52 protein-coding genes, 2 tRNA genes and 1 riboswitch (2 of these 55 only partly in view) are annotated in these 55,616 nt (G+C 68.0%); of the genes, 25 read left to right on the top strand and 29 right to left on the bottom strand.

Annotated features, from left to right (window positions below; translation table 11 throughout):
* Nucleotides 1-631, bottom strand: partial view of a hypothetical protein gene (locus tag GRI75_RS00310; RefSeq protein ID WP_160744957.1) — the 5' portion only. It extends 236 nt beyond the left edge of the window; the window shows 631 of its 867 coding nt (coding positions 1-631); it begins with the start codon at nucleotides 629-631; the stop codon falls past the left edge of the window.
* Nucleotides 632-985: 354 nt separating this feature from the next.
* On the opposite strand from GRI75_RS00310, the gene GRI75_RS00315 reads away from it, so the two are divergent.
* The 4 genes from GRI75_RS00315 to GRI75_RS00330 all read left to right on the top strand — a co-directional run bounded on the left by GRI75_RS00315 (nucleotide 986) and on the right by GRI75_RS00330 (nucleotide 3,541).
* Nucleotides 986-1,636: a TonB family protein gene (locus GRI75_RS00315; protein ID WP_235911083.1), complete on the top strand. Its 651-nt coding sequence runs from the start codon at nucleotides 986-988 to the stop codon at nucleotides 1,634-1,636.
* A 33-nt stretch (nucleotides 1,637-1,669) separates the two neighbouring features.
* Nucleotides 1,670-2,449, top strand: coding sequence for a MotA/TolQ/ExbB proton channel family protein (locus tag GRI75_RS00320; protein WP_160744959.1), 780 nt, complete (start codon nucleotides 1,670-1,672; stop codon nucleotides 2,447-2,449).
* Between the two features lie 86 nt (nucleotides 2,450-2,535).
* Complete coding sequence (locus GRI75_RS00325) at nucleotides 2,536-3,069, top strand: ExbD/TolR family protein (RefSeq protein WP_202389507.1); 534 nt, start codon at nucleotides 2,536-2,538, stop codon at nucleotides 3,067-3,069.
* Between the two features lie 37 nt (nucleotides 3,070-3,106).
* The gene (locus tag GRI75_RS00330; RefSeq protein WP_160744960.1) at nucleotides 3,107-3,541 is read left to right on the top strand and encodes an ExbD/TolR family protein; all 435 of its coding nucleotides are present in this window, start codon (nucleotides 3,107-3,109) and stop codon (nucleotides 3,539-3,541) included.
* Between the two features lie 340 nt (nucleotides 3,542-3,881).
* Here the strand turns inward: GRI75_RS00330 and GRI75_RS00335 are convergent, their stop codons facing one another.
* Nucleotides 3,882-6,386, bottom strand: coding sequence for a ligase-associated DNA damage response DEXH box helicase (locus GRI75_RS00335; RefSeq protein WP_328597890.1), 2,505 nt, complete (start codon nucleotides 6,384-6,386; stop codon nucleotides 3,882-3,884).
* Nucleotides 6,387-6,607: 221 nt separating this feature from the next.
* Here GRI75_RS00335 and GRI75_RS14800 point away from each other — a divergent pair, with 221 nt between their 5' ends.
* Nucleotides 6,608-7,456, top strand: coding sequence for a BON domain-containing protein (locus tag GRI75_RS14800; protein ID WP_202389508.1), 849 nt, complete (start codon nucleotides 6,608-6,610; stop codon nucleotides 7,454-7,456).
* A gap of 47 nt (nucleotides 7,457-7,503) precedes the next feature.
* Here GRI75_RS14800 and pgmG read toward each other — a convergent pair whose 3' ends face one another.
* From pgmG to GRI75_RS00355, 3 genes are read right to left on the bottom strand one after another with little or no spacing between them, the layout of a single operon-like run.
* A complete protein-coding gene (gene pgmG, locus GRI75_RS00345) occupies nucleotides 7,504-8,907 on the bottom strand; it encodes a phosphoglucomutase/phosphomannomutase PgmG (protein WP_160744961.1) in 1,404 nt (467 codons plus the stop codon).
* On the bottom strand, nucleotides 8,904-9,197 hold the full coding sequence (locus GRI75_RS00350) for a J domain-containing protein (RefSeq protein WP_160744962.1): 294 nt from the start codon (nucleotides 9,195-9,197) through the stop codon (nucleotides 8,904-8,906). The genes pgmG and GRI75_RS00350 overlap by 4 nt, the downstream gene beginning before the upstream one ends.
* A gap of 3 nt (nucleotides 9,198-9,200) precedes the next feature.
* Complete coding sequence (locus GRI75_RS00355) at nucleotides 9,201-10,007, bottom strand: division plane positioning ATPase MipZ (protein ID WP_160744963.1); 807 nt, start codon at nucleotides 10,005-10,007, stop codon at nucleotides 9,201-9,203.
* 82 nt (nucleotides 10,008-10,089) lie between these two features.
* Here GRI75_RS00355 and panC point away from each other — a divergent pair, with 82 nt between their 5' ends.
* From panC to GRI75_RS00390, 7 genes are all read left to right on the top strand, one after another.
* Nucleotides 10,090-10,959, top strand: a complete 870-nt coding sequence (gene panC / locus GRI75_RS00360) for a pantoate--beta-alanine ligase (RefSeq protein ID WP_160744964.1) — start codon at nucleotides 10,090-10,092, stop codon at nucleotides 10,957-10,959.
* An 80-nt stretch (nucleotides 10,960-11,039) separates the two neighbouring features.
* Nucleotides 11,040-11,465 carry a methylmalonyl-CoA epimerase gene (gene mce / locus GRI75_RS00365; protein ID WP_160744965.1) on the top strand — a complete coding sequence of 142 codons (426 nt, stop codon included), beginning with the start codon at nucleotides 11,040-11,042 and terminating at the stop codon, nucleotides 11,463-11,465.
* Nucleotides 11,466-11,601: 136 nt separating this feature from the next.
* On the top strand, nucleotides 11,602-13,893 hold the full coding sequence (gene scpA / locus GRI75_RS00370; RefSeq protein WP_160744966.1) for a methylmalonyl-CoA mutase: 2,292 nt from the start codon (nucleotides 11,602-11,604) through the stop codon (nucleotides 13,891-13,893).
* On the top strand, nucleotides 13,890-14,972 hold the full coding sequence (bioB, locus tag GRI75_RS00375; RefSeq protein WP_160744967.1) for a biotin synthase BioB: 1,083 nt from the start codon (nucleotides 13,890-13,892) through the stop codon (nucleotides 14,970-14,972). Before scpA ends, bioB begins: the two co-directional genes overlap by 4 nt.
* Nucleotides 14,973-15,253: 281 nt before the next feature.
* Nucleotides 15,254-17,347, top strand: a complete 2,094-nt coding sequence (locus tag GRI75_RS00380) for an ATP-binding protein (protein WP_160744968.1) — start codon at nucleotides 15,254-15,256, stop codon at nucleotides 17,345-17,347.
* A gap of 19 nt (nucleotides 17,348-17,366) precedes the next feature.
* The gene (locus tag GRI75_RS00385) at nucleotides 17,367-18,113 is read left to right on the top strand and encodes an electron transfer flavoprotein subunit beta/FixA family protein (RefSeq protein ID WP_160744969.1); all 747 of its coding nucleotides are present in this window, start codon (nucleotides 17,367-17,369) and stop codon (nucleotides 18,111-18,113) included.
* Between the two features lie 108 nt (nucleotides 18,114-18,221).
* On the top strand, nucleotides 18,222-19,151 hold the full coding sequence (locus GRI75_RS00390; RefSeq protein ID WP_160744970.1) for an electron transfer flavoprotein subunit alpha/FixB family protein: 930 nt from the start codon (nucleotides 18,222-18,224) through the stop codon (nucleotides 19,149-19,151).
* A gap of 185 nt (nucleotides 19,152-19,336) precedes the next feature.
* On the opposite strand, the gene gcvPB is transcribed toward GRI75_RS00390, so the two are convergent.
* The 12 genes from gcvPB to pepN all read right to left on the bottom strand — a co-directional run bounded on the left by gcvPB (nucleotide 19,337) and on the right by pepN (nucleotide 32,203).
* Nucleotides 19,337-20,977, bottom strand: a complete 1,641-nt coding sequence (gene gcvPB, locus GRI75_RS00395; protein ID WP_160744971.1) for an aminomethyl-transferring glycine dehydrogenase subunit GcvPB — start codon at nucleotides 20,975-20,977, stop codon at nucleotides 19,337-19,339.
* The gene (gene gcvPA / locus GRI75_RS00400; RefSeq protein WP_160744972.1) at nucleotides 20,974-22,335 is read right to left on the bottom strand and encodes an aminomethyl-transferring glycine dehydrogenase subunit GcvPA; all 1,362 of its coding nucleotides are present in this window, start codon (nucleotides 22,333-22,335) and stop codon (nucleotides 20,974-20,976) included. Before gcvPA ends, gcvPB begins: the two co-directional genes overlap by 4 nt.
* A 157-nt stretch (nucleotides 22,336-22,492) precedes the next feature.
* Nucleotides 22,493-22,864 (bottom strand): glycine cleavage system protein GcvH, encoded by a 372-nt coding sequence (gene gcvH / locus GRI75_RS00405; protein WP_160744973.1) that lies wholly within the window; start codon nucleotides 22,862-22,864, stop codon nucleotides 22,493-22,495.
* Nucleotides 22,864-24,009 carry a glycine cleavage system aminomethyltransferase GcvT gene (gene gcvT, locus GRI75_RS00410; RefSeq protein ID WP_160744974.1) on the bottom strand — a complete coding sequence of 382 codons (1,146 nt, stop codon included), beginning with the start codon at nucleotides 24,007-24,009 and terminating at the stop codon, nucleotides 22,864-22,866. Before gcvT ends, gcvH begins: the two co-directional genes overlap by 1 nt.
* 159 nt (nucleotides 24,010-24,168) lie before the next feature.
* A riboswitch (glycine riboswitch) is annotated at nucleotides 24,169-24,262 on the bottom strand.
* 182 nt (nucleotides 24,263-24,444) lie between these two features.
* Nucleotides 24,445-24,675: a hypothetical protein gene (locus GRI75_RS00415; protein WP_160744975.1), complete on the bottom strand. Its 231-nt coding sequence runs from the start codon at nucleotides 24,673-24,675 to the stop codon at nucleotides 24,445-24,447.
* Between the two features lie 401 nt (nucleotides 24,676-25,076).
* Nucleotides 25,077-25,150 (bottom strand) — tRNA-Gly (locus tag GRI75_RS00420).
* 99 nt (nucleotides 25,151-25,249) lie between these two features.
* Entirely contained in the window at nucleotides 25,250-25,786 is a 537-nt protein-coding gene (locus GRI75_RS00425) for an adenine phosphoribosyltransferase (RefSeq protein WP_160744976.1), read from the bottom strand.
* A 34-nt stretch (nucleotides 25,787-25,820) separates the two neighbouring features.
* On the bottom strand, nucleotides 25,821-26,693 hold the full coding sequence (locus GRI75_RS00430; protein WP_160744977.1) for a cytochrome c1: 873 nt from the start codon (nucleotides 26,691-26,693) through the stop codon (nucleotides 25,821-25,823).
* 28 nt (nucleotides 26,694-26,721) lie between these two features.
* Complete coding sequence (locus GRI75_RS00435) at nucleotides 26,722-28,017, bottom strand: cytochrome b (protein WP_160744978.1); 1,296 nt, start codon at nucleotides 28,015-28,017, stop codon at nucleotides 26,722-26,724.
* A 16-nt stretch (nucleotides 28,018-28,033) separates the two neighbouring features.
* On the bottom strand, nucleotides 28,034-28,603 hold the full coding sequence (petA, locus tag GRI75_RS00440; protein WP_202389510.1) for a ubiquinol-cytochrome c reductase iron-sulfur subunit: 570 nt from the start codon (nucleotides 28,601-28,603) through the stop codon (nucleotides 28,034-28,036).
* A gap of 170 nt (nucleotides 28,604-28,773) precedes the next feature.
* On the bottom strand, nucleotides 28,774-29,556 hold the full coding sequence (gene pgeF, locus GRI75_RS00445) for a peptidoglycan editing factor PgeF (RefSeq protein WP_160744979.1): 783 nt from the start codon (nucleotides 29,554-29,556) through the stop codon (nucleotides 28,774-28,776).
* Nucleotides 29,549-32,203, bottom strand: coding sequence for an aminopeptidase N (pepN, locus tag GRI75_RS00450; RefSeq protein WP_160744980.1), 2,655 nt, complete (start codon nucleotides 32,201-32,203; stop codon nucleotides 29,549-29,551). Before pepN ends, pgeF begins: the two co-directional genes overlap by 8 nt.
* A 47-nt stretch (nucleotides 32,204-32,250) precedes the next feature.
* On the opposite strand from pepN, the gene GRI75_RS00455 reads away from it, so the two are divergent.
* Nucleotides 32,251-33,036: a Rossmann-fold NAD(P)-binding domain-containing protein gene (locus GRI75_RS00455; protein WP_160744981.1), complete on the top strand. Its 786-nt coding sequence runs from the start codon at nucleotides 32,251-32,253 to the stop codon at nucleotides 33,034-33,036.
* Here GRI75_RS00455 and GRI75_RS00460 read toward each other — a convergent pair.
* Both GRI75_RS00460 and GRI75_RS00465 read right to left on the bottom strand, forming a co-directional pair.
* A complete protein-coding gene (locus tag GRI75_RS00460; protein ID WP_328597891.1) occupies nucleotides 33,017-33,868 on the bottom strand; it encodes a DMT family transporter in 852 nt (283 codons plus the stop codon). The genes GRI75_RS00455 and GRI75_RS00460 overlap by 20 nt on opposite strands.
* Before the next feature lie 59 nt (nucleotides 33,869-33,927).
* A complete protein-coding gene (locus GRI75_RS00465) occupies nucleotides 33,928-34,923 on the bottom strand; it encodes a threonine aldolase family protein (protein WP_160745484.1) in 996 nt (331 codons plus the stop codon).
* A 52-nt stretch (nucleotides 34,924-34,975) separates the two neighbouring features.
* Between GRI75_RS00465 and GRI75_RS00470 the strand changes: the two genes are divergently transcribed.
* A complete protein-coding gene (locus tag GRI75_RS00470) occupies nucleotides 34,976-35,281 on the top strand; it encodes a GNAT family N-acetyltransferase (protein WP_160744982.1) in 306 nt (101 codons plus the stop codon).
* Nucleotides 35,282-35,330: 49 nt separating this feature from the next.
* Here GRI75_RS00470 and GRI75_RS00475 read toward each other — a convergent pair.
* Nucleotides 35,331-35,405: transfer RNA gene (locus GRI75_RS00475), tRNA-Thr, on the bottom strand.
* 77 nt (nucleotides 35,406-35,482) lie between these two features.
* On the opposite strand from GRI75_RS00475, the gene GRI75_RS14385 reads away from it, so the two are divergent.
* From GRI75_RS14385 to GRI75_RS00515, 9 genes are all read left to right on the top strand, one after another.
* Nucleotides 35,483-35,626 carry a hypothetical protein gene (locus GRI75_RS14385; RefSeq protein WP_202389511.1) on the top strand — a complete coding sequence of 48 codons (144 nt, stop codon included), beginning with the start codon at nucleotides 35,483-35,485 and terminating at the stop codon, nucleotides 35,624-35,626.
* 37 nt (nucleotides 35,627-35,663) lie between these two features.
* A complete protein-coding gene (gene gpmA, locus GRI75_RS00480; RefSeq protein WP_160744983.1) occupies nucleotides 35,664-36,350 on the top strand; it encodes a 2,3-diphosphoglycerate-dependent phosphoglycerate mutase in 687 nt (228 codons plus the stop codon).
* Nucleotide 36,351: 1 nt separating this feature from the next.
* Complete coding sequence (gene purE / locus GRI75_RS00485) at nucleotides 36,352-36,837, top strand: 5-(carboxyamino)imidazole ribonucleotide mutase (RefSeq protein WP_160744984.1); 486 nt, start codon at nucleotides 36,352-36,354, stop codon at nucleotides 36,835-36,837.
* A 120-nt stretch (nucleotides 36,838-36,957) separates the two neighbouring features.
* Nucleotides 36,958-38,013 (top strand): 5-(carboxyamino)imidazole ribonucleotide synthase, encoded by a 1,056-nt coding sequence (locus GRI75_RS00490; RefSeq protein ID WP_160744985.1) that lies wholly within the window; start codon nucleotides 36,958-36,960, stop codon nucleotides 38,011-38,013.
* Nucleotides 38,010-38,510, top strand: a complete 501-nt coding sequence (locus GRI75_RS00495) for a dihydrofolate reductase (protein WP_160744986.1) — start codon at nucleotides 38,010-38,012, stop codon at nucleotides 38,508-38,510. Before GRI75_RS00490 ends, GRI75_RS00495 begins: the two co-directional genes overlap by 4 nt.
* A complete protein-coding gene (locus GRI75_RS00500) occupies nucleotides 38,507-39,436 on the top strand; it encodes a bifunctional riboflavin kinase/FAD synthetase (protein ID WP_202389512.1) in 930 nt (309 codons plus the stop codon). The genes GRI75_RS00495 and GRI75_RS00500 overlap by 4 nt, the downstream gene beginning before the upstream one ends.
* Before the next feature lie 44 nt (nucleotides 39,437-39,480).
* On the top strand, nucleotides 39,481-42,462 hold the full coding sequence (gene ileS / locus GRI75_RS00505) for an isoleucine--tRNA ligase (protein ID WP_160744988.1): 2,982 nt from the start codon (nucleotides 39,481-39,483) through the stop codon (nucleotides 42,460-42,462).
* Nucleotides 42,459-43,004, top strand: a complete 546-nt coding sequence (gene lspA, locus GRI75_RS00510) for a signal peptidase II (RefSeq protein ID WP_160744989.1) — start codon at nucleotides 42,459-42,461, stop codon at nucleotides 43,002-43,004. Before ileS ends, lspA begins: the two co-directional genes overlap by 4 nt.
* Entirely contained in the window at nucleotides 43,004-43,417 is a 414-nt protein-coding gene (locus GRI75_RS00515; RefSeq protein WP_160744990.1) for a DUF3035 domain-containing protein, read from the top strand. Before lspA ends, GRI75_RS00515 begins: the two co-directional genes overlap by 1 nt.
* A gap of 227 nt (nucleotides 43,418-43,644) precedes the next feature.
* Here GRI75_RS00515 and GRI75_RS00520 read toward each other — a convergent pair whose 3' ends face one another.
* On the bottom strand, nucleotides 43,645-44,940 hold the full coding sequence (locus GRI75_RS00520) for a hemolysin family protein (RefSeq protein ID WP_160744991.1): 1,296 nt from the start codon (nucleotides 44,938-44,940) through the stop codon (nucleotides 43,645-43,647).
* Between the two features lie 142 nt (nucleotides 44,941-45,082).
* Here GRI75_RS00520 and GRI75_RS00525 point away from each other — a divergent pair, with 142 nt between their 5' ends.
* On the top strand, nucleotides 45,083-45,766 hold the full coding sequence (locus GRI75_RS00525) for an OmpA family protein (RefSeq protein ID WP_160744992.1): 684 nt from the start codon (nucleotides 45,083-45,085) through the stop codon (nucleotides 45,764-45,766).
* Between the two features lie 80 nt (nucleotides 45,767-45,846).
* On the opposite strand, the gene GRI75_RS00530 is transcribed toward GRI75_RS00525, so the two are convergent.
* Nucleotides 45,847-46,635, bottom strand: coding sequence for a 3'(2'),5'-bisphosphate nucleotidase CysQ (locus tag GRI75_RS00530; protein ID WP_160744993.1), 789 nt, complete (start codon nucleotides 46,633-46,635; stop codon nucleotides 45,847-45,849).
* Between the two features lie 97 nt (nucleotides 46,636-46,732).
* Here GRI75_RS00530 and sucC point away from each other — a divergent pair, with 97 nt between their 5' ends.
* Nucleotides 46,733-47,932, top strand: a complete 1,200-nt coding sequence (gene sucC / locus GRI75_RS00535; RefSeq protein WP_160744994.1) for an ADP-forming succinate--CoA ligase subunit beta — start codon at nucleotides 46,733-46,735, stop codon at nucleotides 47,930-47,932.
* Nucleotides 47,933-48,067: 135 nt separating this feature from the next.
* Here sucC and GRI75_RS00540 read toward each other — a convergent pair whose 3' ends face one another.
* The 7 genes from GRI75_RS00540 to GRI75_RS00570 form a co-directional block, all read right to left on the bottom strand.
* Nucleotides 48,068-48,595 carry a GNAT family N-acetyltransferase gene (locus GRI75_RS00540; protein ID WP_160744995.1) on the bottom strand — a complete coding sequence of 176 codons (528 nt, stop codon included), beginning with the start codon at nucleotides 48,593-48,595 and terminating at the stop codon, nucleotides 48,068-48,070.
* Nucleotides 48,592-49,800 (bottom strand): DUF445 domain-containing protein, encoded by a 1,209-nt coding sequence (locus GRI75_RS00545; protein ID WP_160745485.1) that lies wholly within the window; start codon nucleotides 49,798-49,800, stop codon nucleotides 48,592-48,594. Before GRI75_RS00545 ends, GRI75_RS00540 begins: the two co-directional genes overlap by 4 nt.
* Nucleotides 49,801-49,879: 79 nt before the next feature.
* A complete protein-coding gene (locus tag GRI75_RS00550; protein WP_160744996.1) occupies nucleotides 49,880-53,281 on the bottom strand; it encodes an efflux RND transporter permease subunit in 3,402 nt (1,133 codons plus the stop codon).
* The gene (locus GRI75_RS00555; protein ID WP_160744997.1) at nucleotides 53,281-54,489 is read right to left on the bottom strand and encodes an efflux RND transporter periplasmic adaptor subunit; all 1,209 of its coding nucleotides are present in this window, start codon (nucleotides 54,487-54,489) and stop codon (nucleotides 53,281-53,283) included. The genes GRI75_RS00550 and GRI75_RS00555 overlap by 1 nt, the downstream gene beginning before the upstream one ends.
* A 238-nt stretch (nucleotides 54,490-54,727) precedes the next feature.
* Nucleotides 54,728-54,994 carry a GlsB/YeaQ/YmgE family stress response membrane protein gene (locus tag GRI75_RS00560; protein WP_160744998.1) on the bottom strand — a complete coding sequence of 89 codons (267 nt, stop codon included), beginning with the start codon at nucleotides 54,992-54,994 and terminating at the stop codon, nucleotides 54,728-54,730.
* A 159-nt stretch (nucleotides 54,995-55,153) separates the two neighbouring features.
* Nucleotides 55,154-55,453 (bottom strand): CtrA inhibitor SciP, encoded by a 300-nt coding sequence (gene sciP / locus GRI75_RS00565; RefSeq protein ID WP_160744999.1) that lies wholly within the window; start codon nucleotides 55,451-55,453, stop codon nucleotides 55,154-55,156.
* Nucleotides 55,450-55,616, bottom strand: the 3' portion of a protein-coding gene (locus tag GRI75_RS00570; protein ID WP_160745000.1) for a hypothetical protein. 139 nt of this gene lie beyond the right edge of the window; 167 of the gene's 306 nt are visible here — the last part of the coding sequence; its start codon lies off the right edge, out of view — the gene reads right to left on this strand; it ends in the stop codon at nucleotides 55,450-55,452. Before GRI75_RS00570 ends, sciP begins: the two co-directional genes overlap by 4 nt.

Raw genomic sequence — 55,616 nt, forward strand, 5'->3', positions numbered from 1 at the left:
CCACCGTCAGCGCGACCGGATTGCCGCTGACGGTATCCACGAACATCTGCGTCTCCGATTCGCCGGACAGGTTGCCGGCCACCGAGAGCACGTCGCGCACGCCGGTCACCCGGGGCGGAGCGCCGGGGGCGACCAGTTCGGCGATCACCCCGCGCAGCCGCGCTTCGGTGGCCTCGTCAACGGAAAGCTGTGCGTCGGGCTCGATCAGCTGCAGTTCGCTCGGCCGGCCCGGCACGGGGTTGGCGAAGACCAGCAGCGACTGCTTCTTCAGCTTGGGCGGCTTGCCCTTCGCGTCGAGCGGAAGATCGACCAGGTAGCGCAGCGATTCGCCCAGCGCCGCCGGTCCCTTGAGCACCCGCTCCGTCTGCGCTTCCACATAAAGCCGCGCATGCCCGGGGGCCAGGCCGGGGGCCCGCTCCGGCGGGACGTTCGCCTGGTCCTTTACCGTCACCCGGGCAATGATCGCGGCCGGTTCGGCGAGACCGGCCAGATCGGCATATGTCAGCGGTTGCACGGCAGCCGCCGGCGCCGCGACTTGTGCTTCCCCGGGGGTTGCACAGGCGGAAAGCGCCACGGGAAGGGCGAGCGCGCGCAGCCACATCGACGGACGGGGGCGGGTGTGCAAATTCATCGTCATCTCCTCGGCGGAACGTGCGGCCGCGCAGTTCGCTCCCATCGGCCCGTTGGATGGACTTTGTCCATGAATCCGCCGTTAACCGATAAAGCGTTTGCCCAGCCCCACTGGTGACGCTAAGGCTTCCGCGAAACGGGCTTCAGAACCATAAAATTACAACAAATGGGGTCCTGGCTTGGTGGTTGCGAGAGGGGCACCCCCCGATTTCTCCCACTGGGCCTCAGGTCTGGACAAAAGCATCGTGCCTGTCAGAATAGAACATTCTGCTGGGATACGAACGGCTTGCTGGGTGTGAGCCTGGGCGTTTTGAAAATGGAGTGATGCGGCTGGATGGCCTACGCTGACCAACAAATGAGCGGTAACAAGATTATCGCTATTATTATCGTTGCACTCATCCACATAGCAATCGGCTACGTGCTGGTCACCGGTCTTGCCTACTCGGCAGCAAAAAAACTGGTGGAACGCGTAACGACGGTGGATATCGAAGAACCGGAGCCGGAGGAACCTGAAGAGGAACCGCCGCCCCCAGAGCCGGACACCGCGCCGCCGCCGCCGGTCGCGCCGCCGCCGCCGATTAACGTCAGCGTCGCGCCGCCCCCGATCCAGGTGCAGTCGGTGATTCCGCCGCCCGCCCCGATCGCGCGCGTCGTGCCCCCGGCGGCTCCGCCTGCCCCTCCGGCTCCTCCGCCGCCGCCCGCACCTTCGCAGGCCCGGGGAGTCTCGCCGAAGAACCAGAGCAGCTGGGCACGACGGATCCAAGAAAACTATCCCTCCCGCGCCCTGCGTGAAGGAACCGAGGGAACCGTCGGCGTTAGCGTCACCGTGAACGCCGAGGGCCGTGTATCCGCGTGCTCGGTAACCAGCTCGAGCGGCGACAGCTCGCTCGACCAGGCAGCCTGCACGGGCATGGAGCGCTACGCGCGCTTCGATCCTGCCCTCGACAGGGACGGGAATCCGGTCACGGGTTCCTGGTCCACCCGGATTACCTACCAGCTCAACTGAAGACGTTGAAATTCTCTAGAGAGGACTACCCGCATGCTTATTGAAATTCTGGCCGCGGCCGGTGGTGAAGCGGCCCCGCAGAACCAGTTCGGCTTCATGGAAGCCATGGAACAGGGCGGCGTTATCGCCTGGTCGATCTTCGGCACCCTCGTCATCATGTCCGTCGGCTCGTTCTACATCCTGATCACCAAGCTGCTCGAGCAGAACAAGATCTTCCGCCAGTACAAGGCGGTCCGTTCCAGCTTCTGGCGCGCCAACACGCTGAGCGAAGGCGCCACCAAGCTCGAGAAGAACAGCGCATGGCGCCAGCTGGTGGACGACGCGCTCGCCGCCGAAGCCCAGCACAACAAGATGACCGACAACCTCGAAGCGCACGACTGGATGCACGGTTCGCTCGCTCGCTCGGAAGCGTCGATCAACGCTCGCCTGGCTTCGGGCCTGCCCTTCCTCGCTTCGGTGGGTGCTACCGCCCCCTTCATCGGTCTGCTCGGAACGGTTATCGGTATCTACCGCGCGCTGATCAACATCGGCCTCGCCGGTTCGGCCTCGATCGACAAGGTCGCCGGCCCGGTCGGTGAAGCACTGATCATGACCGCCATCGGTCTGCTCGTCGCCGTTCCGGCGGTGCTCGCCTACAACTGGCTGCAGTCGCGCAACCGCCGCATCGGCGAGCTGCTCTCGGGCTTCTCGACCGACATCCTGGCGAACATCACCTCGCGCGGTGCGGTGAAGCCGACCGTCATCACGAAGACCTCGACCCAGCAGGCCGCCACCGCGGCGAAGACTGCACCGGCGACGGCTTCCAAGGCCTGAGCCAAAGCTCACGGGGCGGGCACTTGCGGCATGCGGGCCGCCCGCCCCGCGAACTGAAACAGAAGTTTTGAGATAGGACGCAGAACATGGCCATTTCGATGGGCGGCGGCGGCCAAGAGACGCCGATGTCAGACATCAACACCACGCCCCTCGTGGACGTGATGCTGGTGCTCTTGATCATCTTCCTGATCGCCGTTCCGGTTGCCATCCAGACGATCGAGAGGCTGCAGATTCCGGTGTTCGTGTCGGCCGAATCGAAGGACAAGGTCGAGAACCTGCTGCTCACCGTGACCACCACGGACGACGCAGGCCGCAGCGCGGGCGAACCGGGATATCAGGGCGCGTCGCGCAGCGGCGAATGCCGGGTATACTTCAACAACATCACCCCGGTCGGTTCGCAGGAACTCTACGACCGTGCGTTCGAGCGGCTCGACAACATCGTGCAGCGCGAAGGCGGGGTCGAAGCGATCATGCAAAATCCCGAGCTCATCCCGCAGGTCCACATTCGCGGCGACGTGAATGCTCCGTGGCGCTGCGTGGCCGGCACGATCTTCAACGTTCAGGCGGCCGGTTACCCGACCGTCGGCTTCATTTCCAACCCGGTCGACCCCAACGGCTGATCGGGACGGAAGAGAAAGAATTCAGGAGTAACCACTCATGGCAATGTCAGGCGGCAGGGACGATGGTTCGCCGATGATGGAGATGAACACGACGCCGTTGATCGACGTCATGCTCGTTCTCCTCATCATGTTCATCATCACGATCCCGGTGGCTACGCATTCGGTCGATATCGACCTGCCGACGCCTTCCGACGCGCCGACCCCGGATGTTCAGCCGGACAAGAACAAGGTCGTTCTCACCGCCACCGGCGAGATCCTCTGGAACGACAACGCGATCAACCAGAGCCAGCTGGTCGCAAACCTGCAGGAAACGCTGACCTTCCCGGTCGAGCCGGAACTGCAGTTCGAGCCGGAGCCCAACGCCAGCTACGACCTGTCGGCCAAAGTGCTGAACATCGTGAAGGCGTCCGGCGTTTCGAAGTTCGGCTTCGTCGGCAACGAAAAGTACCGGTCCTTCGGCGGCGTCAGCTAGCCCAAGCGATCATCGAACAAGAAAGAGGGGCGGAGCGATCCGCCCCTTTTTTTGTGCCCTGCCCAATCCTCCCCGGCACGGGGAGGGGGACCATCCAGAGGATGGTGGAGGGGGCCCGCCGCACGCGCTGGGTAGGAGGCGGGCCCTCCGTCACCGGCCTTGCGGCCGGCGCCACCTCTCCGTCCTGGGGCGGCGTTGGGTGCTGCCGAACGGCTCAAGCCAAACTAAAGTCCTCCCCCTTTGGCATGGTCTGGCTCGACCCTTTCGTCCGGGCCAGCCCCCTCCACCGCCTTCGGCGGTCCCCCTCCCCCAGAGGGGGAGGATTGAAGAGGCGACGCGATCACTCCTCCTCCTCCTCCTCCGCGCCCGTCTCGACCCGCATCGCGGCGCCGGCCAGGGCCTCCGCCTCCAGCAGCAGCTCGTCGTCGACGGCGCCTTGCGGCAGGCTTTCACGGCCGATCATCACCATGACCGGCACGGCAAGCGGGCTGACCCGCTCCAGTTCCACGTGCACCAGCCGCTCGGCCGCGCTGTCGAGCAGGTCGCCGAGCCGGCCGATGTCGGTCATTCGCGCGCGCGCATCGGCCCAGGCGGCCTCGATCAGCACGTGGTCGGGCTCGTACTTGCGCAGCACGTCGTAGATCAGGTCGGTCGAGAAGGTGACCTGCTTGCCGGTCTTGCGTTTCCCCGGATGCTGGCGCTCGACCAGCCCGGCGATGACCGCGACCTCCCGGAAAGCACGGCGAAGCAGGTGCGAATCCGTCACCCAGTCGATGAACTCGTGCGTCAGGATGTCGGGCGAAAGCAGCGGGGCCGGATCGAGCACCGGCTTCAGGCCCCAGACCGCCAGCGAATAGTCGTTGGCGACGAACCCGCCGGGCAGCAGCCCGCGCTGCTCCATGCGCTTGGTGATCAGCATGCCGAGGGACTGGTTCGCGTTCCAGCCGGTGAAGGTGTAGTAAACCGTGTAGTGCCGCCTCGCGTGAGGGAAGGTCTCCACCAGCAGGTTGTCCGGCCCCGGCATCTGCGAGCGCCAGTCCTGCACTTCCAGCCAGTCGCGCACGTCGTCGGGAAGGCGCCCCCAGCCGGCCCGATCGACGAGCATGTGCCGCACGCGATCGGCCAGATGCGTGGTGAGCGGCAGGCGCAGCCCCATGTAGCTCGGGATCGTGGCCGATCGCTTCGCGGCGCGGACGACCAGCTCGAGATCCTTGAGCGCTTCGACCTCCAGGTCCATTCCGGCGAAGCGGAAGGTGTCGCCTGTCTTCAGCGAGGCGGCGAACTGTTCCTCCACCTTTCCCAGCGCGCGGCCGTTCCGGAAGCGGATCTCGATCATCTCCGAATCGACGATGATGCCGGCGTTCATCCGGTGCCTCTGGGCGTGCTCGGGATGGGTCAGCCGCCAGGTGCCGCCGCCCTCCCCGTCGTCGTCGCGGACGATTCGCTTGAACTTGTCGTAGGCTTCCAGCGAGTAGCCGCCGGTGGCGACGAAGTGCAGGACGCGGCTCCACACGGACGTGTCGAGCCAGGCATAGGCCAGGCTGGAGCGGACTTCCGCCAGGAGCGCCGCTTCGTCGAACGGGGCGGCGCAGGCGCAGGCCATGACATGCTGGGCGAGCACGTCGAGCCCGCCGGGGCGGAAGTCCTCCCCGTCCCGGTGTCCCTGGTCGACCGCGTCCTTCGCGGCCATCGCCTCGAGGAATTCGAAGCGGTTGCCGGGCACCAGGATCGCGCGGCTCGCCTGGTCGAGCCGGTGATTGGCGCGGCCGATGCGCTGCAGCAGGCGGCTCGAGCCCTTCGGAGCGCCCATCTGCACGACGCAATCGATGTCCCCCCAGTCGACTCCGAGGTCGAGGCTGGCGGTGGCGACCAGCGCACGCAGTTCCCCGCGCGCCATTGCGCCTTCGACCTTGCGCCGCGCCTCCTTGCTCAGCGAGCCGTGGTGGATGCCGATCGGCAGCGTGTCCTCGTTCGCGTCCCACAGTTCCTGGAAGATGTATTCGGCCAGGAAGCGGGTGTTGGTGAAGATCAGCGTCGTGCGGTTGCGCTTGATCTCGCGGTAGAGCTGCGGGATCGCCCAGATCGCCGCGTGCCCGCCCCAGGGCACGGTCGCCTCCTCCGACAGGAGGATCTCGACCTCCGGCGGCGCGCCCTTCTCCCCTTCGACCAGCCGGACCGCATCGATCTCGCCCCACGGCGCCAGCCAGGCGCGGAACTCCTCGGGGTCGGCGACGGTGGCGGAAAGCGCGGCGCGCTGCATGCCCGGGGCGATCGCCTGGAGGCGGGAGAGCGCCAGCGCCAGCAGATCGCCGCGCTTGCCCGTTGCGAACGCGTGAACCTCGTCGATCACCACCCGCTTCAGGCCCTGGAACAGCTCAAGGCTGTCCGGGTAGCTGAGCAGCAGCGAGAGCGATTCGGGCGTCGTCAGCAGGACATGCGGCGGGCGGCTGCGTTGCCGCTTCTTGCGGTCCGAGGGCGTATCGCCGCTGCGGGTCTCTACCCTGAGCGGGAGCCCCATCTCCTCGACAGGCGCCACGAGATTGCGCTGCACGTCGTGCGCCAGTGCTTTCAATGGCGAGACATAGAGCGTGTGCAGTCCCTCGGGCGGCGGAGCACCTGCGAGCCGCGAGGGCGTGAAGTCGGCCAAGGTCGGCAGGAACCCGGCGAGAGTCTTGCCGGCACCCGTATCGGCTACGAGCAGGGCGTGGCGGCCGGCATCGCTGGCCGCCAGCATCTCCGCCTGGTGCCGCCGGACGCGCCAGCCCCGCCCCGCGAACCACTGGGCGATTTCCGGCGGGATCTCGGGCGCGGTCGGCGCATCGGAGAGGGGCGACTGGTGCGGCACTGATCTTTCGAACGATTGGAAGGGCGGATCGGTTCTGCTGCGGTGTCGCAGGCGGCCCCGGCTCCGGCAAGCGCCGAGCCGCCGCGCTGGCGCGCCGGGCCGCGCAACCTCTGCGCCCCCTCACCCGTTCGAGAAGCGTACCCCGCAGTGCGGGGCGATGCCGCAGGCCCGCTGTCGCCTGCGAGCATCGGACACCCAGGCAGATCCACAGGAGACTCGTGATGCCCGATCGCTACACCAGAAATCGCAACCGCCCAGGTCAGCAGGAAAGCTACGGCGACCGCAGCTGGCGCCAACAGGAGCAGTTCTCCTCCGGCGAGCGCGGCTGGAACCAGAACGACGACGAAGGCTACGGCCAGCAGATGAGCGACCCGTACCGGCGCAGCAGCCAGTCCGAATACGGCAGCGCCTGGGACCGCAGCGAGCGCAACCGCGGAGGCGGCCAGGGCTCGTCGCGCCGGGAGCCCGACTACTCCTCGACCGGCGAGTACAACTACGGCCCGGCCTACTACGACACCGGCACCGGGCGCGGGTATTCCAGCTTCACCTCCGAGGACCAGGGGGGACGGGACTTCAATACACCGACCAGCCGCGAGTACCGCGGTTCCGGACGTGGCGGATCTTACGGCGGCTATGGCGGAGGAGCGCGCCTCGACTACGACCGCGGCGAGCACGAGCGGGGCTTCCTCGACCGCGCGGGTGACGAGATCGCCAGCTGGTTCGGCGACGAGGAGGCCGCCCAGCGCCGCGAGATGGACCACACCGGCCGCGGGCCTTCCGGATACACCCGCTCCGACCAGCGCATCCTGGAGGACGCCTGCGACCACCTGACGGACGACTGGGCGGTCGATGCCCGCAACATCCAAGTGACGGTGAAGGACGGCGAGATCACCCTCGACGGAACCGTCCCCACCCGCCAGCAGAAGCGCCACGCGGAAGACTGCGTGGAGGACATTTCCGGCGTCCGCCACGTGCAGAACAACCTGCGCGTCCAGGAACGCTCCGAATGGGACCGCGGCGGCGACTCCGCACGGGCGGAAGGGGAGCAGACGCCCGGATCGCTCGCCTGAGCGCAGGTTACGAATGAACAGGGGGCGCTTCGGCGCCCCCTGTCTTGTCAGTGCGCCGCTTGCGCGCCCCGTTCGAGGCCGGAGGCGGCGAGTTGCTCGTCGATCTGGCGCAGGAGCCGCTCCAGCCCTTCCGCGCTGTCGCTTTCGGCGCGGGCGACCAGCACGTCCTGCGTGTTCGAGGCGCGCAGCAGCCACCAGCCGTCGGCGGTGGTGACTCGCACGCCGTCGGTGTCGTTCACGTCGGCGTCGGTGCCCTGGAGGCGCTGCTTCACCTCGTCGATCGCGGCGAACTTGCGGCTCTCGTCCACTTGGAAGCGCATCTCGGGCGTGTTGAGCACGTCCGGCATCGCCCCGCGCAGCGCGGTGACCGACTTGCCGAGCCGCGCCGCGGCGGCGATCAGCCGAACGCCGGCGTAGAGCGCATCGTCATAGCCGTAGTACGTGTCGGCGAAGAACACGTGGCCGCTCATCTCTCCGGCGAGAGGCGCCTTGGTTTCCTTCATCTTCGACTTGATGAGGCTGTGGCCGGTCTTCCACATCAGCGGCTCGCCGCCGAGCTCGGCGACGCGTTCGAACAGCGCGCGGCTGGCCTTCACGTCGGCGATGATGGTGGAGCCGGGGCGATCGCGCAGGAGGTCTTCGGCGTAGATCATCAGCAGCTGGTCGCCCCAGATGATCCGCCCTTCCCCGTCGATCGCGCCGATCCGGTCCCCATCGCCATCGAAGGCGATGCCGAAGTCGAGGTTCTTCTCGGCGACGAGCTTGCGCAAGTCCTCGAGGTTTTCCGGCATCGTGGGATCGGGGTGATGGTTGGGGAAGTTGCCGTCGACTTCGGTAAACAGGCAGAAGTGCTCGCCCGGAAGGCGGGCGGTCAGGATTTCCAGCGCGGGGCCGGCGGCACCGTTGCCGGCGTCCCAGCCGACGCGAAGGGACGAGAGGCGCTCCCGGTCGATCCCCTCGAGACCGGCCAGCATACGCTCGACGTAAGCCTCCAGCACCTCGCGCTTCTCGACAGTGCCGGTGCCGTCGCTCCAGGCGCCTTCCGCCGCGAGCCGGCCGATCTCCTGGATGTCGGCGCCGAAGAACGGGCGGCCCTGGAATACCATCTTGAAGCCGTTGTAATTGGCGGGGTTGTGGCTGCCGGTGATCTGGATGCCGCCGTCGACGTCATCGGCGGAGGCTTCGGCGTAGTAGAGCATCGGCGTCGGGCCCATGCCCACGCGCACGACGTCGCAGCCACTGGAGGTCAGGCCTTCGACCAGCGCATGCTCGAGCATCGGCGAACTGACACGCCCGTCGTAACCGACCGCCACTTTCTTCCCGCCGGCCTGCCGCAGCAGCGTGGCGAAACCCCGGCCGATCGCGCGCGCGTCCTCCGCGCCCAGCGTTTCGCCGATGATCCCGCGGATGTCGTATTCGCGCAGGACCGTGGGATGGAACTTGTGGCTCATCGGATCTCCTTCTTGGAATCGGGCAATTCGTGAAGGAGCAGGTCCCGCGCCGCGTTGGCCTCGTGCACCTGCTCGCTGGTTCCGCCCCGGTCGGGGTGGACCATGGCGACCAAACGCTTGTGGGCCTCGATTATTTCCGGACGATGTGCACCGGGCTGGACTCCGAGGAGCTTGCGGGCCCGGGCGGCGGCTTCCTGGCGGGCGGAAAGCTTCGCCTGCCAGGGCCAGCGCCCGAAGATCATCCTCCAGGCGATGATCGCGATCGCGGCCAGGATGAGCAGCCGCATCATCGCTCAGGCCGCTTTGGCCTGCGGCGCGAAGCCGGGCAGGTTGAGCTTGGAGACGAGCTCCCGCAGTTCCTGGCGCGCGACCAGATGGCTGGTCCCGAGCTCGCCGAGCTGGCCCTTGTCGAGCAGGGTGAGGCCGGAAGGGAACAGCTCGCGGTAGACCACGCGTTCGCTGAGGCCCTGGGCGACCCGGAAGCCGACCCGCTTGCTGAGTTCGGCGAGCGCCTGATCGATGCGGCGCTGGTTGCGGGCGTCGACATGCTGCACGCGGTTGCGGACGACGACCCAGTCCATCTCCCGCCGTTCCTTCAGGGCGCGGGTCTTGCGCGCTTCGAAGATCAGTTCGGCGTAGAACGACAGGCGCCGGACCTTGAAGGTTTCGGCGTCGACCTGGCCGATCAGGTCGAAATCGACGAAGCTATCGTTCATCGGCGTGACGAGGGTGTCGGCGCGCGTGGCGGCGTGGCGGGCGAGCGGATCGTCGCGTCCGGGCGTGTCGAAGATCACGAAGTCGCACGGTCCGCCGAGATCCTCGGCGCCGGTGGTGAGCTTGTGGACGGCGGCCTCAAGCTCGTCCTCGGTTCCGCCGTCGAACACGGCGAAGCGGGCGGTCGGCAGGTCGATCTCGCGGCGGCGCATCGTCTCGGCGCGGTTCTCGAGATAGCGGTACAGGGTGCGCTGGCGGTGATCGAGGTCGATCGCCGCCACGCGGGCGCCGCGATGGGCGAGCGCGATGGCCACGTGCACCGCGGTGGTGGACTTGCCGGTGCCGCCCTTCTCGTTGGCGAAGACAATGCGATGCGGTGCGGGCATGGACACGTGCGGACGGGCTTTCTCTGTTGCCGCGGGGCCGCTAGTGCCCCGTGACTGCTGCTCTTATCCAAGGGGTGCGCCCGTGCAAACCGTCAACCACCTCCCTGCCCTGCGGGAAGCTGTGGACACTCTGCGAATGAGAGGTGCCGTGGCGCTCGTGCCGACGATGGGCGCGCTGCACGAGGGGCACCTCACTCTGGTGCGGGAAGCGAGGGCGCGGGCGGCTTCGCTGGTCGTGTCGATCTTCGTCAATCCGGCGCAGTTCGGGCCGAACGAGGATCTCGACGCCTATCCGCGCCAGCTTGCCGAGGACTCGCAGCTGCTGAAGGCGGAGGGGGTCGACCTGCTGTGGGCGCCGCCGGTGGAGGAAGTTTATCCGCAGGGCTTCGCGACCACGGTTTCGGTCAGCGGCGTGAGCGAAGGCCTGTGCGGCGCTTCGCGGCCGGGGCACTTCGACGGGGTCGCCACGGTCGTGCTCAAGCTGTTCAACCAGGTTCGTCCGGACCTCGCCGTGTTCGGAGAGAAGGACTGGCAGCAGCTCGCGGTGATCCGCCGCATGGCCCGCGACCTGGACCTGACGCGGCCGGCCGCCGAGGCGATCCACGGGATCGCCACGGTGCGGGAGGCGGACGGGCTCGCCCTCTCCAGCCGCAACCGGTACCTCTCGGCCGACGATCGCGCGCGCGCCGCCGCGCTGCCCCGCGCGATGCGCGAGGCGGTCGCGCGGATCGAGGGCGGGGATCAGGTTTCTGCGGCGTTGCTGGCGCTGCACCGGGCGCTGATTGACGGCGGTTTCGCCAGCGTCGATTATGCCGAACTGGCGGATGCCGAGAGCCTCGAGCCGATCGAGGCTCTGGGCGCGACGCCCGCGCGGCTGCTGGTGGCGGCGCGGATCGGCGGAACGCGGCTGATCGACAACATGCCGGTCGCCGGTCGGCAAAGCGTGGACTGATCGGTTCGAACACGTGGCTGGCATTTTGTTGCGGCCGCGGGTAATTGTCGGAAACCCATTCCGGCAGGAGGACAGCAGCAGTGAAGCTCGGTCGTCTCAACCATATCGGCGTCGCCGTTCCGGACATGGAGGCGGCGCGCGCCTTCTACCGCGACAGCCTGGGCGCGACCGAGATCGGCGAGCCGTTCGACATGATCGAGCAGGGCGTGCGGGTGTGCTTCGTCGATACGCCTAACGGCGGCACGCAGGTGGAGCTGCTGGCTCCGCTGGGTGAGGACAGCCCGGTCAGCGGCTTTCTTGGGAAGAATCCGCTCGGCGGCCAGCACCACTTGTGCTTCGAAGTGCCGGACATCGCCGAGGCGCGGGCGGAGTTCGAGGGCCAGGGCAAGCGCATCCTGGGCCCGACCCGCATCGGCGCGCATGGGACGCCGATCTTCTTCGTCCATCCCAAGGACATGGGCGGGGTGCTGACGGAGATCATGGAGACGCCGGAAGGCGGGCATTGATGCGGCTTCGGATCTCCCCCTCTTCCGTCATGCTGAACTTGTTTCAGCACCCATTCCTCCGCCCGCGCGGACGGAGCCTGGAGGCAAAATGGCCCCTGGAACGAGTTCAGGGTGACGAAATTGGTGGGGTCCGGGCGTGACGAACAAACCCAACAAAGCCGACTGGCGCGCGCTGGCGGACAAGGAGGTCAGGGGCCGCGACCTGACGTGGCAGGTGCCCGAAGGGTTCGGCATCGAGCCGCTCTACACCGCCGAGGACGTGCCGGAGGGCGGGCCCGGCTTGCCGGGCTTCGCGCCGTTCACGCGCGGGGTGAAGGCGAGCATGTATGCCGGGCGGCCGTGGACGGTGCGGCAGTATGCGGGTTTCTCGACTGCCGAAGAATCGAACGCCTTCTACCGCCGCAACCTCGCCGCCGGGCAGAAAGGGCTGTCGGTCGCCTTCGACCTGGCCACCCACCGGGGTTACGACTCCGACCATCCGCGCGTGGTCGGCGACGTCGGCAAGGCCGGCGTTGCGATCGACACGGTCGAGGACATGGAGATCCTGTTCTCCGGCATTCCGCTGGATGAGATGTCCGTCAGCATGACGATGAACGGCGCGGTGCTGCCGGTGCTGGCGTTCTACATCGTCGCGGCGGAGAAGCAGGGGGTGGGGCAGGACCAGCTCAGCGGAACCATCCAGAACGACATCCTCAAGGAGTTCATGGTCCGCAACACCTACATCTACCCGCCCGGGCCGAGCATGCGGATAGTCTCGGACATCATCGCTTACACCTCGGCGCAGATGCCTCGGTTCAACTCGATCTCGATCAGCGGCTATCACATGCACGAAGCCGGGGCGACGGCGGTGCAGGAACTCGCCTTCACCATCGCCGACGGCAAGGAATACGCGAAGCAGGCGATGGCCGCCGGGCTGGCGCTGGACGAGTTCGCCCCGCGCCTGTCGTTCTTCTTCGGCATCGGCATGAACTTCTTCATGGAAGTGGCCAAGCTGCGCGCAGCGCGCACCCTGTGGTGCGAGGTGATGGAAGGGCTCGGCGCGAAGGACGAACGCAGCAAGATGCTGCGCACGCACTGCCAGACGAGCGGCGTGAGCCTGCAGGAGCAGGATCCGTACAACAACGTCATCCGCACCACGGTTGAAGCGCTGGCGGCCGTGCTCGGCGGGACGCAGAGCCTGCACACCAATGCGCTCGACGAGGCGCTGGCCCTGCCGACCGACTTCTCCGCCCGGATCGCCCGCAACACCCAGCTCGTGCTGCAGGAGGAGACCGGGATCACCAACGTGGTCGATCCGCTCGGAGGCTCGTACTACGTCGAGGCGCTGACGGCGAAGCTCGCGGAAGAGGCACGCCGGCTGATCGGGGAGGTCGACGCGCTCGGCGGAATGACCGAGGCGGTCGCCAGTGGCATGCCCAAGCGCCTGATCGAGGAAGCGGCCGCGGCCAGGCAGACGCGGGTCGACCGCGGCGAGGACGTGGTGGTCGGGGTGAACAAGTACGTGCTGGACGAGCACTCGCCGATCGATACGCTCGACATCGACAATCACCGGGTGCGCGAAGGGCAGATCGCCCGCATCGCCAAGGCGCGCGCCGGGCGGGACGAGGCGGCTTGCCGGGCAGCGCTGCGGGCGCTGACGGAGGCGGCCAAAAATCCTCCCCGGGACGGGGAGGGGGACCAGCCCCGGACTTGTTCCGGGGATGGTGGAGGGGGCTCGCCGCACGCGCTGCGCCAGGAGGCGGGCCCCCTCCACCACTCGCTGCGCGAGCGGTCCCCCTCCCCGTGCCGGGGAGGATCTAATTTGCTGGCCCTTTCCGTCGAAGCCGCGCGGCAGAATGCCACGCTCGGCGAAATCTCCGCTGCGCTGGAGGAGGCGTTCGGGCGTTACGACACCGTGCCGCGGCCGGTGAAGGGGATCTACGCGCGGGCTTATGCCGGAGACGCGCGCTACGGGCAGGTGGTCGAGGGGGTGAAGGCGGTCGAGCGGCGGCTGGGGCGAAAGCCGAAGGTGATGATCGCCAAGATGGGCCAGGACGGGCACGACCGCGGCGCCAACGTGATCGCGAGCGCCTTCGCCGACATGGGCTTCGCCGTCGTGCCCGGCCCGTTGTTCCAGACGCCGCGCGAGGCGTGTGAGCTGGCGCTGGCCGAGGGAGTGGACGTTGTCGGCGCCTCGAGCCTCGCCGCCGGGCACAAGACGCTGATCCCCGAACTGATCCGGCACTTGCGCGAAGCGGGCCGGGCGGACATCAAGGTCGTCGCCGGCGGAGTGATCCCTCCGCAAGACTACGAGTTCCTGCGCCAGGCCGGCGTTCAGGGCATCTACGGTCCGGGATCCAACGTCGTGGAAAGCGCCGCCGACCTGCTGCGCCTCCTCGGCCACAACATGCCGCCCCCGGGCGAGGAAATGGAGAATACCGCGGAGTGAGCGTCACCACCAATCCCGTTCGCCCTGAGCCTGTCGAAGGGCGCCGGACTGCAGGCGCGGGCGTAAGGACCGACTGGACGCGCGAGGAGATCGCCGCGCTGTTCGACCTGCCGTTCACCGAGCTGGTGTTCCGCGCGGCCGAGGTCCACCGCGCGCATCATGCGGCGGGCGAAGTGCAGCTCTGCACGCTGCTGTCGATCAAGACCGGCGGCTGCCCGGAGGATTGCGGTTACTGCTCGCAGAGCGTGAAGGCGGACAGCGGGGTCGAGGCGAGCAAGCTGATGGACGTGCGCGCGGTGCTGCAATCGGCGGCGCGGGCGAAGGACGCCGGCAGCCAGCGGTTCTGCATGGGCGCGGCGTGGCGCAACCCCAAGGACCGCGACATGCCGGCGATCGTCGAGATCGTGAAGGGCGTGCGCGCGATGGGGCTGGAGACCTGCATGGCGCTGGGCATGCTGACGCCTGCGCAGGCGGAGCAGCTCGCCGAGGCGGGGCTCGATTACTACAACCACAACATCGACAGCAGCCCGGAGTACTACGACCGGGTGATCACCACGCGCAGCTTCCAGGACCGGCTCGACACGCTGGGCAACGTCCGCGCGGCGGGGATCAACGTCTGCTCCGGCGGGATCGTCGGCATGGGCGAGACGCGCGCGGACCGCGTCGGCTTCGTCCACACGCTGGCGACCCTGCCGCAGCATCCGGAGAGCGTGCCGGTCAACGCGCTGGTGCCGGTCAAGGGCACGGTTCTGGGCGACATGCTGGCCGACACGCCGCTGGCGAAGATCGACGACATCGAGTTCGTCCGCACGGTGGCGGCGGCGCGGATCACCATGCCGCTGAGCATGGTGCGCCTCTCCGCCGGGCGCGAGAGCATGAGCGAAGCGGCCCAGGCGCTGTGCTTCATGGCCGGGGCGAATTCGATCTTCACCGGCGACACGCTGCTGACCGCGCCGAATGCGGGGGACGGCGAGGATGCCGCGCTGTTCGCAAAGCTGGGGCTGACGGCGCTGCAGGGCGAGGAGCCGATGCGGCAGGCTCAGGGCCGGACCTGCGCCAGGATGGAGGCGGCCGAGTGACGATCCCCTCCGCCAACCACCACCGTCATGCTGGACTCGGTTTAGCATCCATCCCGCGACCCGGGCGGTCCGTGCATGAGGCGGAATGGGCCCTGAAACGAGTTCAGGGTGACGGGATTGGGGAGGCGGCCGAGTGACGCCGTTCCACCATCGTCATGCTGAACTCGTTTCAGCATCCATCTCGCCACCCGCGCGGTCCGTGCGTGCTGCGCGATGGGCCCTGGAAGCGAAGCTGTGCTTGCACATACGAGTTCAGGGTGACGGGGTAAGGGGGCGCTAGGGTGTTCAGAAAAATCCTCATCGCCAATCGCGGGGAGATCGCGTGCCGGGTGATCCGCACGGCGCGGCGGATGGGGATCGCGACGGTGGCGGTCTATTCGGATGCCGATGCGCGCAGCCCGTTCGTGGCGCTGGCGGACGAGGCGGTGCATATCGGGCCGGCGGCGGCGAGCGAGAGCTATCTCGTGCCCGAGAAGATCATCGCCGCGTGCAAGCAGACCGGGGCCGAGGCGGTTCATCCGGGCTACGGGTTCCTGAGCGAGCGGGCGAGCTTCGTCGAGGCGCTGGAGGCGGAAGGGATCGCCTTCATCGGCCCGCCGGCCAGCGCGATCGCGGCGATGGGCGACAAGATCGAGAGCAAGCGGCTGGCTCGCGCGGCCGGGGTGAACGTCGTGCCCGGTTCCGAAGGAGAGATCTCCGATACGGAATCAGCGCTTGACATTTGTAACCAAATCGGTTATCCCGTCATGATCAAGGCATCGGCTGGAGGCGGGGGCAAAGGCATGCGGCTGGCGTATTCCGATACCGACGTGCGCGAAGGATTCGACGCGACCCGGCGCGAAGGCCTCGCCTCGTTCGGCGACGACCGGGTGTTCATCGAGAAGTTCATCGAGGATCCGCGCCACATCGAGATCCAGCTGCTCGGGGACAAGCACGGCACGGTGCTTTACCTGAACGAGCGCGAGTGCTCGATTCAGCGGCGGCACCAGAAGGTGATCGAGGAAGCGCCCTCGCCGTTCGTGACGCCCGCAATGCGCCACAGGATGGGCGAGCAGTGCGTCGCGCTGGCGCAGGCGGTGGGGTATCATTCGGCGGGCACGGTCGAGCTGATCGTCAGCGGGGCCGACCTGACGGGGGAGAGCTTCTACTTCCTGGAGATGAACACCCGGCTGCAGGTGGAACATCCGGTGACCGAGGCGATCACCGGCATCGACCTGGTCGAGCAGATGATCCGCGTGGCCGCCGGCGAGAAGCTGGCGTTTACGCAGGAGGACATCGGGATCGACGGCTGGGCGATCGAGAGCCGGGTCTATGCCGAGGATCCGTACCGCGGGTTCCTGCCGAGCACTGGAAGGCTGGTACGGTATGAGGTGCCCGAAGCGCAGTTCCACCAGGCGCCTTTTCCCCCCTCCCCTTCAGGGGAGGGGATGGGGGTGGGGCCTGTGCCATCCGACAAGCCCCACCCCCTGGCCCTCTCCCCTGAAGGGGAGGGGGAGGGATATGTCCGCGTGGACGACGGCGTGGCCGAGGGCGGCGAGGTGAGCATGTTCTACGATCCGATGATCGCCAAGCTGATCACCTGGGCGCCCACCCGAAGCGAGGCCGCGGGCTTGCAGGTCGAGGCGCTGGACCGGTTCCGGATCGAGGGGCTGGGGCACAATGTCGATTTCCTGAGCGCGATCATGCAGCATCCGCGGTTCCTGGCCGGCGAGCTGACGACCGGCTTCATCGCCGAGGAATGGCCGGAGGGCTTCGCCGGCGCCGCCGCGAGCGAGGAGCTGCTGCGGACCGTGGCGGCGGTCGCCGCGGGGATCGAATGCAGCCACCGCGCGCGGGCGGCGCAGACGAGCGGCAAGATCGACGGCGTGGCGGGTTCCTGGTCGGACTGGTCCGTAAGGATGGCTGGGCGCGACTATGCGGTGACGCTCGGCGACGGGCACGCCATGGTGGACGGGCACCGCGTCGAGGGCACTTGCGACTGGCGGCCGGGCGACAGCACCGCCACTGCCAGCGGCAACGGCCTGAACCTGGGCCTGATCGTCCGCCGCGACGGGGTGAGTTGGCGGATCACCACCCATGGCGCCACGCACCGGGCGCTCGTGCTGCCGGCGCACATCGCGCCGCTGGCGCGGCACATGATCGAGAAAGTGCCGCCGGACCTGTCGCGGTTCCTGATTTGCCCGATGCCGGGGTTGCTGGTCTCGCTCCATGTCGGCCAGGGCGATGCGGTCGTGCCGGGCCAGCCGCTGGCGACGGTGGAGGCGATGAAGATGGAAAACATTCTGCGCGCGGAAAAGGCCGGCACGGTCAAGGAACTGCGCGCGTCCGAAGGGGACAGCCTGGTGGTCGACCAGGTGATCCTCGAACTCGAATAGATTGAGCGAAGGAACCGTCATGAAGATCCTCGTGCCCGTGAAGCGGGTGATCGATTACAACGTGCGCCCGCGGGTGAAGCCGGACGGCAGCGGGGTCGACCTCGCGAACGTGAAGATGAGCATGAACCCGTTCGACGAGATCGCCGTGGAAGAGGCGATCCGCCTGCGGGAAAAGGGCGCGGCCACCGAGATCGTGGCGGTGAGCATCGGCCCGGCGAAGGCGCAGGAGACGCTGCGCACGGCGCTGGCGATGGGCGCCGACCGGGCGATCCTGGTGCAGTGCGACGACGAGGTCGAGCCGCTGGCGGTGGCCAAGATACTCAAAGGCGTGGTCGAGGAAGAGCAGCCCGGCATGGTGCTGATGGGCAAGCAGGCGATCGACGACGACAGCAACCAGACCGGGCAGATGCTGGCCGCGCTGCTCGGGCGGCCGCAGGGCACGTTCGCCAGCAAAGTGGAGATCGAGGGCGATCATGTCTCGGTCACCCGCGAAGTCGATGGTGGGCTCGAGACCGTCAGGCTGGCGATGCCGGCGGTGGTGACCGCCGACTTGCGGCTGAACGAGCCGCGCTATGCCTCGCTGCCGAACATCATGAAGGCCAAGTCCAAGCCGCTCGCGAACAAGACGCCGGCCGATTACGGGGTCGACACGACGCCGCGGCTCAGGGTGACGCACGTCGGCGAGCCGCCGGTGCGCCAGGCGGGGCAGAAGGTCGGATCGGTGGACGAGCTGGTCGAGAAGCTGAAGGCGCTCGGCGTCGCCTGACACGGAACCAGGTCCCGTTCGCCCTGAGCTTGTCGAAGGGCGATTGGCGGAACCCTTGCGACATCGTGCTTCGACAAACTCAGCACGAACGGACATTTGAGGTTTGAAATGAAGACTCTCGTTTTGGTCGAACACGATAACGCGGTGGTGAAGGACGCGACGCTCGCCACCGTCACCGCCGCCGCGAAGCTGGGCGAGGTGCACCTGCTCGTGGCCGGCAAAGGCTGCCGCGCGGTGGCCGACGCGGCGGCGAAGATTGCCGGAGTGGGCAAAGTCCACCTAGCGGACGACGGGGCCTACGAACACCAGCTGGCGGAGAACGTCGCCCCGCTCGTGGCCGGGCTGATGGAGCATCACGACGCGTTCCTCGCGCCCGCCACCACGACCGGCAAGAACATCGCGCCGCGCGTCGCCGCGCTGCTCGACGTGATGCAGGTCTCCGAGATCATCGCGGTCGAGGGCGAGCGCACGTTCAAGCGGCCGATCTACGCCGGCAACGCCATCGCCACGGTCGAGAGCACCGATCCCAAGCTGGTTATCACCGTGCGCGGCACCGCGTTCGACAAGGCAGCGGCCGAAGGCGGCTCGGGCAGCATCGAGGAGGTCTCCGGCCCCGGCGATGCCGGGCTGTCCAGCTTCGTCTCGCTCGATGCCGAAGCGAGCGAGCGGCCGGAGCTGACCAGCGCGCGGGTGATCGTCTCGGGCGGCCGCGCGCTCAAGGACGGCGAGACCTTCCAGCAGCTGATCATCCCGCTTGCGGACAAGCTGAACGCCGCGGTCGGCGCCAGCCGCGCGGCGGTCGACGCGGGTTATGTGCCGAACGACTACCAGGTCGGCCAGACCGGCAAGATCGTCGCCCCGGAAGTCTACATCGCCGTCGGCATCTCCGGCGCGATCCAGCACCTCGCGGGCATGAAGGACTCCAAGGTCATCGTCGCGATCAACAAGGACGAGGATGCGCCGATCTTCCAGGTGGCCGACATCGGCCTGGTGGCCGACCTGTTCCAGGCCGTGCCGGAGCTGACGGCGAAGCTCTAATCGTCATCCCGGCGCACGCCGGGATCGCTGGCCGCCTGGTCGAGCCTGGAGGCCAGCGGTCCCGGATCGAGTCCGGGACGACGGATTGCGGGCGCATCCTGGCTGGACTTTGCCGCAGGCGTCATCCCGGCGCACGCCGGGATCGCTGGCCGCCCGGACCGGACCTGGAGGCCAGCGGTCCCGGATCAAGTCCGGGACGACGGATCCTCGTAGGCCAGGACCGGCTTCCGTGCCGCCAGCGTCTCGTCGAGCCTCCGGCGGGGGGCGAGCTGGGGGGCCTGGTGCAGGCTCTGGTCGCCGCTGCGGGCGCGTTCGGCGATGGAGCGGAGGGCGGCGATGAACTGGTCGAGGCTGGCCTTGCTTTCGCATTCGGTGGGCTCGACCAGCATGGCGCCGTGGACGACGAGCGGGAAGTACATCGTCATCGGGTGGAAGCCCTCGTCGATCAGCGCCTTGGCGACGTCGAGGGTGGAGATCCCTTCGGCGAAGTGCCGGTCGGAGAACAGCGCCTCGTGCATGCACGGCCCGCTTGCCGCGAAGGGTGCGTCGAGCACGTCTTCCAGGCTGCGCAGCATGTAGTTGGCGTTCAGCACGGCGTCGCCGGAGACCTGGCGGAGCCCGTCCGCGCCGTGGCTGAGGATATAGGCGAGCGCACGGGTGAACATGCCCATCTGGCCGTGGAACGCGGTCATGCGCCCGAAGCTGTCCGGAGCGGCTTCGCTGCCGTCCCCTTCCTCGATCAGTTCGAACGCATCGCCAATCTTGCGGACGAACGGCAGGGGCGCGAACGGCGCGAGGGCTTCGGACAGCACCACGGGCCCGGAGCCCGGGCCGCCTCCGCCGTGCGGGGTGGAGAAGGTCTTGTGCAGGTTGATGTGCATCGCATCGATGCCGAGATCGCCGGGGCGCACACGGCCGACGATGGCGTTGAAATTGGCGCCGTCGCAGTAGACCAGCGCGCCGGCGGCATGGACCGCGTCCGAGATCGCCTTCATCTCGCGCTCGAAAAGGCCGCAAGTGTTGGGGTTGGTGATCATCACCGCCGCCACGTCCGGCCCGAGGCGCGCGGTGAGCGCGGCCAGATCGACCCGGCCTTCCGGCGTCGCGGGGATGTTCTCGACCCGGTAGCCGGCGAAAGCGGCGGTGGCGGGATTGGTGCCGTGGGCGCTCTCGGGCACCAGCACGACCTCGCGCATGTCTCCGCGCGCTTCCAGCGCCGCGCGGATGCAGAGGATGCCGCACAGCTCGCCGTGGGCGCCGGCCTTCGGGCTCATCGCCACTGCGTCCATGCCGGTGAGGGTGATCAGCCAGTGCGCAAGCTGGTCGATCACAGCGAGTGCACCCTGCACGGTCGCTTCGGGCTGCAGCGGGTGCAGATCGGCGAAGCCGGGGAGCCGGGCGACTTTCTCGTTGAGGCGCGGGTTGTGCTTCATCGTGCAGCTGCCGAGCGGGAAGATGCCGCAGTCGATCGCGTAGTTCTGGCGGCTCAGGCGGGTGTAGTGGCGCACCGTTTCGGGTTCGGAGAGCCCGGGGAGGCCGATGGGATCGGTGCGGAGCAGGCCGCCGAGCCGGCCCAAAAGCCCCTCCCCTTCAGGGGAGGGGTTGGGGTGGGGAATGTCGGCACCGCCCCCACCCCCCGGCCCCCTCCCCTGAAGGGGAGGGGGAGTGGGCAAGTCCACGCCGCAGGTGTCCGCGCCGCCGATCTCGAAGATCAGGGGTTCCTCTAGCATCAGCCCGCGGTTGCCGGTGACGGTCTCGACGCCGGACACGCCCTGGGCCGCTTCGGGAGTGCCGGGCTTCCACCCGCTTGCGTTCGGCGCGTTCATCGCAGGCACTCCTCGAGCGCAGAGGCATATGTCTCGATGTCCTCCGCGGTGACGGTTTCGGTGACGGCGACGACGAGGCCGTTCTCGCGGCGGTCGCCGTCGGGATAGAGCCGGCCGAGCGAGACGCCGGCGAGCACGCCGCGGTCGGCGAGCTCGCGGACCACCTGGCGGGCGTCGCGCTCCAGCACGATGGTGAATTCGTTGAAGAAGCTGTGGTTGAGCACCGTCACGCCCGGCACCGTGGCCAGCCGGTCGGCGGCGAGGCAGGCGAGGCGGTGGTTCTCGGCCGCCAGCGCCCGCAGCCCCTTCTCGCCGAGCAGGGTCATGTGGATCGAGAAGGCCAGCGCGCAGAGCCCGGAGTTGGTGCAGATGTTGCTCGTCGCCTTCTCGCGGCGAATGTGCTGCTCGCGGGTCGAGAGCGTGAGCACGAAGCCGCGCTTGCCCTCCGCATCGACGGTCTCGCCGCACAGGCGCCCGGGCATCTGCCGGACGTGCTTGGGATCGCGCACCGCGAACAGCCCGAGGTACGGGCCGCCGAACTGCAGGCCCACGCCGATCGCCTGGCCCTCGCCTACCACGATGTCCGCGCCCATCTCGCCGGGCGACCTGAGCGCGCCCAGGGAGACCGGCTCGGTCACCACCGCCACCAGCAGAGCGCCGGCGGCGTGGCATGCCTCGGCCAGCGCGGTCATGTCGCCGATGCGGCCGAGGATGTCGGGGTACTGGACGACGACGCAGCCTGTTTCGCCGTCGATCGCTTGCGCCAGTGCGGCGAAGTCGGTTTCGGGCTCCAGCCTGGGCGGGGAATGCACGATGGCATCGCCGGTGAACCGCGCCATCGTCCGCGCGGTGGAGGCATAATGCGGGTGCAAGCCGCTGGAGAGCAGCGCCTTGCTGCGCCGCGTCACCCGCCCGGCCATCGCGATCGCTTCCCAGCAAGCGGTCGAGCCGTCGTACATTGAGGCGTTCGCCACCGCGCAGCCGAACAGGCGCGCGACCTGGGTCTGGAACTCGAACAGCATCTGCAGCGTGCCCTGGGCGATCTCCGGCTGGTAGGGCGTGTAGGCGGTGAGGAACTCGCCGCGCTGGATCAGGTGGTCGACGCTGGCCGGGATATGGTGGCGATAGGCCCCGGCGCCGAGGAAGAACGGCGCCTCCCCCGCAGACAGGTTCTGCGCCGCCAGCCTGGCCATGTGCCGTTCGACGGCCATTTCGCCGGCGTGCATCGGCAGGCCTTCGATGGGACTGGAGAGGCGCGCGGCTTCGGGCACGTCGGCGAAGAGAGCGTCAATCGACTCGGCGCCGATAACGTCGAGCATCGCGGAGCGATCGGCGTCGGTCAGGGGGAGGTAACGCATTCGATTTTCCTTTCCCCCTCCTCTTCAGAAGAGGGGCAGCGAGACTTGGCGAACCGCAGGTGAGCCTAGTCGCAGCGGGGTGGTGCCTGCGGCCTGCGCGACGCTTCGCGTCGCCACCACCCCCAACCCCCTCCTCTGAAGAGGAGGGGGCTTTCGGTTACAGCCCGGCCACGAAGTCCTTGTACTTGGCCTGGTCCATCAGGCCTTCGAGCTCGCCCGGGTCGGCGATGGTCAGCCTGAAGAACCAGCCGCCCGCCTCCGGCGCGGTGTTGACCAGCGCCGGATCGTCCTCGAGCGCAGCGTTGCCCTCGATCACTGTGCCGCTGACCGGGGCGAAGACGTCGCTCGCCGCCTTGACGCTTTCGACCACGGCCGCTTCCTTGCCCTTGGCGAGTGCGGTGCCGGCGGCGGGGACCTCGACGAAGACGATGTCGCCGAGCTGCTCCTGCGCGTAATCGGTGATGCCGATCGTGGCCGTGTCGCCGTCGACCTCGATCCATTCGTGCTCTTCGGTGAAGTAACGCGGCATCAGACGGCTCCTTTGCGGTGATAACGGTGGGGTACGAACGGCATCGGCACGACGCGGGCCGGGAGGCGCTTGCCGCGGACCTCGACTTCCAGCGCGGTGCCTTCGGACGCGTGGGCGGCGTCGACGTAAGCCATGGCGACCGGATGCCCGAGCGTGGGCGAGAAGCCGCCGGAGGTCACCGTGCCGACCTGCCGGTCGCCGGCATGGACGGGGGCGCCCTCGCGCGCGGCCATGCGGCCTTCGAGAGCGAGCCCGACGCGGCGCGTCGGTGCGCCTTCATCGAGCAGCTTCAGGATGTGCTCCGCCCCAGGAAAGCCGCCTCGCGCCCGGCGCGCTTTGCTGATGGCGAACTCGAGGCCGGCGCTGACCGGGTCGGTCTCCGGCGTCAGGTCGTGTCCGTAGAGCGGCAGCCCCGCTTCGAGCCGCAGCGAGTCGCGCGCGCCGAGGCCGATCGGCTTCACTTCCGCCTCCGCGCAGAGGCGCTCGGCAAGCCGTTCCGCCTGGCCCGCGGCGACCGAGATCTCGAACCCGTCCTCGCCGGTGTAGCCGGAGCGGGCGATCGCCAGGTGCCCCCCCTCGAAGGCGTATTCCGTCGACTGCATAAAGCCCAGTTCGCCGGTGACACCAGGCATGACCCGCTCGAGTACCGCGGCCGCTTCAGGGCCCTGCAGCGCGAGGAGCGCCCGGTCTTCGAGATATGTCAGTGTGATCGCGTCGGGCAGGTGTTCGCGCAAGTGGCCGATGTCGTCCCACTTGGTCGCCCCGTTGACCACGAGATAAAAGGCGGGCTCGCCCCCCTCCCTGGTGACGTTGGTCACCATCAGGTCGTCGAGAATGCCGCCGTCCTCGCCGAGCAGCAGCGAATAGCGGATGCGGCCCCGCTTGAGGGACGAGACATCCGCCGGCAGCAGCGCCTCGAGCGCCTCAGCCGCTCCTTCTCCCGTGACGATAAGCTGGCCCATGTGGCTGACGTCGAACAGGCCGGCGTGCTGCCGCGTCCATTCGTGCTCCGCCAGGATGCCTTCGTACTGGATCGGCATCTCGTAGCCGGCGAAGCCGACCATTCGCGCACCGCGCGCGCGGTGCCACGCGTCGAGCGGCAGCTGTTCGAGAACTTCGGCTTCGACTTCGGCTTCGTCGCTCATGTTCATTCCCGACATGCGATGGCGATGCCCGGCTGGGCATTTTGTCCATCGCCCCCTCTGTCGGGAAACCTGAGAGCCTGGCACGGCCCGAGAAGCCGCGCTTACACCTTCGGTGGAGCGCCACGCCGAGGCGCGGTGCCCGCTTTCCAGAGTGCCCTGCGCCGAACCGCGGTCCGTTGTGCCTGAGAGATTCCGGGGCGGTTGCTCCTTCGGCGGTCCGGCTGGCGACCGGACACTCTCCCGCGGCGCGGCCGGGGCGAACCCCGGCGGGCAGGAGTGGTTTCCACCGAAACGACCGCGCGGTCAATCGGAATTCGCCGAGCGCGCCGCAGCAGGTTCGGTGCGCCTTGCACTTGCCGGCGAACGAGCGGCTCAGGAGCCCAAAAAAAACGGCGGGGAAAGCCCCGCCGTTTTCGTCAATCGATGTTCGATTGCTTACGGGCTGACGGCAACGTCGTCGTCGTCGTCCGAGAGAACGATGCCGAGGACGCCGGCAACGATCAGGATGCCGAGCAGGAGACCGAAGGTGCCGACACCGGCCAGACCTTCCGCTTCCGAAACCGACGAAGCAGCGCGTGCTTCACCAGCCGGAGCAGCGGCCGCGGCAGTCGAGCCGAGCACCAGCCCGGCAGCTGCGAGACCGAGAAGCGATTTATGAATAACCATTCGTTGCCCTTCCTTTTTTTAGAAGCCGAAGAACACGGGAAGCCCGCGCTCATCAACTCTGCGCAATCGGCACGGCACCATTCCAGCACCGCCCCCCTTGAGCGTCATTTCACGTCCTCAACGCTCAACCATTATCCGTTTCCCGGAGCAAGGGAAAAATTATCCAAGCGCACTTTGCCGCGCAATTATGAAAACATCGTTTAACCCACGAGACGTGACAAAAACGGGTCGTCCCGTGAAAGTATCGAACCTTGCGGCGTTATAAGCAACCGGCCGCCGATTGCCAACCGACGAGATTTGTTTGGCACGCGCCGAAGCGGCTTCGGCGCGCTGCGCTGAATCCGACATAGGATGCGATGCGAAAGTCAAAGGGCGCGTGCCGGAGGACAGGAGCGGGACGGTGGAGCGGGTAGCGGGAATCGAACCCGCCTCACCAGCTTGGAAGGCTGGCGCATTACCACTATGCTATACCCGCTTGCTCCGGGAGCGCCGATTGCCACCAAGGGCGGGGCGGCGTCAAGCGCTGTCGGGCCGTTTCGACCTCTCATGGCCGCAGGCGGCCCGGCCCGCCGGTTCAGTGTCCCGCAAAGTCGAAGAGCGCCCAGGGGGCGATGCCGGCGGCGCGCAGCTTGCCCGCGCCTCCCAGGTCCGGCAGGTCGATCACGAACAGCGCGTGATCGACGCGGGCGCCGGCCTGGCGGAGGAGTTCAGCGCCGGCCAGCGCGGTGCCGCCGGTGGCGATGAGGTCGTCGACCAGGAGGATGGGTTCGCCGGGGTCGACAAGCGTGGGGTCGAGCTCGAGCCGGGCGCTGCCGTATTCGAGCGCGTAATCGATGCCGAGCGTCGCCACCGGCAGCTTGCCAGCCTTGCGCAGCGGTACGAAGCCGAGGCCGAGGCGCGCCGCGATGGCGGCACCGAACAGGAAGCCCCGGGCTTCGATCCCCGCGACGGCGACCGCGCCCGACAAGCGCGCAGCCTCAGCCATGTGGTCGATCGTCGCCGCAAAGCCGGGGCCGTGGGCGATCAAGGTGGTGATGTCGCGAAACGCGATCCCCGGTGCCGGAAAGTCCGGCACCGTGCGGATCAGCGCCTTGAGTTCTCCGGGGGTCACCGGACCGGGCCCCCGCGGAGGGAGCGCCGGCCGATCAATCCTTGCGCTTCGGCGTCACTGCCGCCCAGATCTGCTTCTTGGCCAGGAACGCCAGGATCGTGGCGAACAGGAGGAAGCCGATCACCGGCCAGCCGGTCTGCTTGCGCTTCTCGAGCGTCGGCTCGGCCGACCAGGCGAGGAACGCGGAAACGTCCTTGGCCATCTGGTCGATCGAGGCTTCGGTCCCGTCGGCATACGTCACCTGACCGTCGCTGGTCAGCGGCGGAGCCATCGCCAGGTTGAGGTTCGGGAAGTACGGGTTGAAGTAGAGGCCGGCCCCCGGCATCGAGTCCGGGAACGTCTGCGCCAGCGTCTGCCCGGCTTCGTTCTTGTGGGTCGCCGGATCGGTGTAACCCACGAGCAGCGAGTAGATGTAGGCCGGCCCGTCATGCCGCGCCTTCGCCATCAGCGAGAGATCCGGCGGGATAGCGTTGCCGTTGGCCGCAGCGGCCGCCACGTCGTTGGCGAAAGGCTTCGGGAAATAGTCGGTCGCCGTGCCCGGGCGGGTGGTCGCTTCGCCGGTGTTCGGGTCGATGCCCGGCACCTGCCAGCTTGCCGCCTCGGCCTTCACCTCGGCTTCGGTGTAGCCGAGGTCCGACAGGTTGCGGAAGGCGACCAGGCGCAGCGAGTGGCAGGCCGAGCAGACTTCCTTGTAGACCTGGTACCCGCGCTGCAGCTGCTGGCGGTCGAAGTGACCGAACGCACCGTCGTGGGTGAAAGCCACCTCGCGCGGATGCTCGTGGAACTCGCTTTCAGCGGTCTTTTCGCCGAGCCCTTCGGTCGCAGCCGTGTAGGCGCCGGTGGCGAAGGCCCACAGCACCGCAACGGTGAAGAACAGGCCGGTGAGGATTCCGATAAGACGGACCATGATACGTGTCTTTCCCCTAAACCTGTTCTTACGTGGCCGGCGTCGTGTTTTCGCCGAGCACTGCCTTCTTGTCCGAACCCAGGACCGCCTCGGTGATCGAGAACGGCAGAGGCTCGGGCCGCTCGAAAGCGGAGACGATCGGCAGGATCACCAGGAAGTGCAGGAAGTAATAGGCGGTCGCGATCTGGCTGAGCATGACATAGGGCTCTTCGGCCGGCGCGCCGCCGCACCAGAACAGCACGGCCATCGCCGGGATCAGCCCGAACCAGAAGAACTTGCGGAACAGCGGCCGGTAATGGCCGGAGCGGACCGGCGACTTGTCGAGCCAGGGCAGGAAGAACCACACCAGGATCGCCGCGAACATCGCCAGCACGCCGAGCAGCTTGGCCGGCAGGAAGAACAGGTCCGCGGTGAAGGCGCGCAGGATCGCGTAGAACGGCCAGAAGTACCATTCAGGCACGATGTGCGCGGGGGTCGAGAGCGGGTTCGCCGGGATGTAGTTGTCCGGATGGCCAAGCGCGTTCGGCTGGAAGAACGTCAGTGCGGCATAGATGATGAGGAACACGCCCAGTCCGAAGCCGTCCTTCGCCGTGTAGTACGGGTGGAACGGCACGGTGTCGCTTTCGCTCTTCACCTCGACGCCGGTCGGGTTCGAGGAGCCCGGAATGTGCAGCGCCCAGATGTGCAGGATCACCACGCCGGCAATCACGAACGGCAGCAGGAAGTGCAGGCTGAAGAAGCGGTTGAGCGCGGCGTTGTCCGGCGCATAGCCGCCGAGCAGCCAGATCTGCAGCGGCTCGCCGATCAGCGGGATCGCGCTGAACAGGCCGGTAATGACCTTGGCGCCCCAGAAGCTCATCTGGCCCCAGGGAAGCACGTAGCCCATGAAGGCGGTCGCCATCAGAAGCAGGAACAGCACGACGCCGAGCAGCCAGACCATCTCGCGCGGGGCCTTGTACGAGCTGTAGAAGAAGCCGCGGAAGATGTGCAGGTAGATCACGACGAAGAAGAAGCTGGCGCCGTTGGCGTGCGCGTAGCGCAGCATCCAACCCCAGTTGACGTCGCGCATGATGTGCTCGACCGAATCGAACGCAACGGTCGCGTTGGGCGCGTAATGCATCGCCAGGATGACCCCGGTGACGATTTGCAGCACCAGCGCGAACCCGGCGAGGACGCCGAAATTCCACATGTAGTTGAGGTTGCGCGGCACCGGATAGCCGGCGCCGACCGCGTTATAGACGAGGCGCGGAAGCGGCAGCTTCTCGTCTATCCAGCGCATGACCGGCGCCTTCGGTTCGTAATGCTTGGCCCAGGGGAAGCTCATCTCGGTATCTCTCGCCTCAGCCGATCAGGATGGTGGTGTCGGAGGTGAATTCGTATTCCGGCACCAGCAGGTTGGTGGGCGCAGGACCCTTACGGATGCGGCCGGCAGTGTCGTAGTGCGAACCGTGGCAGGGGCAGAAGTAGCCCCCGAACTCGCCCTTGTTCTCGCCCTCGGCGGCGCCCAGCGGCACGCAGCCGAGGTGGGTGCACACGCCCATGGTGACGAGGATGTTGCTGCGTCCCTCCTTGGTCCGCTCCTCCAGCGACTGCGGGTCGCGCAGGCTGGAGACGGGGACCGCGTCGGCGGCGGCAATTTCCTGCGGGGTCAGGTTGCGCACGAAGACCGGCTGCTTGCGGAACACGGCCTTGACGGCCTGGCCCGGCTCGATCGCCGAGATGTCGAGCTCGGTCGTGCTTTCGGCGAGCACGTCCTTCGACGGCGCCATCTGGCTGATCAGCGGCACGAGCGTGGCGAGACCGCCGACGCCGGCCGCGCTGACCGCCGCAATATTGATGAAGTCCCTGCGGCGCACGCCGTCTTGGGTGGCCAGCGTCTCGGTGTCCGCGGTGCCGGTGCTTGTCGCCATGTCCCTGCCTTAGCCTGCAGCCCCGCTCTAGGTGATTGACGGGGCCGGAAATCTGGTCGGTCGCAACGCCGAAGGAGCCCCCCGGGCGCGACTTGGCGCGGCTGATAGACGAGGCGACCCGCCATGCCAACAGGCATTTTGGCAGCATTGTGACCGGTGTGGTTATCGCCCTACTGCGCGGGGTCCGCCGGCAGTCCGATCAGCGAAAATTGGCGGCCATAGGTCGGCTCGCCCCGGTGCGTCGCACGGCGGAAGGAAAAGAATCGCTCCTCGGCGGCATATGTGTCGAGCCCGAGCCGGTCGACATGGCCCACGCCTGCGCTTTCGAGCCGGGCTGCGGCATAGCCTTCGAGGTCGAATTGCCAGCGGCCGGGGCGCCCGGGTGCGAAAAAGCGATCGTCCGCAGGCTCGAACTGGTCCCTGAAGCCCTGGGCGACCTCGTAGCTCGCCTGGGCGATCGCCGGGCCGATGGCGGCGGCGATGCGCTCACGCCTGGCACCGAGCGCTTCCATTTCCGCCAGGGTCGCCTCGAGAATGCCACCGTGAGCGCCGCGCCAGCCGGCATGGGCCGCGCCGATCACGCCGGCTTCGCGGTCGGCGAACAGCACCGGGGCGCAGTCGGCGGTGACGATGCCGAGCAGAATACCTGGCCGGTCGGTTGCCATCGCATCGGCGCGCGGGCGCTCGTCCTGCGGCCAGGGCGCGGTCACCGGCACCGCATCGGCCGAATGGACCTGGTAGACCGTCGCCAGCGCGGCGCCGGGGAGGACCGCATCGACGGCCCGGCGGCGATTCTCCACGACTGCCTGCTCCTCGTCCTCCGCGCCCAGGCCGACGTTGAGCCCGGCGACGAGGCCACGCGAGACCCCGCCCCTGCGGCCGAGGAACCCGTGCGGGATCCCGCGCAAGGCATCGCTGCGGATGACCTCCACCTTCTCGGCGACCTCAGCCAAGGCTGCGGCTCACTTGCTCGTGGGTGTCGCGCGACAGGCCCGGCGCGGCGGCGATCCGCTCCAGCTCCGCCCGCAGCAGGGCCGCGCGCACCGGCTCGATCCGCCGCCAGCGGCCGAGCGGCGAGACGAAACGCGCGGCGGTCTGCGGGTTGATCGGGTCGAGCGCCAGGATCAGGTCGGCGATCATGCGGTAGCCCTCGCCGCTCTCCGCGTGGAAGCCGCGCGCGGTGCCGGTGAACGGCATGTAGAGCGAGCGCACCCGGTTCGGGTTCTTCAGGGTGAAGTCCGGATGTTCGGCCAGCGCTTTCACGTGCTCCAGCACTTGCGGGTGGAGCGAACTCGATTGCAGCGCGAACCACTTGTCGACCACCAGCGCGTTGCCGCGGAACCGGTTGTAGAAATCGATCAGCTTGTGCGTCCGCTCGGGCCCGGCGAGCCCGGTGAGCACCATCAGCGCGCCCTGCCGATCGGTCATGTTGTCGGCTGCATCGTATTGCGCGGCGGCCATTGCGGCGGAACGTTCCGGCGCCCCGGCGGCGAGGTAGACCAGCGCCTGGGTCTTGACCTTGCGCGCGCCTTTGGCCTCGGGCGAGTTGCCGCTCTCCACCGCGCTGGCCCGCTCGTGCACCGCGGCGAACTCGCCCTCGAGCGTCGAGCCGAGCCAGGCCTTGAGGCTCTCCCGCTCGGCATGGATTGCAGCGGGGTCGGCGATCAGCATCTGTTCGGCCAGGTAGCTTTCGCCCGGCAGGATCAGGAGCTCCCCGCGCATCAGGTCGTCGAGCGAGTCGTCCGCGAGCACCGCTGCGAAGGCCCGGCCGATCGCCTCGCGCCCCTCGCCCCGCTCCGCTTTGCCGATGGAGCCGCTGAGCAGGCCGCGCAAGTGACCCACGACGAGGTCCTGCATCGCCTCATATCGGGCGAATGCGTCGTCGTCGTTGGCGGCGAGGAAGACGAGATCCTCCGGCGCGGTCTCGCGCTCGATCGAGACCGGGGCGGAGAAGCCGCGGTTGACCGAGAGCACCGGCGGCTGGCTGAAGCCGGAGAAGCTGAAGCTTTGCCGGGTTTCGGTCAGCGTAACCAGCTGCTCGCCATCGTGGCGGCCGGTTTTCCTGTCGAACAGTGCGAGTCTGAGCGGAATCGGCACCGGCTGCTTGTCCGGCTGTCCGGGCGTCGGCGGAACCGTCTGCTCGAGGTGCAGCGTTGCCGTGTCGCCTTGGTGCTCAAGGCGGAGCGAGACCTTCGGCGTGCCGGCCTGCTCGTACCAGCGGCGGAACTGCTTGAGGTCGAGCCCGGCGCCGTCCTCGATCGCCCGGACGAAATCCTCGCACGTCGCCGCCTCGCCGTCGTGGCGTTCGAAATAGAGGTCGGTGCCCTCCCGGAAGCGCTCCGGCCCGGCCAGGGTGCGCATCATGCGGATCACTTCGGCGCCCTTGTTGTAGACCGTGGCGGTGTAGAAGTTGGAGATCTCGCGGTAGCTGTCCGGCCGGATCGGGTGCGCCAGCGGACCGGAGTCCTCCGGAAACTGGGCGGAGCGCAGGATGCGCACGTCCTCGATCCGCTTGACCGGCGCGCTGCCCATGTCGGCGCTGAACAGCTGGTCGCGGAGCACGGTGAAGCCTTCCTTCAGCGAAAGCTGGAACCAGTCGCGGCAGGTCACCCGGTTGCCGGACCAGTTGTGGAAGTATTCGTGGCCGATCACGCCTTCGATCGCGTCGTAGTCGCCATCGGTCGCGGTTTCCCGGTCGGCCAGCACGTACTTCGTGTTGAAGACGTTGAGGCCCTTGTTCTCCATGGCGCCCATGTTGAAATCGCTGACCGCGACGATGTTGAAGGTGTCGAGGTCGTACTCGCGGCCGAAGGCCTCCTCGTCCCACTTCATGCTGTTCTTGAGCGAATCCATCGCGTGGGCGGTGCGTTCGAGATCCCCTTCCCGCACCCAGATGGCCAGATCGACCTTGCGCCCGCTCATTGTGATGAACGTGTCGCGGTTTGCGACCAGATCGCCGGCGACGAGCGCGAAGAGGTAGGACGGCTTGGGCCAGGGATCGTGCCAGTCCGCCCAGTGCGTGCCGTCGTCCGCCTCTCCCCTGGCGACGCAGTTGCCGTTCGACAGCAGCACCGGGAAGGCGTCCCGCGGCCCTTCCATCCGCACTTTGTAGGTCGAGAGGACATCAGGCCGGTCGGGGAAGAAGGTGATGCGGCGGAAACCCTCTGCCTCGCACTGGGTGCAGAGCATTCCGCCCGAGGCATAGAGGCCCATGAGCTGGGAATTGGCAGAGGGATCGATCTCGGTGACGATCTCGATCAGGTGGCTGTCGCCCGCCAGGGTCAACATCAGGTCGCCGCCGTCCAGCGACCAGCTGTTGATCGCCTCGCCGTCCACCGTGACCTCCAGCGGCGTGAGGCCGTCGCCGTTGAGGCGGATCGTGGAGCTGTGATCGGCGCGGGCGTTGCGGTTCACCGTCAGCGCCGATTTGACCCGCGTCTTCTCCAGGCCGAGCCGGAAGGCGAGGGAGACTTGCGGTACCAGCCAGGGGAACGGGCGGTAATCTTCGCGCCGGATCAGCGCCGGCTCCCTCGGCTCCGTCGCGGCATCGGCCATCTCGAAGTTGCCGTCCGGGGTCGATGGCGTGCGGGCGATATCCATAAGGCCTGGGGTCTTCCTGCTGAGCGTTATGCGGCTAGAACGCGCGCATGGCGCATCTGTTCATATTCGGCCTCGGCTATTCTGCGAAGTGGATCAAGCGCGCGTTGGAGAGCGCCGGGTGGACGGTCGAAGCCAGCGGCAGCGAAGGCGCCTTCCCGTTCGAGGACGACGGGGCGATTCGCGCGGCGCTCGGCCGGGCGAGCCATGTCCTTTCATCGGTGCCGCCCGCCGGCGGAGCCGATCCGGTGCTGGAGCGGTACGGCGATTCGCTGCGGCACGGATGGCTTGGCTATCTCTCCTCGAGCGGGGTCTATGGCGACACCGGCGGCGCGTGGGTCGACGAAAGCGCGCCCGTCGGCACGGGCCGGCGGAGCGCCCGCGCCGAGTGCGACGCCGCGTGGCTGGCCCGAGGCGCGCGGGTGTTCCGGCTGCCCGGCATCTACGGACCCGGCCGCAGCGCGTTCGAGCGGATCGCTGAAGGCAAGGCCCACCGGATCGACCTCCCCGGCCAGGTGTTCAGCCGAGTCCATGTCGAGGACCTGGCGCGCGGGGTGATCGCCGGGCTCGAAGCGCCGCCGGGCGCCTACAACTTGGCCGACGATCTCCCAGCCAGCCAAAACGCGGTGATCGAGGAGGCCTGCCGCCTGCTCGGCACGGCTCCGCCCCCGCTGCTGCCGCTGGAGCAGGCGGGCCTCACGCCGCAGGCGCGCGCCTTCTATGCGGAGAACCGGCGGGTCGCGAACGGCAAGGCCAAGCGCGTGCTCGACTGGAAGCCGCGCTTCGCTGACTATCGCGCCGGACTGCGCGACGTGTTCAGGCGTTCTTGGCCCTGAGCGCCAGCACCATGCCGAGCAAGGCCAGCACGCCGCCCGCGGCGGCCAGCGCCGACCAGCGATAGTCCTCGAACACCGTCGAGAGCGCCATCGCCACCACCGGCACGACGACCCCGTTGTAGGCCGCGCGCCCGGGGCCGAGCTCGCGAATCAGCCCGAAGTAGAGCGGGAACGCGACGACCGACCCGACGATCGCGAGGTAGGACACGCCCGCCCAGTAGCGCAGGTCCGCCGGGAACACCGGGGGGCCGGCGACGAACCAGGCGAACACCGCGTCGGCCAGCGTACCCCAGAGCATGGCCCAGGCGAGCAGCAGCATCAGCGGGCGCCCGCGGGCGGTCTTGCTCGCCTGGAGGACGTTGGAGGCGGAGGCGGAGAGGATGCCAAGCGCCGCCAGCGTCACCCCGAGGGCCACCTGGGCCGATGTCGGCGCGGCCCGGCCCTCATGCAGAAGGAGCAGCCCGATGCCGGCGAGGCCGACCAGCGAGCCGGCAATGAACCGGGGCGTGATCGCCACGCCCAGGAAGATCCGCCCAAAGATCGCATTCGGCACCATCAGCAGCCCGAACAGCACGGCGACGATGCCGGAGGTCAGGTAGAGCTCCGCCCGGTAGACGAAGTTGAAGTTGAGGAAGAACTGGGTCAGCCCGATGGCTACGGCGACGACATGGCCGCCCAAGGTCATGGTGAAGCCGCGCTTGTGAGTCACCGCGGCAAGGATGAACATGCCGACGCAGGCGATGCCGAACCGATATGTGACCGACCAGCTCGGCGGCGCGGCGGCGAGCTGGTCCTTGATCACCAGCCAGGTGGACCCCCAGATCACCGCCACCAGCAGGAAGGGGATGGCAATCCCCGGCCTCAGGAGCGCGTGGGGTTTCGCGGTTCCGATCACAGGCTTGCGATCGCCCTCCCCAGCGCTTCGGCATGGTCCGCCCGGGTGTCCCACGCGGCCACGAAACGCGCCGCGTCCAGCCCCCAGTCGTAGAACGCGAAGCCCTGCGCGCGCAGCGCCTCGCGCTCCGCGGCGGAGCAGGCCAGGAACACCTCATTGGCTTCCACCGGATGAAGCAGGCGCTCGCCCGCGCCCTCGGCGATCGCCCGCGCCGCGGCGTTCGCGGCGGCGGCGTTGTGCAGCCAGGTGTCGCGTTCGAGCATGGCGAGGATCTGCGCGGCGAGGAAGCGGCCCTTGCTCTGCAGGTGCCCGGCGCGCTTGCGGCGAAACTGGACCATGTCGGCCAGCGTCGGATCGAAGAACACGATCGCCTCCGCATTCATCGCCCCGTTCTTGACGAAGCCGAAGCTGAGCGCGTCGACCGGCCCGGCGACTTCGGCGGCGGGCCGGTTGAGATAGGCCACCGCGTTGGCGAAGCGGGCGCCGTCCATGTGCAGCTTCAGCCCGCGCGGCCCGGCGATCATGTCGATCTTGGCCAGCTCGCCCGGCGTGTAGCAGCAGCCGTACTCGCTCGCCTGCGTGATGGAGACGGCGTGCGGCTGGACCTGGTGGACGTCGGGCCGCACCGCGTCGAGAACGGCGGCAAGGCCCGCGGGGTCGAGCTTCGCGTGCGCTCCGTCACCCAGCAGCAGCTTGGCGCCGTGGAGGTAGAACCCGGGCGCGCCGCATTCGTCCATCTCGATGTGCGCTTCCCGGTGACAGATGACGCCGCCGTGCGGCGGAACCAGAGCCGACAGGGCCAGGCAGTTCGCCGCCGTGCCGGTGGCGACCCACAGCACTGCGACTTCGCGCCCGAACAGGCCGGAGAACTCGTCGTCCAGCCGGCGCGACAGCGAATCACCATCGTAAGGCGAATCGGGCGAATCGGCCTCTTGCATCGCCGCCCAGACCCGCGGGTGGACGCTTGCCGCATTGTCGGACAGGAACTGCATGCGGAACGCGATGGCAGCGCCGTTCATTCGAAGCAAGAAGGAGACTTGCCCAATGCCCGAAGCGATTCCGATCACCCGCGAGGATGCAACCACCCATGGGGTCTATCGCGCCGCGGTCGAAGGCAGCGCCCGGCCGGCGGAGCTGACCTGGATCGCGCGCGGCGACACGCGCTATGCCAACCACACTTACGTGCCGCACGAGGCGCGCGGCAAAGGCATCGCCGCCGCCCTGGTGGAGGCGCTCGTCGCGGACGCGCGCGAACAGGGTTTCAAGATCGAGCCCGAATGCAGCTATGTCGAAGCCGCTTTCCGCCGGCACCCCGACTGGGCCGACGTGCGGGCCGAAGTCCCGAGCTGATCGGGTCGGCCTTGCCCGAAGCGGTACCGCTGGGGCACCAGGCCGAGAATGGTGCTGCTGGGGAGGATTGAACTCCCGGCCTCACCCTTACCAAGGGTGCGCTCTACCACTGAGCTACAGCAGCCAATCAGGGGACGGGGGCGCCTTAGCTTTCGGCGCAATCTTGTCAAGCGCCGCAGCCTGCGGCAGGCAAACTCCGCAATGCCCGAAGCGAAAGACTCCATGACCCGCGAGGAGCGGCTGGCCGCGAAGCTGCGGGAGAACTTGCGCCGCCGCAAAGCCCAGGCGCGGGCGCTGGAATCGCCCGGGAACGGCGCTCTTCCCAAAGAGGAGCCGAAAAGCTAGGGCGTGGCGCTCCCGAATTCCGCTAAGGAGCGCCTTCTTGCCGACCCTGATCCTCGTCCGCCACGGCCAGAGCCAGTGGAACCTGGAGAACCGCTTCACCGGCTGGTGGGATGTCGACCTGACCGAGAAGGGCGTCGCCGAAGCGATTGCCGCCGGCGAGCTGCTGGCGAAGCACGGCCTGCTGCCGACCCGCGCCTTCACGTCCCTCCAGCTGCGCGCGATCAAGACCCTGCACCTGGCGCTCGAAGCCTGCGGCCGGCTGTGGATCCCCGAGACCAAGGACTGGCGCCTGAACGAGCGTCACTATGGCGGGCTGACCGGGCTTAACAAGGCCGAGACGGCCGCGCGGCACGGCGAGGAGCAAGTGCACGTCTGGCGCCGCAGCTTCGACACGCCGCCGCCGGAGCTCGAGGTCGCCAGCGAGTTCGACCTCGGCCAGGACCCGCGCTACGCCGGGATCGCCATCCCGCGCACCGAAAGCCTCAAGCTGACCATCGAGCGCGTGCTGCCCTATTGGGAAAGCGAGATCCTGCCGGTGCTTGCCAGCGGCGAGACGGTGATCATCTCGGCGCACGGCAATTCGCTGCGCGCTCTGGTCAAGCACCTGTCGAACATCTCCGACGAGGAGATCACCGGCCTGGAGATCCCCACCGGCGAGCCGATCGTCTACGAGTTCGACGACGCCATGACGCCGGGCGAGCGTCACTACCTGAAGGACCGCTGAGATGGCCGCACCCGTCGCAATCGTCATGGGCAGCCAGTCAGACTGGCCGACCATGCGCTGTGCCGCCGACGTGCTCGGCGAGCTCGGCGTGGAGTTCGAGGCGCGGATCGTCTCCGCCCACCGCACGCCGGAACGGATGTTCGAATTCGGCCGCGGCGCCGCGGACGCGGGCTTCAAGGTGATCATCGCCGGCGCCGGCGGCGCGGCGCACCTGCCGGGCATGCTCGCTTCGCTGACGCACCTGCCGGTGCTCGGCGTGCCGGTAAAGTCGAAGGCGCTGAAGGGCCTCGATAGCCTGCTGTCGATCGTGCAGATGCCGGCCGGCGTGCCGACCGGGACGCTCGCGATCGGTGAGGCCGGGGCGACCAACGCCGGCATCCTCGCTGCATCGATCCTGGCGCTGTCAGATGATCCGTTGTCGCAGCGCCTGCAGGCCTGGCGCGCGGAGCGGACGGCAGCGGTGGCGGAAAGGCCAACGGATAGTTAGCGCGCGCAGAAAAGAAACCCGTTCGTGCTGAGCTTGTCGAAGCACCGCTTTTTCTTCTAGCGCAGCGCCGAAACTGAAAACCGCCCTCCGACAAGCTCAGGGCGAACGGGAAGTAGGACGTTGATCAAACCAGGCGCAACGATCGGCATACTCGGCGGCGGGCAGCTCGGGCGGATGCTGGCGATCGCCGCCGCGCAGCTCGGGTACCGCTGCCACATCTACGCCCCCGAAGAGGAAAGCGTCGCGGCCGAAGTGAGCGCGGGCTTCACCCGTGCGCCGTGGTCGGACGGTGAGGCACTCGGCACATTCGCCGCCGCCTGCGACGTGGTCACGCTCGAGTTCGAAAACGTGCCGGTCGGCCCGCTGGCGGCGATCCCGGCCGCCAAGCTCGCTCCGCCCGCCCGGGCGCTCGAAGTGGCGCAGGACCGGCTCAAGGAAAAGTGCTTCGCCGAACAGCACGGCGGCCGCCCCGCCCCGTTCGCGCAAGTCGATTCGCCCGCGGATCTCGCCGCAGCTATCGAGCGAATCGGCACGCCCGGCATCCTCAAGACTCGCCGCGAAGGCTACGACGGCAAAGGCCAGTGGCGCATCGCCGGTCCGGACGAGATCGACGCGCTGGAGCTTCCGGCAGACGACCTGGTCTACGAAGGCCTGGTCCGCTTCGAAGCCGAGTTCTCTGTCGTGCTGGTCCGGGGGCGCGATGGCGAGGTTCGCTTCTGGGACAGCCCCGAGAACGTGCATCGCGGCGGCATACTGGCGACGACCACCCTGCCCGCTCCCGACACGGTGACCGAACATGTCGCCGCAGCGCGCGAACTTGCCGGCAAAATCGCCGGATCTCTCGACTATGTCGGCGTCATGACCTGCGAGTTCTTCGCCACCGAAGACGGCCCCGTTTTCAACGAGATGGCGCCCCGGGTGCACAACTCCGGACACTGGACGATCGAGGGCGCGGAGACGAGCCAGTTCGAGAACCACATCCGCGCGATCTGCGGCCTGCCGCTGGGCGACACCGCGACGATTGCCCCGCGAATCGAAATGGAGAACCTGATCGGCAGCGATGTCGAGCGGGCCGAAGAGATCCTCGCCGAACCGGGCGCGCACCTCCACCTCTACGGCAAGGCCGAGGCCCGGGACGGACGCAAGATGGGCCATGTGACGAGGCTGGGCCGATGAGCGGTCGCGAAGTCATCTTCGTCGTGGCCCGCGCCGACGACGGCACGATCGCCAAGGACGGCCAGGTGCCCTGGCGCATCCGCGAGGACCTGCAGCGGTTCGTCGCCCATACCAAGGGCACGCCGATGATCATGGGCCGCAAGACTTTCGACAGCCTGCCCGGCCTGCTCCCAGGGCGCCGGCACATCGTGCTGACCCGCAACCGCCAATGGTCGGCCGAGGGCGCCGAAGTCACCCATTCGGTCGACGAGGCGCTCGCGCTGGCGGGCGACGGCGACATTTCGGTGATCGGCGGGGTCGACATCTTCGACCTGTTCCTGCCGCTCGCCACCCGCATCGAGCTGACCGAAGTCCACGAGCACACCGGCGGCGAGGTGATCATGACCTACCCGGGCAGCGACTGGATCGAGACCGCGCGCGAGCACCGCCCGGCCGACGGCAAATGGCCGGCGCACAGCTTCGTCACGCTGCGGCGGCGCGGGGAGCCCGCCGCTTGAGGCGACTCGACCACCGCGAGGCCGTGCCCGAAGAGCTGCGCGGCGCGATCCTGGCGCTGGGCAACTTCGACGGCTTCCACCTGGGCCACCAGGCAGTGGTGCGCGAGGCGGTCGAGTGGGCGCGCAGCGAGGGTCGCCCGGCGATCGTCGCCACGTTCGATCCGCACCCGGTCCGCCATTTCGCCGCGCACGTTCCTCCGTTCCGCCTGACCACGCTGGAGCAGCGCGAAGAGCTGTTCGCCGCCGCCGGGGCGGACGCGATGCTGGTGTTCCACTTCGCCGACGAGCTGGCGCAGACCACGGCTGAGGATTTCATCACCCGCCTGCTCGGCGAGCGGATCGGCGCGGCGGGCGTGGTGACCGGGCAGGACTTCACCTTCGGGAAGGGCCGCGGCGGCAATATCGAGGTGCTGCGGGAGACCGGCGCGCGGGCCGGGATCGCGGCGCGCGCGGTGGGGCCGGTGATGGACGGCGGCCGTCCGGTCTCCTCCAGCCGCATCCGCGATTCGCTGAAGGCCGGCGAGTGCGAGGAGGCGGCGCGCCTGCTGACGCGTCCGTTCGCGATGCGCGGCCCGGTCATCCACGGCGACAAGCGCGGGCGGGAGATCGGCTATCCCACCGCCAACATGGAGCTCGGCGCTTACCTGCGGCCGCGCTTCGGCATCTACGCCGTCACGGGGCGCATCGTGGCGACAGGGCAGGCGCTGAAGGGCGCCGCCAGCGTCGGCATCCGCCCGATGTTCGATCCGCCGAAGGAGCTGCTCGAGCCCTATTTCTTCGATTTCTCCGGCGATCTCTATGGGCAGAGCGTGGAAGTCGCTCTGCACCACTTCCTCCGCCCGGAGATGAAGTTCGAGTCGCTCCGCGCGCTGCAGGCGCAAATGGCCGAGGATTGCGACGAGGCGCGGCGGCTGCTGGAAGGCTGAAACACTTTCCTACACGGCCAGATTGATCTAGCGGCGCTGACGATATGCCCGAACAGCGCGACTATCGCCCGACGGTCTTCCTGCCGAAGACCGATTTCCCGATGAAAGCCGGCCTTCCGCAGAAGGAGCCGGGCATTCTCGCGCGCTGGGAATCCGAGAGGATCTACGAGCAAGTGCGGGCTGCCCGGAAGGGGCGCGAGACGTTCGTGCTGCATGACGGCCCGCCTTACGCCAACGGCGACATGCACATCGGCCACGCGCTGAACCACGTGCTGAAGGACATGGTCGTGCGCACGCAGACCCTGCTCGGCAAGGACGCGCCTTACGTGCCCGGATGGGACTGCCACGGCCTGCCGATCGAGTGGAAGGTCGAGGAACAGTACCGCAAGAAGAAGCTCGACAAGGACCAGGTCCCGGCGAAGGAGTTCCGCGCCGAATGCCGCGCCTACGCCCAGCAATGGGTCGACGTGCAGCGCGAGCAGCTGAAGCGCCTCGGCATCAACGGGGACTGGGACAATCCCTACCTGACGATGCAGTTCGACAGCGAGGCGACCATCGTCGCCGAGCTGCTCAAGTTCGCCACCAGCGGCCAGCTTTATCGCGGCGCCAAGCCGGTGATGTGGAGCCCGGTCGAAAAGACCGCGCTGGCCGAAGCCGAAGTCGAGTACGAGGACATCGTCTCGACGCAGATCGACGTGGCGTTCGAGATCGTCGCAAGCCCGATCCCCGAGCTGGTCGGGGCCCATGCGGTAATCTGGACGACGACGCCGTGGACGATCCCGGTGAACCAGGCTTTGGCTTATGGGCCGGACGTTCTCTACGGCCTCTACAAGCATGAGGACGGCCGCAGCTATCTCCTCGCGGCCGAACTGAGAGACCAAGTCAGCCAACGTTGGTTGAAGGATGAAGGCGAGATTGCGACCTGGTACGGGCGCGAACTCGCCGGCACCGTCGCCCGCCACCCGATCTACAACTATCTTCGTCATTCCGGCGAAGGCCGGAATCCATCTCTCCCCTCGAGCGACGGTCCCGGCGGCGCGATGGACCCCGGCCTTCGCCGGGGTGACGAAGGGTGTGGGAGTGACGAAGGGTGCCCGGGTGACGAAGAGTGGGAGCGCGCGCTTCAGTTTTACGCGGCCCCTCGCCCGTTCCTCCCGGGCCCGTTCGTCACCACCGACAGCGGCACGGGCCTGGTCCACATGGCGCCGGACCACGGGGAGGACGACTTCGAGCTGTGCCGCGCGAACGGCCTGCTGCCGCAGTTCGTGGTCGAGGCGGACGGGCGTTACCGCGACAACTGGCCGTGGCTGCCGCGCACCGACGCACGCTCGCTGAGCGTGATCAACCCGAAGTTCAACGCGCCCGACGGGCCGGTCTGCTCGGACCTGCGCGAGGCGGGCGCTCTCCTCAGCGCGTCCACCGATTATCGGCACAGCTATCCACACAGCTGGCGTTCCAAAGCCAAGGTGATCTTCCGCTGCACGCCGCAGTGGTTCGTGCCGATGGATCGGCCGATCGACCGGCAGATCCCCCTTTGCGATGCCGAGGAAGCGATCCGGTCCGAGCAGGGCCAGAACCATACGTTGCGGCAGATCGCCATGGCGGAGATCGACCGCGTGCGCTTCGTGCCGGAGAAAGGCCGCAACCGCATCGGTTCGATGGTCGAGGGGCGGCCGGACTGGGTGCTTTCGCGCCAGCGCGCCTGGGGCGTGCCGATCACGCTGTTCGTGGACCGCGAGAGCGGCCATTACCTGGTCGATCCCGAGGTCAACACCCGCATCGTGGAAGCCGTCCGCAAGGAAGGCGTCGACGCCTGGAGCGACGAGAACGCGCAGGCGCTGCTTGGCGACAAGTACAAGGCCGAGGCTTACGAGCGGGTCGTCGACATCCTCGACGTGTGGTTCGATTCCGGTTCGACACACGCCTTCGTGCTCGAAAGCGGGCGCTGGCCGGACCTGAAGTGGCCGGCCGACCTCTATCTCGAAGGGTCCGACCAGCATCGCGGCTGGTTCCAGTCCTCGCTGCTGGAAAGCTGCGCCACGCGCGGCCGCGCGCCTTACGACGCCGTGCTGACCCACGGCTTTACGATGGCCAGCGACGGCAAGAAGATGTCGAAGAGCCTCGGCAACACCGTCGATCCCATCAAGGTCATGGAGCAGTACGGGGCCGACATCATCCGCCTCTGGGCGCTGACTGTCGACTTCACCGAAGATCACCGGATCGGCGACGAGATCCTCAAGGGAGTCGCCGACCAGTATCGTAAGCTGCGCAACACCTTCCGCTACCTGCTCGGCGCGCTCGACGGGTTCGACGAGGCGGAGCGTCTCGGCGTGGACGAGATGCCGGAGCTGGAGCGCTATGTCCTGGCTCTGCTGGGGCAGTTCGATGCGACCCTCCGCACGGCGGTCGCGGATTTCGACTTCAACACCTACGTCCGCGCGCTGACCGAGTTCTGCAACGAAGACCTGTCGGCGTTCTTCTTCGATATCCGCAAGGATTCGCTCTACTGCGACGCGCCGGACGATGCCGGCCGCCGCGCCTACCGCACGGTGCTCGACACGCTGTTTCATGCGCTGGTGCGCTATGCCGCGCCGGTCCTGGTGTTCACCACCGAGGAAGTCTGGGCCAGCCGCTATCCCGATGGCGGCAGCGTTCACGTACTCGAGTGGCCGGAGGTGCCGGGCGCCCAAGCCGATGTGGCCCTCTGGGACCAGCTTCGCGCGCTGCGCGAGAAGGTCACCGAGGCGATCGAGCCGCTGCGGCGTGAGAAGATCGTGCGCTCCAGCCTCGAGGCCGAAGTGACCGTGCCGGCCAGCCTCGTGCCGGAAGGGTTCTCCGACGCGGACCTCGCCGAGCTGTTCATCAGCGGGGCGGTGACCCGCGGCGACGGCCCGGAGATCGAGGTCTGCAAGTCGGGGGACGACAAGTGCGGGCGTTGCTGGCGCCTGCTGCCCGAAGTGACTGAGGATGGAGCGCTGTGCGATCGCTGCAGCACCGTCGTCGCCGAGATGGACGCGCTGGCGTGACGCAGGGCGCGCGCAATCGCACGATCGGCTTCGCCATCGCGGCGCTGATCCTGGCGGCGGACCAGTTCACCAAGTGGCTGGTCGATGGGCCGCTGGCGATGCGGCTTGGCGATTCGATGGAACTGCTGCCGTTCTTCAACTTCACGCGTACGCACAATTATGGCGTGTCGCTCGGCATGTTCAGCGCCACTTCGCCGGGGATGCGCTGGGCGCTGGTGGCGCTGACCTGCGGCATCGCGCTCGCGGTGACCGTATGGATGCTGCGCGAGCGCAAGCTGGGCGACATCGCGGCACTGGCGCTGGTGCTCGGCGGCGCGGCGGGCAATATCCTCGACCGGGCGCGCTTCGGCTATGTGCTCGACTTCGCGGACCTGCACATCGGCGAGTTCCGTCCGTTCCTGATCTTCAACGTCGCCGACGCGGCAATCACCATCGGGGTGCTGATAATCCTTGCCCGCTCGTTGTTCATGCGCGAGAAACCCGACGATACGCAGAGCCAGCCCCCGGAACACCAGGCGGACAAAGCCGCGGAGACCCATTGATGCGCATTCTTACCTCTAGCACCCTGCTGATCGCCGGTGCCGCCATGCTCGCTTCGTGCGGCACCGGCGGCGGCATCCTCAATCGGGAGCGGCCGGACGAGTTCGCCGTGCAGCGCCAGGCGCCACTGGTCGTGCCGCCGGAATTCCAGATCGTGCCCCCCGCTCCCGGCGCGCCGCGCCCGGCGGAGGGCACCGCAGCCCAGCAGGCGCTGCAGGCCCTGTTCGGCGGACCCGCCCCGCGCAGTGCGGTCGAGACGAGCGCGCTCGACCGCGCCGGCGCGGCGGCGCCCGGGATCCGTTCGTCGGTCGGCGATCCGGCGACCAACACGGTCGACAAGGGTTCCACCACCCAAACGATCCTGGCCGCGCCCGAAGGCGACGGCCCGGCAGCCGCGGCCAGCATTCCTTCCTGATCTTGCGAGCGCCCATCCGGGCGCTCGTCCTCGCTGCTATTCCCTCCGCCTGACTGCGTCAGGCTGCGGGCGGCCGTTCGGCCTCGCGGTACACTGGTGGGGGACCGGATCATCGCTCTACAGCAGAGGCTTGGCATAGCTCGGGCTGCGACCAGCAGCCCGCAAGCGCGAACGCGCGCCCGCAGCCGCCCCGCAGCGTAGCGAAGGGAACAGCGGCGAGGAAAAATCTAGGAGTGCTGGCTGACCAGCAGCTTGTCGATCTTGCGGCCGTCCATGTCGACGACTTCGAAGCGCCAGCCCTGGTCGGTGAAGCTTTCGCCTTCGACCGGCAGCTTCTTCAGCATGAACAGCACGTAGCCCGCGGCGGTGGCGAACTCGCGCGCCTCGGGCAGGTCGAGTCCGAGCCGCTCGGCGAAAGCGTCGGCCGACATGGCGCCGGCGATCAGCAGCGACCCATCGTCGCGCTCGACCAGTTCCGGCTCGTCGCCCGGATCCTGGTGGCTGGCGAACGTCCCGGCGATCGCCGAGAGCACGTCGGCCGGGGTGACGATGCCGTCCAGGTGGCCGTATTCGTCGTGCACCATGACCATGCCGGTGCCGGAGCTCTGCAAGATGCGGAGCGCGTCCATCGCATCGAGCTGGTCGGGCACGACCTCCGCCTTGCGCATCAGCCGGGCAAGCCGCACCGGCCGGCCAGCGAGCAGCAGCGCGAGCACTTCGCGCACTTTGACCACGCCGACGACGCGGTCGACCGATCCGTCCGCCACGGGCAGCAGCGAATGGGGCGAGCCTTCGATCGTGGCGCGGATTTCCGCGTCGCTGGCGCCCTGGTCGATCCAGTCGATCTCCGTACGCGGGGTCATCAGTTCGCGCACGGGGCGGTCGGCCAGCCGCATGATGCCGGACAGGATCGCCCGTTCGCCTTCCTCGATCACGCCGGAGCGGGTGGCCTCGGCGAAGATCATCTGCAGTTCCTCGGCGGTGAGCCGGTGCTCCCCGCGATGGCGCACGCCGATGGCGCTCATGATCGCGTTGGAGGAGGCGTCGAGCACCCAGACGAGCGGCGCCGCTGCTTTCGCCAGGATGGCCATCGGCCGGGCCATGACCAGGGCGATCGGGATCGCCTTGCGCAGGGCGACCTGCTTCGGCACCAGTTCGCCGATCACCAGGCTGAAGTACGTCGTCAAGGCGATGACCAGGGCGAACCCCGCCGTATCGGCGGATTCGGCCGGCACCCCAAGCGCGGCCAGCCGCTCGCCCACCGGCCCGCCGAGAGTCGCGCCCGAGTAGGCGCCGGCGATGATGCCCACCAGCGTGATGCCGATCTGCACAGTGGAGAGGAACTTGCCGGGATCCGCGGCCAGCGCCAGCGCGGTCCTGGCGCCGCCGCTGCCGCGTTCGGCCGCCATTTTCAACTGCGCGGTGCGGGCGGAAACGATCGCCAGTTCCGACATCGAGAAGACCCCGTTGATCAGGATCAGGCCGGCAAGGATGGCGAGGTCGAACCAGGGGAATGGGGACATGTCTGATCGCGCGCTAGCAGATTGGAGGGGGCAGGCGAAGGGCCATCGGAACGTCGAGGGTATTGAGACGTTGTAACTCGGCAGAAGGTGCTTTTGCGCCCATATCCGGACGTCCTGTTCACTGCTGAGGATGAATCATAACATGAAAATGTCCCGCTACTTCGTTTCGGGCCTTGCAGCGGTTTCGCTTCTCGGCCTTTCCGCCTGCGTCACCGACCCCAATACCGGCGAGCGGAAGATTTCCCGCACCGCGATCGGCGGGCTGGGCGGCGCGGCCGCAGGCTACCTGCTGGGTGGCATCATCGGCGGCAAGACTGCCCGGATCGTGGGCGCCGGCATCGGCGGCGTGGCCGGCGGCGTGGTCGGCTACCAGATGGACCAGCAGATCAAGGAGCTGAAGGAATCGACCTCCGGCACCGGCGTGGACGTCAGCGAGATCCCGGGTGAGGACGCGTTCCTCGTCAACCTGCCGGACGTGACGTTCGCCACCGGCAGCACCGTGATCAGCCCGACGTTCCAGGCGACGCTGAACCAGGTCGCCGACAGCATGGTCCGCTATCCCAACAGCCTGATCGACGTCTACGGCCACACGGACACGGTCGGCTCTACGGCGAGCAACCAGCGCCTGTCGGAAGAGCGCGCCCGCGCGGTCACGAACTACCTGGTCAGCCGCGGCGTCACCTCCAGCCGCATCCGCTGGCAGGGCTTCGGCGAGACGCAGCTGAGGGTGCAGACCGGCGACAACGTCAACGAGCCGCTGAATCGCCGCGTGGAGATCAAGGTCATGCCGATCTCGCAGGAAGAAGCCGCCGCCGCGCGCAACTGATCGCGACGATCCGTTCACAGCGAGCGGAAGGGGGCCGGTCCGAAAGGGCCGGCCCCTTTTTTTGTGCGCCGGCCGGCGGGTTACCTGCCTTGTTCCACGTACCTGGCGGCGCGGTCCGCCAGCCGCTCCACGGCCGCCTTGTGGATCGCGGGGGCGCTGACCAGCAGGCCGAAGGCGCGGGGATCGCGCTTGTTGTAGTCCAGCGGCTTGCCGAACGCGTCGGTCACCGCGGCGCCGGCCTCGCGCGCGATCAGCGCAGCGGCGGCGACATCCCATTCGAAGCCCCAGCGCAGGGTCGCAACGAGGTCCGCCTCGCCCGCGGCGACCATGGCGATGCGCAAGGCGATGGAGTTCGGCTTCTCAACCATAGCCAGGTCCTGGTCCTCCGGCGGCAGCATGTCCGCCGGGACCCGCGCCCCGGCAAGCTGCTCGCGCCTGCTCGCCTGGAGCCGCTCCCCGTTGCGCCAGGCCCCTTGGCCGGCGGTCGCGCTCCAGGTCTCCCCCCTTGCCGGCGCGACGAGAGTGCCGATCAGCGGCCGTCCGGCGCTGACCAGCCCGACCGAAACCGCCCAGCCCTTCCGCCCCGCAATATAGTCGCGCGTCCCGTCGATCGGATCGACCAGCCAGCAGAGTCCCTTGTCCAGCCGCTCGGGATGGTCGACGGTCTCTTCGGAGAGCCAGCCGGCGGAGGGCAGCAAGGCGGCGAGTTCGCGCTTGAGGAACGCGTCCACCTCCAGGTCGGCGACGCAGACCGGGCTGCCGGGCTTCTTCTCCCAGCTTTCCAGCGCGTGCCCGGCGCCGGGCCACTGGCTCATGGCGATGTCGGCTGCCTCGCGGCAGATTTCTTCCAGGCGCGGACGATCGATCACGCGCGCGAGGTGGACGCGCCCGGAACACATTGCAAGGGGCGCTCTGTGTGCTTATGCGCGCCCGAGACATTCCCGCCCACGAGACGAAGGCGTCCCAATGAACATCCACGAATACCAGGCCAAGGAACTGCTCGCGAAATTCGGCATCAGCGTGCCGGCCGGTCATCCCGCCACGAGCGTGGAACAGGCCGTGGCCGCCGCCGGGAAGCTTCCCGGGCCGCTCTACGTGGTGAAGGCGCAGATCCACGCCGGCGGGCGCGGCAAGGGCAAGTTCAAGGAACTCGGCGCGGACGCCAAGGGCGGCGTGCGGCTGGCCGACTCGGCCGCCGCGGTGCAGGATCACGCCAAGGAGATGCTCGGCAACACGCTGGTCACCATCCAGACCGGCGACGCGGGCAAGCAGGTCAACCGCCTTTACGTAACCGACGGCGTCGACATCGCCGAGGAATACTACCTCGCGCTGCTGGTCGACCGGGCGACCGGGCGCATCGCCATGATCGTCTCCACCGAAGGCGGCATGAGCATCGAGGATGTCGCGCACGAGACGCCCGAGAAGATTACCACGATCACCATCGACCCGGCGACCGGCTTCATGCCGCATCACGGACGCTCTGTGGCGTTCGCGCTCAAGCTGAAGGGCGATCTCGCCAAGGCGGCGCAGAAGCTCGCCAGGCAGCTCTACGAGGCCTTCGTGGCGCTCGACTGCGCGATGCTGGAGATCAACCCGCTGGTCGAAACCAAGGATGGCGGGCTGCTGGTGCTCGACACCAAGATGAGCTTCGACACCAACGCACTGTTCCGCCACCCCGATGTCGAAGCGATGCGCGACGAGACCGAGGAAGACCCGATGGAGGTCGAGGCCAGCAAGCACGACCTCGCCTACATCAAGCTCGACGGCGACATCGGCTGCATGGTCAACGGCGCGGGCCTAGCCATGGCGACGATGGACATCATCAAGCTCAACGGCGCGTTCCCAGCCAACTTCCTCGACGTCGGCGGCGGCGCGAACCGCGAGAAGGTGACCGCGGCCTTCAAGATCATCCTCTCCGACCCCGCCGTGAAGGGCATCCTGGTCAACATCTTCGGCGGCATCATGCGCTGCGACACGATCGCCGAGGGCATCGTCGCGGCAGCCCGCGAAGTCGATCTGGACGTGCCGCTGGTCGTCCGCCTGGAAGGCACCAAGGTGCAGGAAGGCAAGGACATCCTCGCCAACTCCGGCCTGCCGATCATCCCTGCCGAGGACCTCGGCGACGCAGCACAGAAGATCGTCGCCGAAGTGAAGCAGGCGGCCTGACCCACAAATCCTCCCCTGCAAGGGGAGGTGGCAGCCCGCAGGGCTGACGGAGGGGTGTAACGCTAGCGTTGACACCCCTCCACCACCGCCTTCGGCGGCGGCCCCCCCCCCTCAAAGGGGAGGATTGGATCGCCCCTACCCCAGAATCCGCTCCAGCAGGCGCACGCGCTCGCCGTCGGGGAGGGCGGCGTCGCGCATCGCGACGAAGCCGAGCTTTTCGGCCAGGTGCAGTGATGGTGCGTTCTGCGGATCGATCATGCAGACCAGCCGCCGCGGGCCGTGCTCGCGCTCGAACCACTCGAGCGTGGCACGCATGGCCTCGCCCGCGAGTCCCTTGCCGATCTGGTCGTGGCGCAGGATCCAGCCGGCTTCGGGATTGTCGTCGAAATCTTCGCCCAGACCGCGGAAGGTGTGGAAGATCCCGCAGTTGCCGATGACGGCCTCCTGCCCGCGCAGCCGAAGCATGAAAGCGCCGTAGCCGTAGAGAAACCAACTGCCGGCGCTGCGCATAAAGCGGATCGCCTGTTCGTGCAGCTGCGCAGTCGGTCCGAGAAACCGTCCGGTCACCGGGTGGCTGACCACTTCGTACAGCGGCTGCAGATCGCCGGGGCGCGGCAGCCACAGCTCGAGCCGCTCCGTGACCAGGAAAGGCGCTTCGCTCACAGCAGGCCCGATATGACGTGAATCGCGATGCCGACGAGCCCGCCGACGAGCGTGCCGTTGATGCGGATGAACTGGAGATCGCGGCCGACCGCGCCCTCGATCCGGTCGGTTACGGTGCGGGCGTCCCAGCGGCGCACCGTTTCCGACACGAGCTGCACGATCTGCCCGCCGTAGCGGGTCGCCACCCCGACCCCGGTGCGGCGGGCGAAGCGGTTGATCTGGCGCTGCAGCGCCGGATCGTCGCGCAAGGCCTGGCCGAGTTCGCCGAGCATTCCGGTCAACTGCCCGCCCAGTTTGCCTCCAGGCTCGCGCGCGGCATCGATCAGGGCGTGGCGCATGCGTTCCCAAACGCCGATCCACCAGTCGCCCAGCGCCGGGTTGGCAAGCAGGTCGCGCTTCATGCCTTCCACTTTCGCGCGCATGGCCGCGTCGTGCTGCAGATCGTGAGCGAGGCTTTCCAGCCCTTCCTGCACCTTGCGGCGCAGCGGGTGCTCCGGATCGACCAGGACTTCGGCCAGCAGGCGATAGAGACCGTCGATCACCGAGCTGGCAAGCCGCTCGTCCAGCCCGGTCCAGCGAAGCACGGCATTGGCGCGCGCGTGGATCATCTCGCGCACCATTTGCTCGTTGTCTTCCAGCGTCAGCCCGGCCCAGCGGATCATCGCGTCGAGCAGCGGCAGGTGCCGCTTGTCGGCGATCGCGGCGGTCAGCATCTGGCCGAGGAGCGGGGCCACCTCCAACTTTTCGAGCTGGTGGACCAGGCCGGCCTTCACCTGGCCGCCGAGCCTTTCCGGATCGAGCGACTCGAGCACTTCGGCCAGGAGCTCGCCGGCGCCCGCGCGCATGCGCGAGACCTCGCCGCCGCCCGGCCGGGCGAGGAACTCCCCGGCGGCGCGCGCTAGGTTCATCGCCCGCATGCGGCGCGCGACGACGATGGGCGTGAGGAAGTTGGCACGCAGGAAATGCGCCATCGTATCGGCGATGCGGTTCTTGTTCTCGGGGATGATCGCGGTGTGCGGGATCGGCAGGCCGAGCGGGCGGCGGAACAGCGCGGTGACGGCGAACCAGTCGGCCAGGCCGCCGACCATCGCCGCTTCGGCGAAGGCCAGGACGTACCCCCAGGCCGGGTGTGTGCCCTCCTGGCTGCTGGCGAGCACGAACAGCGCCGCCATGGCCACCAGCAGGCCGGTGGCCGCGCGGCGCATGCTGCGGGCGCGTTCGGCCGGAAGCACGAAGCCCTGGGCCGTCGGACCTGTTCCCGGCCCGGTCAAGCGCACCGGCCCATCACTCGGCAGGAAGCGGCTCCGTGGAAGCGCCGCGCGCTTCGTCCTCCGGCCGGTAAGTCAGCACCCGCTTGCGCAGCCACGGGCCGAGACGCTTCTCCAGCCCGTCGGCCAGGCTGAAGCCCGCCGGCACGATGACCAGCGTGAGCAGGGTGGAAAGCAGCAGGCCGCCGATGACCGTATAGCCCATGGGCGCGCGCCAGGCGGCGTCGCCGGAGAGCGAGAGCGCGGTCGGGATCATGCCGGCGGTCATGGCCACGGTGGTCATCAAGATCGGCTGGGCGCGCTTGTGGCCGGCGTCGGTAATCGCCGCCTTCTTCGGCACGCCGGCGGCCATCTCCTCGATGGCGAAGTCGATCAGCAGGATCGAGTTCTTCGCCACGATGCCGAGCAGCATGAGCAGGCCGATGTAGACCGAGATCGAGATCGGTTGGCCGAGCAGCGCCAGCGCCAGCAAGCCGCCGAGCGGGGCCAGCAGCAGCGAGGTCATGTTCACCAGCGGGGAGACGAAGCGCTTGTACAGCAGCACCAGCACCGCGAAAACCAGCATGATCCCGCTGACCACGGCGATGATGAAGTTCTGGATCAGTTCCTGCTGCCAGCGCTCGTCGCCCACTGGGCGGTTGGACACGCCGGCCGGCAGGTTCTGCATGATCGGCAGCTTGTTGATCGCTTCCTGGACCGGGCCCTTCAGCTGCCCGGGCGCGAGGTCGGCGCCGACAAAGATGCGACGCGACTGGTTGAAGCGCTGGATTTGCGTCGGGCCGGCGCCGAAGCGGATCTCCGCGACCCGCTTGAGCGGTACGGAGCCGCCGCTGGCGGTCGGCACCGGCAGGTTCTCGAGCGTGGAGATATCCTGCCGCGAGACTTTGGCGAGCACGACGCGGATCGGCACCTGGCGATCGCTGAGCGAGAACTTGGCCGCGTTCTGGTCGATCTCGCCGAGCGTGGCGATGCGGATTGCCTGGCTGAGCGCAGTCGTCGTGACGCCGAGCTGCGCCGCCAAGTCGAGCCGCGGAATGATCAGCAACTCGGGCCGCTGCAAGTCCGCCTCGATGCGCGGAGCAACCGCGCCGGGAACGGTGCGCATCTGCTCCACCAGGACCTGCGCGGCGCGATCGAGCTGCACGGGATCGGAACCGGTCAGCATCACCGATATGTCGCGGCCGGTGCCGCCGCCGCCGGATCGCGAGGCGAAGCTGATGCGCGCGTCCGGGATCTTCTGCAGTTCGGGCATGACCCGCCGCTCGAACTCGTAGCTGGGGATCTCGCGATCCGGCTTGAGCACGATGAACAGGCGGGCGGAGCCTTCGTTGATCCGTTCGAGCACGCGGCCGACTTCCGGCTGGGCTTCGACGATCGCGGTGACCCGATCGGCCACGGCTTCGGTCTGCTCGATCGTGGTGCCAGGGGCCATCTCGATGCGGGCCTGGCTGGTATCCTCGTCGGTGGTCGGCTGGAACTGCTGCGGCAGGACCATGAACATCAGCAGCGTGATCGCCAGCGCGCCGATGCCGGCGCCGAACATCCAGAAGCGGTGATCGCGCAGGCGCCCGCGCACCCGGCCCATGAAATACGCGTGCCACGCGGCGAACCCGCCGCCGATCATGCCGGCGACAGTACGCACGAGGAAGCCGCCGAGCACGGCCGCACCCAGAGCCAGCGCGAGCTTGACGATCATCAGCAGCCAGCCGGGGATCGCATCGGCCGGCAGCAGGGCGCCGGCGAAGTTCCAGGCGACGATGGCGGCGGCGATCACGACGATCCAGAACAGCAGCTCGATCAGGTAATAGCCTGCCCGGCCGCGCGCCGGCTGGAGCTTCGCCCGGTAGGCGTCCACCTTGTCTTCGTTCAGCGTCCACTTGAGGAGCGCCATGTAGCGATCCATCAGCCAACCTTCGCCGTGCGACGCATGGCCCTTGGCCTTCAGGAAGTAGGCCGCGACCATCGGCGTGATCAGGCGCGCGACGGCCAGGCTCATCAGCACCGCGGCCACGACCGTGAGGCCGAAGTTCTTGAAGAACTGCCCCGAGATGCCCGGCATGAGGCCGACCGGCAGGAACACGGCGACGATCGAGAAGGTGGTCGCCACGACCGCAAGGCCGATCTCGTCGGCCGCGTCGATCGAAGCCTGATAGGCGCTCTTGCCCATGCGCATGTGGCGCACGATGTTCTCGATCTCCACGATCGCATCGTCGACCAGCACCCCCGCCACCAGGCTCAGCGCCAGCAAGGTCATCTCGTTGAGCGTGAAGCCCAGCAGGTCCATGAACCAGAAGGTCGGGATCGCCGAGAGCGGTATCGCCAGCGCGGCGATGATCGTCGCCCGCCAGTCCCGCAGGAACAGGAACACCACGATGACGGCCAGGATCGCCCCTTCGACCATCGCCGCGATCGAGCTTTCGTACTGGGTCTTGGTGTACTCCACGCTGGTGTAGAGCTGCGTGATGTCGATCCCGGGATTTTCCTTCTCGATCGCGGTCAGCTCCTCCACGGCAGCGTCATATACGGTGACGTCGGAAGAGCCCTTGGCGCGCTCGATGCCGAAAGTGACGACCTGCCGGCCGTTCATCTTGGCGACGGAGGTCTGCTCCGAGAAGCCGTCGTAGACCCGGCCGATCTGGTCGAGCCGGATCGTGCGCCCGCCGCCCAGGCTGATCTGCGTATTGGCGAGCTGGAGCGCCGTGTCGGCATTGCCGAGCACGCGGACCGACTGGCGCGAGCCGGCGATCTCCGCCGAACCGCCGGCGGCGTCGACGTTGACCTGGCGCAGCGCCTGGTTGACCGCGCTGGCGGTGACCCCGAGCGACTGCATCTTGGCCGGATCGAGAACCACGCGGATCTCCCGGTCCACGCCGCCGGCGCGGCTGACGCCCGCCATTCCGGGGATCGACAGCAGCCTGCGCGAGATCGTGTCGTCGATGAACCAGCTGAGCTGCTCCATCGTCAGGTCGTCGGCGGCGACGGCGAAATAGCCCATCGGCCCGTTGCCGCCGATCTCGATCTTGCTCACCCGCGGCTCGAGAATGCCGTCCGGCAGGTCGCTGCGGACCTGGTCGACGGCGTTCTTGACCTCGTTGACGGCGTCGTTCGAGTCCGTGCCGATCACGAACTGCACCATCGTGCTGCTGTTGCCTTCGCTGGCAGTCGACTGGATCTCGTCCACCCCGTTGACCGAGCGGATCGCCGCCTCGACCTTCTGGGTGATCTGGGTTTCGATCTCAGTCGGCGAAGCGCCCGGCTGGCTGATCGCCACCGTGACGGCGGGGAAATCGATATCCGGGCTGCCGTTCACGTCCATCCGGTTGAACGAGACCAGCCCGGCCAGCGTCAGGCCGATGAACAGGACGATCGGAACGATCGGGTTGCGTGTCGACCACGCGGATATGTTGCGCAGGCTCATTACCGTGCCGCGACCTGGCGGCCCCTGCCTTCGACGACCGGCCTCACGCGATCACCCGGGTTGAGGAACCCGCCGGCGCGCATCACGATCCGCTCACGCCCGGTCAGGCCGGCGACGACCGCGATCCCTTCGGCGCTGACCATTCCGGTCCGTACCGCGCGCCGCTCCACCCGGTTGTCCTTGTTCACCACATAGACGAAGCTGCCCTTCGCATCGGACAGGATGGCGCTTTCCGGAAGACGCGGGGCGACCACCGTGCCGCTGTTGATCTCGGCCGAAGCGAACCCGCCGGGCCGCAGCGCCGGATTGTAAGCCAGAGCGACGCGGGCGGTGCCCTGGCGGTCTTCGGGGTCGATGACCGGCGCCGCCTGCCAGATCTGGCCGACGAAGCTCTTCTCGCTGCCGGCGGGGGTGACGACGGCGCTGGAGCCGACGGAAACGGATGCGAGATCGTCCTCGCTGAGCCGGGCCAGCAGTTCCATCTCGCCGCCCTGGGCCATCGTGAACGGCGCCGGAGAACCCGAGCCGATCACCTGGCCGACTTCGACGTTGCGTTCAAGGATCAGGCCACTCGCCGGGGCGACGATGTTCAGGCGGGCGTTGCGCGCCAGAAGTTCGCGGTGCTGCGCTTCGGCCACCCGCACGCGGGCCACGGCCGCGTCGCGGGTGGCGGTCAGCCGGTCGACATCGGCCTTGGAGATGAAGCCGCGCTCGACCAGCTGCAGCGCGCGGTCGAGATTGGCCTGCGCCAGGTTGGCGTCGGCCCGGGCGACCTGGATCTGCGCCGCGGCGCTCTGCGCCTGCTGGTTCTGCACCGAACGGTCGATCACCGCCAGGACCTGCCCCTGGCGGACCCAGTCGCCCGCTTCGACCGGAACGGAGACGACACGCCCGCCTTCGCCGACCACGCCGACTTCGATCCTGTGCCGCGCAGCCAGCGTACCGGTTGCGTGGATTACGCCTTCGATCGTGCCGCGGCCGGGCGCGACGACTGTGACGGCGGGGATGGTGGCTTCTTCGGCCGGGGCGAGCGCGGATTCCTCAGTGCCGCCGCTGGAGAGCATCCAGGCGGCGATCACGAGCAGCGCGACCACGATCACGACGGCCGCGATCACCCGGCGCCGCCGGGTGCGGCGGGTATCGATGGTGATTTCTTCCATCAGAGCGTCGGGCGTACCGCTCAGGTCGACTGTCGTTTCGTAGTTCATGCGCGTCTTGAATCCCGCAGCCTCGCGGGGCGGGGCCATACCACAGTTAACTGCCGCCGCACAGAAGAGGCGACGTCATGCCCGGGCCCAATAAGACGGAGCACACCGGCATGCAATTGCGCTTTCTACCAAAAGCGCCCCGCATCCGGCGAGTAACAAATTGTCGTAGAAAAGAAACGCGCGGCGCTCGCTACCTGCGAGAGCCGCGCGTTCTCATTTGCATGCGAAGATCAGCGCCTTAGCGCACGCGTCCACGCTGAATGAGGTTGACGATCGCCAGCAGGATGATCGCACCGAGGACGGCGATGATGAACGCGCCGAGGTCGAACGTCTGAATGCTGCCGCCGAAACCGAGCAGCGGGGCGAGCACTGCGTTGCCGAGAAGAGCCCCGATGATACCGACGATGATGTTCCACAGGATGCCCATCGAGGCGTCCCGGTTCATCACCAAGCTCGCTAGCCAGCCAGCCACGCCGCCGACGATGATCGCGATAATCCAGCCCATACTCCGCTCCTCCTGTTATCCGCCGCACTTTAGCGCCGCCCCCCTTCAACCGAGCGGCGGGGAATGCGTTCCCTGGCGCGGATTCGCGCGAGTCGTGCGAAAGCACACGGTCCCGGTCGCCGGGGCCGTGTGCTTGAGGTCGGAGCCCGCGGAGGCGGTTCAGTACTTCAGCTGGCGTTCGTAGAGATCGCGGTAGTGCTGGATGCGCGTGACGCGCAGGCCCTGCATGCCGGAACGGTCGACGGCGCGCTGCCAGGAGGCGAACTCCTCGAGCGTGAGGTTGTAGCGCTCGAGAACCTCGTCGATCGTCAGCAGGCCGCCATTCACGGCGGCGACCACTTCCGCCTTGCGCCGCACCACCCACCGCTTGGTTTCGGGCGAAGGCAAATCGTTAACGGTCAGCGGCTCGCCGAGCGGGCCGATCACCTGTGCAGGGCGGATTTTCTGGTTCTCGATCATGTACTTTCCCGGCCGTCTCGCGCGGCGCCGTTCGTTCGGCAGCGAGTGATGGCGGCGCCCGGTTTGCCATCTGCTGAATCATCAAGGTTAACGGCGCGTTCACTTTTTCCGAGCGCCGCGATGTGGTGGGCAGACCCGGCGCGGCCCCCGCTGCCGCCGGCGA

Origin of the sequence: Croceibacterium soli (assembly GCF_009828065.1) — a bacterium.
Classification (GTDB): domain Bacteria; phylum Pseudomonadota; class Alphaproteobacteria; order Sphingomonadales; family Sphingomonadaceae; genus Croceibacterium_B; species Croceibacterium_B soli.

Excerpts from the sequence above, each read along its gene's own strand:
- GRI75_RS00385 (WP_160744969.1), top strand. The coding sequence starts at position 17,367 with ATGAAGATCCTCGTGCCCGTGAAGCGGGTGATCGATTACAACGTGCGC.
- GRI75_RS00550 (WP_160744996.1), bottom strand. The coding sequence starts at position 53,281 with ATGAGCCTGCGCAACATATCCGCGTGGTCGACACGCAACCCGATCGTT.
- GRI75_RS00430 (WP_160744977.1), bottom strand. The coding sequence starts at position 26,693 with ATGGTCCGTCTTATCGGAATCCTCACCGGCCTGTTCTTCACCGTTGCG.
- GRI75_RS00515 (WP_160744990.1), top strand. The coding sequence starts at position 43,004 with ATGCGCATTCTTACCTCTAGCACCCTGCTGATCGCCGGTGCCGCCATG.
- gcvPA (WP_160744972.1), bottom strand. The coding sequence starts at position 22,335 with ATGCGTTACCTCCCCCTGACCGACGCCGATCGCTCCGCGATGCTCGAC.
- GRI75_RS00325 (WP_202389507.1), top strand. The coding sequence starts at position 2,536 with ATGGCCATTTCGATGGGCGGCGGCGGCCAAGAGACGCCGATGTCAGAC.
- GRI75_RS00435 (WP_160744978.1), bottom strand. The coding sequence starts at position 28,017 with ATGAGCTTCCCCTGGGCCAAGCATTACGAACCGAAGGCGCCGGTCATG.
- GRI75_RS14800 (WP_202389508.1), top strand. The coding sequence starts at position 6,608 with ATGCCCGATCGCTACACCAGAAATCGCAACCGCCCAGGTCAGCAGGAA.
- gcvH (WP_160744973.1), bottom strand. The coding sequence starts at position 22,864 with ATGCCGCGTTACTTCACCGAAGAGCACGAATGGATCGAGGTCGACGGC.
- GRI75_RS00560 (WP_160744998.1), bottom strand. The coding sequence starts at position 54,994 with ATGGGCTGGATTATCGCGATCATCGTCGGCGGCGTGGCTGGCTGGCTA.
- pepN (WP_160744980.1), bottom strand. The coding sequence starts at position 32,203 with ATGGATATCGCCCGCACGCCATCGACCCCGGACGGCAACTTCGAGATG.
- sucC (WP_160744994.1), top strand. The coding sequence starts at position 46,733 with ATGAACATCCACGAATACCAGGCCAAGGAACTGCTCGCGAAATTCGGC.
- GRI75_RS00330 (WP_160744960.1), top strand. The coding sequence starts at position 3,107 with ATGGCAATGTCAGGCGGCAGGGACGATGGTTCGCCGATGATGGAGATG.
- sciP (WP_160744999.1), bottom strand. The coding sequence starts at position 55,453 with ATGATCGAGAACCAGAAAATCCGCCCTGCACAGGTGATCGGCCCGCTC.
- GRI75_RS14385 (WP_202389511.1), top strand. The coding sequence starts at position 35,483 with ATGCCCGAAGCGAAAGACTCCATGACCCGCGAGGAGCGGCTGGCCGCG.
- GRI75_RS00315 (WP_235911083.1), top strand. The coding sequence starts at position 986 with ATGAGCGGTAACAAGATTATCGCTATTATTATCGTTGCACTCATCCAC.
- GRI75_RS00355 (WP_160744963.1), bottom strand. The coding sequence starts at position 10,007 with ATGCCCGCACCGCATCGCATTGTCTTCGCCAACGAGAAGGGCGGCACC.
- GRI75_RS00350 (WP_160744962.1), bottom strand. The coding sequence starts at position 9,197 with ATGATGCGGCTGCTCATCCTGGCCGCGATCGCGATCATCGCCTGGAGG.
- GRI75_RS00415 (WP_160744975.1), bottom strand. The coding sequence starts at position 24,675 with ATGGTTATTCATAAATCGCTTCTCGGTCTCGCAGCTGCCGGGCTGGTG.
- petA (WP_202389510.1), bottom strand. The coding sequence starts at position 28,603 with ATGGCGACAAGCACCGGCACCGCGGACACCGAGACGCTGGCCACCCAA.
- ileS (WP_160744988.1), top strand. The coding sequence starts at position 39,481 with ATGCCCGAACAGCGCGACTATCGCCCGACGGTCTTCCTGCCGAAGACC.
- GRI75_RS00495 (WP_160744986.1), top strand. The coding sequence starts at position 38,010 with ATGAGCGGTCGCGAAGTCATCTTCGTCGTGGCCCGCGCCGACGACGGC.
- GRI75_RS00525 (WP_160744992.1), top strand. The coding sequence starts at position 45,083 with ATGAAAATGTCCCGCTACTTCGTTTCGGGCCTTGCAGCGGTTTCGCTT.
- gcvT (WP_160744974.1), bottom strand. The coding sequence starts at position 24,009 with ATGAGCGACGAAGCCGAAGTCGAAGCCGAAGTTCTCGAACAGCTGCCG.
- GRI75_RS00465 (WP_160745484.1), bottom strand. The coding sequence starts at position 34,923 with ATGCAGTTCCTGTCCGACAATGCGGCAAGCGTCCACCCGCGGGTCTGG.
- GRI75_RS00320 (WP_160744959.1), top strand. The coding sequence starts at position 1,670 with ATGCTTATTGAAATTCTGGCCGCGGCCGGTGGTGAAGCGGCCCCGCAG.
- GRI75_RS00470 (WP_160744982.1), top strand. The coding sequence starts at position 34,976 with ATGCCCGAAGCGATTCCGATCACCCGCGAGGATGCAACCACCCATGGG.
- purE (WP_160744984.1), top strand. The coding sequence starts at position 36,352 with ATGGCCGCACCCGTCGCAATCGTCATGGGCAGCCAGTCAGACTGGCCG.
- GRI75_RS00520 (WP_160744991.1), bottom strand. The coding sequence starts at position 44,940 with ATGTCCCCATTCCCCTGGTTCGACCTCGCCATCCTTGCCGGCCTGATC.
- GRI75_RS00545 (WP_160745485.1), bottom strand. The coding sequence starts at position 49,800 with ATGCGCCGCGCGGCCACCGGCCTGCTGGTGGCCATGGCGGCGCTGTTC.
- gcvPB (WP_160744971.1), bottom strand. The coding sequence starts at position 20,977 with ATGAACGCGCCGAACGCAAGCGGGTGGAAGCCCGGCACTCCCGAAGCG.
- GRI75_RS00555 (WP_160744997.1), bottom strand. The coding sequence starts at position 54,489 with ATGAACTACGAAACGACAGTCGACCTGAGCGGTACGCCCGACGCTCTG.
- GRI75_RS00455 (WP_160744981.1), top strand. The coding sequence starts at position 32,251 with ATGGCGCATCTGTTCATATTCGGCCTCGGCTATTCTGCGAAGTGGATC.
- GRI75_RS00390 (WP_160744970.1), top strand. The coding sequence starts at position 18,222 with ATGAAGACTCTCGTTTTGGTCGAACACGATAACGCGGTGGTGAAGGAC.
- pgmG (WP_160744961.1), bottom strand. The coding sequence starts at position 8,907 with ATGAGCCACAAGTTCCATCCCACGGTCCTGCGCGAATACGACATCCGC.